46 protein-coding genes and 4 pseudogenes (2 of these 50 only partly in view) are annotated in these 57,671 nt (G+C 63.7%); 32 read left to right on the top strand and 18 right to left on the bottom strand.

The genetic code is table 11. From position 1 onward, the window contains the following. On the bottom strand, positions 1-238 hold the beginning of the coding sequence (locus EAG14_RS11205; RefSeq protein WP_121728898.1) for an outer membrane protein assembly factor BamD. It extends 563 nt beyond the left edge of the window; the window shows 238 of its 801 coding nt (coding positions 1-238); its start codon is at positions 236-238; the stop codon falls past the left edge of the window. Between the two features lie 182 nt (positions 239-420). On the opposite strand from EAG14_RS11205, the gene dnaE reads away from it, so the two are divergent. The 6 genes and pseudogenes from dnaE (at position 421) to EAG14_RS11175 (ending at position 12,182) form a co-directional block, all read left to right on the top strand. After that, positions 421-3,957: a DNA polymerase III subunit alpha gene (dnaE, locus tag EAG14_RS11200; RefSeq protein WP_121730427.1), complete on the top strand. Its 3,537-nt coding sequence runs from the start codon at positions 421-423 to the stop codon at positions 3,955-3,957. A 154-nt stretch (positions 3,958-4,111) separates the two neighbouring features. Next, a complete protein-coding gene (gene clpS, locus EAG14_RS11195; RefSeq protein ID WP_099655341.1) occupies positions 4,112-4,480 on the top strand; it encodes an ATP-dependent Clp protease adapter ClpS in 369 nt (122 codons plus the stop codon). Between the two features lie 59 nt (positions 4,481-4,539). Further along, a complete protein-coding gene (gene clpA, locus EAG14_RS11190; RefSeq protein ID WP_121728897.1) occupies positions 4,540-6,885 on the top strand; it encodes an ATP-dependent Clp protease ATP-binding subunit ClpA in 2,346 nt (781 codons plus the stop codon). Between the two features lie 564 nt (positions 6,886-7,449). Then, positions 7,450-8,757, top strand: coding sequence for a dicarboxylate/amino acid:cation symporter (locus tag EAG14_RS11185; protein ID WP_121728896.1), 1,308 nt, complete (start codon positions 7,450-7,452; stop codon positions 8,755-8,757). A gap of 166 nt (positions 8,758-8,923) precedes the next feature. After that, positions 8,924-10,839, top strand: a pseudogene (locus EAG14_RS23765) (ATP-binding protein). Then, entirely contained in the window at positions 10,836-12,182 is a 1,347-nt protein-coding gene (locus tag EAG14_RS11175; protein WP_121728895.1) for a sigma-54 dependent transcriptional regulator, read from the top strand. Before EAG14_RS23765 ends, EAG14_RS11175 begins: the two are co-directional and overlap by 4 nt. An 89-nt stretch (positions 12,183-12,271) precedes the next feature. On the opposite strand, the gene EAG14_RS11170 is transcribed toward EAG14_RS11175, so the two are convergent. Then, complete coding sequence (locus EAG14_RS11170) at positions 12,272-13,663, bottom strand: lytic murein transglycosylase (RefSeq protein WP_121730426.1); 1,392 nt, start codon at positions 13,661-13,663, stop codon at positions 12,272-12,274. 284 nt (positions 13,664-13,947) lie between these two features. On the opposite strand from EAG14_RS11170, the gene sbcB reads away from it, so the two are divergent. From sbcB to EAG14_RS11140, 7 genes and pseudogenes are all read left to right on the top strand, one after another. Further along, a complete protein-coding gene (gene sbcB, locus EAG14_RS11165) occupies positions 13,948-15,393 on the top strand; it encodes an exodeoxyribonuclease I (RefSeq protein WP_121728894.1) in 1,446 nt (481 codons plus the stop codon). Between the two features lie 150 nt (positions 15,394-15,543). Then, positions 15,544-16,787, top strand: a pseudogene (locus EAG14_RS11160) (cystathionine gamma-synthase family protein). Between the two features lie 39 nt (positions 16,788-16,826). Beyond that, the gene (locus EAG14_RS11155) at positions 16,827-17,891 is read left to right on the top strand and encodes a serine/threonine-protein kinase (protein WP_240457005.1); all 1,065 of its coding nucleotides are present in this window, start codon (positions 16,827-16,829) and stop codon (positions 17,889-17,891) included. After that, positions 17,843-18,139, top strand: a complete 297-nt coding sequence (locus EAG14_RS23335) for a cyclic nucleotide-binding domain-containing protein (RefSeq protein WP_371414413.1) — start codon at positions 17,843-17,845, stop codon at positions 18,137-18,139. Before EAG14_RS11155 ends, EAG14_RS23335 begins: the two co-directional genes overlap by 49 nt. A 129-nt stretch (positions 18,140-18,268) precedes the next feature. Beyond that, positions 18,269-18,757: a hypothetical protein gene (locus tag EAG14_RS11150; protein WP_162995970.1), complete on the top strand. Its 489-nt coding sequence runs from the start codon at positions 18,269-18,271 to the stop codon at positions 18,755-18,757. A 91-nt stretch (positions 18,758-18,848) separates the two neighbouring features. Continuing rightward, a complete protein-coding gene (locus EAG14_RS11145; RefSeq protein WP_121728892.1) occupies positions 18,849-19,472 on the top strand; it encodes a superoxide dismutase in 624 nt (207 codons plus the stop codon). 67 nt (positions 19,473-19,539) lie between these two features. Next, complete coding sequence (locus EAG14_RS11140; protein ID WP_205603515.1) at positions 19,540-20,535, top strand: ZIP family metal transporter; 996 nt, start codon at positions 19,540-19,542, stop codon at positions 20,533-20,535. Between the two features lie 101 nt (positions 20,536-20,636). On the opposite strand, the gene EAG14_RS11135 is transcribed toward EAG14_RS11140, so the two are convergent. Together EAG14_RS11135 and EAG14_RS22785 are read right to left on the bottom strand one after the other, a co-directional pair. After that, complete coding sequence (locus EAG14_RS11135; RefSeq protein ID WP_121728891.1) at positions 20,637-21,866, bottom strand: nucleoside recognition domain-containing protein; 1,230 nt, start codon at positions 21,864-21,866, stop codon at positions 20,637-20,639. Positions 21,867-22,019: 153 nt separating this feature from the next. Further along, positions 22,020-22,274: a hypothetical protein gene (locus EAG14_RS22785; RefSeq protein WP_162995969.1), complete on the bottom strand. Its 255-nt coding sequence runs from the start codon at positions 22,272-22,274 to the stop codon at positions 22,020-22,022. Here EAG14_RS22785 and EAG14_RS11130 point away from each other — a divergent pair. The 8 genes from EAG14_RS11130 to EAG14_RS11095 all read left to right on the top strand — a co-directional run bounded on the left by EAG14_RS11130 (position 22,273) and on the right by EAG14_RS11095 (position 30,631). Next, entirely contained in the window at positions 22,273-24,072 is a 1,800-nt protein-coding gene (locus tag EAG14_RS11130; protein WP_121728890.1) for a methyl-accepting chemotaxis protein, read from the top strand. The genes EAG14_RS22785 and EAG14_RS11130 overlap by 2 nt on opposite strands. Before the next feature lie 369 nt (positions 24,073-24,441). Further along, on the top strand, positions 24,442-25,083 hold the full coding sequence (locus EAG14_RS11125; RefSeq protein WP_099655353.1) for a peroxiredoxin: 642 nt from the start codon (positions 24,442-24,444) through the stop codon (positions 25,081-25,083). Positions 25,084-25,152: 69 nt separating this feature from the next. Then, positions 25,153-25,749 carry an alpha/beta hydrolase gene (locus tag EAG14_RS11120; protein ID WP_121728889.1) on the top strand — a complete coding sequence of 199 codons (597 nt, stop codon included), beginning with the start codon at positions 25,153-25,155 and terminating at the stop codon, positions 25,747-25,749. 231 nt (positions 25,750-25,980) lie between these two features. Continuing rightward, entirely contained in the window at positions 25,981-26,985 is a 1,005-nt protein-coding gene (locus EAG14_RS11115) for a sulfate ABC transporter substrate-binding protein (RefSeq protein ID WP_099655355.1), read from the top strand. A gap of 27 nt (positions 26,986-27,012) precedes the next feature. After that, positions 27,013-27,882 carry a sulfate ABC transporter permease subunit CysT gene (gene cysT, locus EAG14_RS11110; RefSeq protein WP_099655356.1) on the top strand — a complete coding sequence of 290 codons (870 nt, stop codon included), beginning with the start codon at positions 27,013-27,015 and terminating at the stop codon, positions 27,880-27,882. Next, the gene (gene cysW / locus EAG14_RS11105) at positions 27,879-28,784 is read left to right on the top strand and encodes a sulfate ABC transporter permease subunit CysW (protein WP_099741055.1); all 906 of its coding nucleotides are present in this window, start codon (positions 27,879-27,881) and stop codon (positions 28,782-28,784) included. Before cysT ends, cysW begins: the two co-directional genes overlap by 4 nt. 25 nt (positions 28,785-28,809) lie before the next feature. After that, on the top strand, positions 28,810-29,934 hold the full coding sequence (locus tag EAG14_RS11100; RefSeq protein ID WP_099741056.1) for a sulfate/molybdate ABC transporter ATP-binding protein: 1,125 nt from the start codon (positions 28,810-28,812) through the stop codon (positions 29,932-29,934). A gap of 160 nt (positions 29,935-30,094) precedes the next feature. Then, positions 30,095-30,631, top strand: coding sequence for a disulfide bond formation protein B (locus EAG14_RS11095; RefSeq protein ID WP_099743358.1), 537 nt, complete (start codon positions 30,095-30,097; stop codon positions 30,629-30,631). A gap of 301 nt (positions 30,632-30,932) precedes the next feature. On the opposite strand, the gene EAG14_RS11090 is transcribed toward EAG14_RS11095, so the two are convergent. From EAG14_RS11090 to EAG14_RS11080, 3 genes are read right to left on the bottom strand one after another with little or no spacing between them, the layout of a single operon-like run. Beyond that, a complete protein-coding gene (locus EAG14_RS11090) occupies positions 30,933-32,165 on the bottom strand; it encodes a GGDEF domain-containing protein (protein WP_121728888.1) in 1,233 nt (410 codons plus the stop codon). Between the two features lie 14 nt (positions 32,166-32,179). Continuing rightward, positions 32,180-32,875, bottom strand: coding sequence for a glutathione S-transferase (locus tag EAG14_RS11085; RefSeq protein WP_121728887.1), 696 nt, complete (start codon positions 32,873-32,875; stop codon positions 32,180-32,182). Continuing rightward, the gene (locus tag EAG14_RS11080) at positions 32,872-33,888 is read right to left on the bottom strand and encodes a rhodanese-related sulfurtransferase (protein ID WP_121728886.1); all 1,017 of its coding nucleotides are present in this window, start codon (positions 33,886-33,888) and stop codon (positions 32,872-32,874) included. Before EAG14_RS11080 ends, EAG14_RS11085 begins: the two co-directional genes overlap by 4 nt. Before the next feature lie 112 nt (positions 33,889-34,000). Between EAG14_RS11080 and EAG14_RS11075 the strand changes: the two are divergent. Next, a pseudogene (locus EAG14_RS11075) lies at positions 34,001-35,604 on the top strand (HD domain-containing phosphohydrolase). Positions 35,605-35,663: 59 nt separating this feature from the next. Here EAG14_RS11075 and EAG14_RS11070 read toward each other — a convergent pair. After that, positions 35,664-36,317: a TetR/AcrR family transcriptional regulator gene (locus EAG14_RS11070; RefSeq protein WP_162995968.1), complete on the bottom strand. Its 654-nt coding sequence runs from the start codon at positions 36,315-36,317 to the stop codon at positions 35,664-35,666. 171 nt (positions 36,318-36,488) lie between these two features. Between EAG14_RS11070 and EAG14_RS11065 the strand changes: the two genes are divergently transcribed. The 4 genes from EAG14_RS11065 to EAG14_RS11050 are packed head-to-tail and all read left to right on the top strand — an operon-like array spanning position 36,489 to position 42,953. Then, the gene (locus EAG14_RS11065; RefSeq protein ID WP_121728884.1) at positions 36,489-37,709 is read left to right on the top strand and encodes an efflux RND transporter periplasmic adaptor subunit; all 1,221 of its coding nucleotides are present in this window, start codon (positions 36,489-36,491) and stop codon (positions 37,707-37,709) included. A gap of 21 nt (positions 37,710-37,730) precedes the next feature. Then, on the top strand, positions 37,731-40,892 hold the full coding sequence (locus EAG14_RS11060; RefSeq protein ID WP_121728883.1) for an efflux RND transporter permease subunit: 3,162 nt from the start codon (positions 37,731-37,733) through the stop codon (positions 40,890-40,892). A gap of 1 nt (position 40,893) precedes the next feature. Further along, entirely contained in the window at positions 40,894-42,318 is a 1,425-nt protein-coding gene (adeC, locus tag EAG14_RS11055; protein ID WP_121728882.1) for an AdeC/AdeK/OprM family multidrug efflux complex outer membrane factor, read from the top strand. A gap of 11 nt (positions 42,319-42,329) precedes the next feature. Beyond that, positions 42,330-42,953, top strand: coding sequence for a TetR family transcriptional regulator (locus EAG14_RS11050; RefSeq protein ID WP_121728881.1), 624 nt, complete (start codon positions 42,330-42,332; stop codon positions 42,951-42,953). An 82-nt stretch (positions 42,954-43,035) separates the two neighbouring features. On the opposite strand, the gene EAG14_RS11045 is transcribed toward EAG14_RS11050, so the two are convergent. Beyond that, complete coding sequence (locus EAG14_RS11045) at positions 43,036-43,965, bottom strand: LysR family transcriptional regulator (RefSeq protein ID WP_121728880.1); 930 nt, start codon at positions 43,963-43,965, stop codon at positions 43,036-43,038. A 138-nt stretch (positions 43,966-44,103) separates the two neighbouring features. Between EAG14_RS11045 and bla the strand changes: the two genes are divergently transcribed. Then, positions 44,104-45,009, top strand: a complete 906-nt coding sequence (gene bla / locus EAG14_RS11040; RefSeq protein ID WP_099658612.1) for a class A beta-lactamase — start codon at positions 44,104-44,106, stop codon at positions 45,007-45,009. A gap of 101 nt (positions 45,010-45,110) precedes the next feature. On the opposite strand, the gene EAG14_RS11035 is transcribed toward bla, so the two are convergent. The 5 genes from EAG14_RS11035 to EAG14_RS11015 all read right to left on the bottom strand — a co-directional run bounded on the left by EAG14_RS11035 (position 45,111) and on the right by EAG14_RS11015 (position 50,079). After that, positions 45,111-46,160 carry a GGDEF domain-containing protein gene (locus EAG14_RS11035; RefSeq protein ID WP_099655368.1) on the bottom strand — a complete coding sequence of 350 codons (1,050 nt, stop codon included), beginning with the start codon at positions 46,158-46,160 and terminating at the stop codon, positions 45,111-45,113. A 33-nt stretch (positions 46,161-46,193) separates the two neighbouring features. Continuing rightward, positions 46,194-46,931 carry a tRNA (guanosine(46)-N7)-methyltransferase TrmB gene (trmB, locus tag EAG14_RS11030; protein WP_233205569.1) on the bottom strand — a complete coding sequence of 246 codons (738 nt, stop codon included), beginning with the start codon at positions 46,929-46,931 and terminating at the stop codon, positions 46,194-46,196. Positions 46,932-46,945: 14 nt separating this feature from the next. Further along, a complete protein-coding gene (gluQRS, locus tag EAG14_RS11025) occupies positions 46,946-47,935 on the bottom strand; it encodes a tRNA glutamyl-Q(34) synthetase GluQRS (protein WP_121728878.1) in 990 nt (329 codons plus the stop codon). Next, positions 47,932-49,053, bottom strand: a complete 1,122-nt coding sequence (locus EAG14_RS11020; RefSeq protein WP_121728877.1) for an NAD(P)/FAD-dependent oxidoreductase — start codon at positions 49,051-49,053, stop codon at positions 47,932-47,934. The genes gluQRS and EAG14_RS11020 overlap by 4 nt, the downstream gene beginning before the upstream one ends. A gap of 87 nt (positions 49,054-49,140) precedes the next feature. Further along, a complete protein-coding gene (locus EAG14_RS11015; protein ID WP_099658614.1) occupies positions 49,141-50,079 on the bottom strand; it encodes a LysR family transcriptional regulator in 939 nt (312 codons plus the stop codon). Between the two features lie 106 nt (positions 50,080-50,185). Here EAG14_RS11015 and EAG14_RS11010 point away from each other — a divergent pair, with 106 nt between their 5' ends. From EAG14_RS11010 to EAG14_RS11000, 3 genes are all read left to right on the top strand, one after another. Further along, on the top strand, positions 50,186-50,887 hold the full coding sequence (locus EAG14_RS11010; protein ID WP_121728876.1) for a pirin family protein: 702 nt from the start codon (positions 50,186-50,188) through the stop codon (positions 50,885-50,887). 81 nt (positions 50,888-50,968) lie between these two features. After that, complete coding sequence (locus EAG14_RS11005) at positions 50,969-51,523, top strand: flavodoxin family protein (RefSeq protein WP_099655372.1); 555 nt, start codon at positions 50,969-50,971, stop codon at positions 51,521-51,523. 95 nt (positions 51,524-51,618) lie between these two features. Then, positions 51,619-52,506 (top strand): pirin family protein, encoded by an 888-nt coding sequence (locus EAG14_RS11000; RefSeq protein ID WP_121728875.1) that lies wholly within the window; start codon positions 51,619-51,621, stop codon positions 52,504-52,506. A 77-nt stretch (positions 52,507-52,583) separates the two neighbouring features. Here EAG14_RS11000 and EAG14_RS10995 read toward each other — a convergent pair whose 3' ends face one another. From EAG14_RS10995 to EAG14_RS10980, 4 genes and pseudogenes are all read right to left on the bottom strand, one after another. Next, the gene (locus EAG14_RS10995; protein ID WP_121728874.1) at positions 52,584-53,342 is read right to left on the bottom strand and encodes a sulfurtransferase; all 759 of its coding nucleotides are present in this window, start codon (positions 53,340-53,342) and stop codon (positions 52,584-52,586) included. 173 nt (positions 53,343-53,515) lie between these two features. Beyond that, the gene (locus EAG14_RS10990) at positions 53,516-54,358 is read right to left on the bottom strand and encodes a MinD/ParA family protein (RefSeq protein WP_121730424.1); all 843 of its coding nucleotides are present in this window, start codon (positions 54,356-54,358) and stop codon (positions 53,516-53,518) included. Positions 54,359-54,368: 10 nt separating this feature from the next. Next, positions 54,369-55,145, bottom strand: coding sequence for a GGDEF domain-containing protein (locus tag EAG14_RS10985; protein WP_121728873.1), 777 nt, complete (start codon positions 55,143-55,145; stop codon positions 54,369-54,371). Positions 55,146-55,214: 69 nt separating this feature from the next. Further along, a pseudogene (locus EAG14_RS10980) lies at positions 55,215-56,899 on the bottom strand (SulP family inorganic anion transporter). A gap of 202 nt (positions 56,900-57,101) precedes the next feature. Here EAG14_RS10980 and EAG14_RS10975 point away from each other — a divergent pair. Beyond that, positions 57,102-57,602 carry a BON domain-containing protein gene (locus tag EAG14_RS10975; protein WP_121730423.1) on the top strand — a complete coding sequence of 167 codons (501 nt, stop codon included), beginning with the start codon at positions 57,102-57,104 and terminating at the stop codon, positions 57,600-57,602. A gap of 67 nt (positions 57,603-57,669) precedes the next feature. Continuing rightward, a protein-coding gene (locus EAG14_RS10970; protein WP_121728872.1) for a PLP-dependent transferase crosses the window boundary here: on the top strand, positions 57,670-57,671 show a 2-nt sliver of it. It continues 1,252 nt past the right edge of the window; just 2 of its 1,254 coding nucleotides fall inside the window; the start codon is cut by the window's right edge — 2 of its three bases fall inside, at positions 57,670-57,671; its stop codon lies off the right edge, out of view.

Below are 57,671 nucleotides of genomic sequence, written 5' to 3'. Positions count from 1 at the left end.
CGTAGGCCTTGTCCAATTGCGCTTGCTGCGCCAGTGGGGTGCCTGCGGCACGGCCTTCGAGCTTCTCCAGCAGCGGCACGGCCTTGTCGTAGGCACCGCTGCTCATTTCATCTTTCGCTTCCGAGTGGATGCGGTTCGGACTCCAGCCGGCGGTTTTGTCTTCCGGGGTGCTGGAGCAACCGGCCAGCACCAGGGACGCTAGCAGGACAGAGCAAAGAGACAGTGGGGCAAGACGCATCGCAAGCAGCTTTCAGGCAATTAGAAGAACCTAGTCTTCCACGAGTGGGGCGGGGCGGACTGCCAATGCAATCCTCCTGCCGGGGGCCACAGATTGAAGCGGCATTGTAATGGCCTCATTTGTCCCCTCAAATTCCTCGGCGCTGGCGAATGGAAGCTTGGGCGCCTTTCTACAATGGAGGCATGTACGTTCACTTGCGCCTGCACACAGAGTTCTCCGTCGTTGACGGTACCACCCGCATCGATGAGGTCGTCAAGGCCGCTGCGGCAGACGGGCAGCCCGCCCTTGCCATCACCGATCTCAACAATCTTTTCGGCGCCATCAAGTTTTACAAAGAAGGGCGCGGCAAGGGTGTCAAGCCGGTGCTGGGCGCCGAAATCTATCTGGAGGGCGAGGCGGGCGCGGACCCCACACGGTTGCTGCTGCTGGTGCAAAACAAGCAGGGTTACCTGAATCTGTCGGAATTGCTCGCACGCGCCTGGACCAAGAACATTGTCAAGAATCTGGCGGTGTCCACCTGGGCTTGGCTGCAGGAGTTGTCCGATGGGCTGATCGCCTTGTCGGGTGCGCAGGCTGGGCCTGTGGGCCAGGCTTTGCTCAAGGGCGACGAGGCGGGCGCAGCCGACCTGGCGTTGAGGCTGGCGGGTATTTTCACCCACCGGTTCTACGTTGAGTTGCAGCGCGCAGGCCGTGTGGACGATGAAAGCCATGTGGTGGCTGCCGTGCAATTGGCCGCTCGGCTGAACTTGCCTGTCGTGGCCACGCATCCCGTTCAGTTTTTGACCGCCGAGGACTACGAGGCCCATGAGGCCCGGGTGTGTATCGCTGGTGGGGAAATTCTGGCCAATCCGAAACGGGTACGGCGTTTTACGCGCGAGCAGTATTTCAAGTCTGCTGAGCAGATGCAGGCGCTGTTCGCGGATGTGCCGTCGGCGCTCGCCAACACCGCAGAAATCGCCAAGCGGTGTAGCCTTACCCTGGTGCTGGGCAAACCGCAGTTGCCAGCGTTTCCCACGCCCAACGGCATGCCTGCCGAAGAGTACTTCCGCTTCGCATCGTTTGAGGGTCTGGAAGAGCGCCTCAAACACTTGTTCCCTGACGAGGCCAAGCGCGACAAGGAGCGCCCGCGCTACGTGGAGCGACTGGAGTTTGAGCTGGGCACCATCCTCAAGATGGGGTTCCCAGGCTACTTCCTCATCGTGGGCGACTTCATCCAGTGGGCCAAGGCCAATGGCTGCCCTGTAGGGCCGGGCCGGGGGTCGGGTGCGGGCTCGCTGGTGGCCTATGCGCTCAAGATCACCGATCTGGATCCGCTGGAATACAACCTGCTGTTTGAGCGTTTCCTGAACCCCGAGCGGGTATCGATGCCCGACTTTGACATCGACTTTTGTCAGGGCAACCGTGACCGGGTGATCGATTACGTGAAGGAAAAGTACGGCAAGAATGCCGTGAGCCAGATTGCAACGTTCGGCACCATGGCCGCCAAGGCCGCGATCCGCGACGTGGGGCGGGTGATGGACATGAGCTACACCTTCTGCGATGGCATCTCCAAGCTGGTGCCTGGCAAGCCGGGCATGTCCTACACCTTGCAGTACCCGCCCGAGGTGAAGAAAGAGGGCGACAAAAACAACTACGCGCTGGAGCTGGAGCCCATGCTCTACGAGCGTGTGCGCAAGGAAGAAGACGTCAAAACCGTCATCGAGATGGCGCAAAAACTCGAAGGCATGACGCGCAACATCGGCATGCACGCTGGGGGCGTGTTGATCGCGCCGGGCAAGCTCACTGACTTTTGTCCGCTGTACCAGCAGCCCGGCAGCGAATCGGCCGTGAGCCAGTACGACAAGGACGACGTGGAGGCCATTGGCCTCGTGAAGTTCGACTTTTTGGGTCTGGCGACGCTCACCATCCTGGAGATTGCGCGCGAGTTCATCATGAAGCGCCACAAGGGTCAGGAGGGCTTTGCCTACGAGAACATTCCGCTCGACGATGGCCCCACCTACCGGCTTTTTTCAGAAGGCAAGACCGAGGCCGTGTTCCAGTTTGAAAGCCGGGGCATGCAGGGCATGCTCAAAGAAGCCCGCCCGAGCCGTCTGGAGGACTTGATTGCGCTCAATGCGCTGTATCGCCCGGGTCCTATGGACCTGATCCCCACCTTCGTGAACCGCAAGCACGGCAAGGAGCCGGTGGAGTACCCCCACCCGTTGGTCGAGCCTGTGCTGGCCGAAACCTACGGGATCATGGTGTACCAGGAGCAGGTGATGCAGACCGCCCAGGTGTTGGGGGGCTACAGCCTGGGCGGCGCCGACATGCTGCGCCGCGCCATGGGCAAGAAGAAGGCCGAGGAAATGGCCGAGCACCGGGAGATCTTTCGCAAGGGGGCTGCGGAAAAGAACATCAGCCAGGACAAGGCTGACGAAGTGTTCGACTTGATGGAGAAGTTTGCGGGCTACGGCTTCAACAAGTCGCACGCTGCTGCTTATTCGCTGTTGGCGTATCACACCGGCTGGCTCAAGGTGCACTACACCGCTGAGTTTTTCTGCGCCAACATGACCGTTGAAATGGACGACACCGACAAGCTCAAGGTGTTGTACGAAGATGCTTGCAAGAACTTTGGGCTGAGCTTTGAGCCGCCTGATGTCAATCGCGGCTTCTACCGGTTCGAGCCAGTGACCGACAAGGTCATTCGTTACGGGTTGGGCGCCATCAAGGGCACGGGTCAACAAGCCATCGAGGCCATGGTGGCCGCGCGCGAAGGGCGCGGAGAGGGGCCACAGGGCAGCACCAAGGGGCCTTTCAAGAGCTTGTTCGATTTTTGTGTGCGGGTAGACAAAGGTCGGCTGAACAAGCGAACGCTGGAGGCGCTGATCAAGGCCGGGGCCTTTGACTCCATGAACATGAATCGGGCCTCGCTGGTGGCGTCGATTGACCGCGCCTTTGACTTTGCTGCGGCCACGCTGGCCAACGTGAACCAAGGCGGTCTGTTCGACATGATGGGCGATGACGCCCATGGCTCCAGCACGCAAGAGCCCGATTTGGTGGACGCAATCCCCTGGGGCATCAAAGAGCGACTGACCCAGGAAAAAACAGCGGTGGGTTTCTATCTCTCAGGCCACCTGTTCGATGAGGTGGCGGGGGAGGTGCGCAAGTTTGTGCGCACCCAGATCGATGAATTGCTGGACAGCCGCGAGCCGCAGGTTTTGGCAGGCATCATCAGTGATTTCCGGGTCATCAATGGCCAGCGCGGCAAGCTGGGCCTGTTCAAACTGGACGACAAGTCGGGAATGATCGAAGCCTCGGCAGATGAGGCACTGCTCAACACCTACCGCAATCAACTCAAGGAAGACGAGTTCGTGGTGATGATGGGGCGCCTGCAAATGGACCACTTCAGCGGCGGGCTGCGCGTGAAGGTGCAGCAGGTGTGGGACCTGGCCGGTGCACGGTGCCGTTTTGGCAAATACCTGCACATTGCTATGGGCGACACCCAGCCGGATGTACGCCGTTTGGTGTCAGAGTTTCCGCCCCACAAGGAGGAAACTGAGTCGGGCGACATTTTGCATGGGCTGCGCGTTCGCATGGGCGTGCGTTGCCAGTCTGATGCCGGAGGGGCCGTTGCCGAGTTGCAACTGGGTGAGGGCAGCCGGTTTTTTCCCACCGATGCTGCGCTGGCCGCCTGGAGTGCGCAGGCTGGCAGTGGCACCACCACGGTGGTGTACGAATAGCCGTGATTGGGGCGTTGATTCACCGTGAGGTGATCCTTTTGAAAAGGACGGCGGCACGCTGGACGGGCCGCCGCAATATTTGCAGCCAGGCCTTGAAAAATAGACGCCAATCATCAGATTTCTTAGGCGACAACCGGGCTTCGGGATCGCTAGAATGAATTTCATGGCAACAAAACCACCCTCTCCCCCCACCGCGCCGCCTGTTTCTCGGCCAGCGCGGGATGACGGCGGTTCGGTCGTGCTTGAGCGGCGCACCCAAAAGACCCAGCCCCCGCAGATGTACCAGGTGGTCATGCTCAATGATGACTACACCCCCATGGAGTTTGTCATTGTGGTGCTGCAGGAATTCTTCAGCAAAGACCGTGAGCAGGCCACCCAAATCATGCTCAAGATCCACCTCGATGGCAAAGGCGTTTGCGGCGTTTATTCGCGCGACGTGGCTGCCACCAAGGTGGAGCAGGTGCTGGATGCCGCCGCAAAAGCGGGTCACCCCCTGCAATGTGTCAGTGAGCCTGTTGAATAACAGGTCTTTGACCCTGAACTAAAGTTATTCCTACCCCGCAAGCACAAAGGAGTTCTCAAATGATTGCCCAAGAACTGGAAGTCAGCTTGCACATGGCCTTTGTCGAGGCCCGCCAGCAACGCCACGAATTCATCACCGTGGAGCACCTGCTGCTTGCACTGCTTGATAACCCTAGCGCCGCCGAAGTGCTGCGTGCCTGTTCGGCCAACATCGATGACCTGCGGTCCTCGTTGTCGAACTTCATCAAAGACAACACCCCACAGGTGGCTGGCACCGACGAGGTGGACACCCAGCCCACGCTGGGCTTTCAGCGCGTGATCCAACGCGCCATCATGCACGTGCAGTCCACGGGCAATGGCAAGAAGGAAGTCACCGGTGCCAACGTGCTGGTCGCCATTTTTGGCGAGAAGGACTCGCACGCCGTGTACTACCTGCACCAGCAGGGTGTTACGCGCCTGGATGTGGTGAACTTCATCGCCCATGGCATCAAAAAGGGCGAGCCGCCAGAGCCCACCAAGGCCGAAAGCCCTGCAGAGAGCGAAGAGGGCGGTAGCGAACGGTCCGAAAAAGCCTCTCCCCTGGAGCAGTACACGCAGAACCTGAACCAGGCTGCGAAGGACGGCAAGATCGATCCCTTGATCGGCCGCCATTACGAGGTGGAGCGCACCATTCAGATCCTGTGCCGCCGCCGCAAGAACAACCCGCTGCTGGTGGGTGAAGCGGGCGTGGGCAAGACGGCGATTGCCGAGGGCTTGGCATGGCGCATCACGCAAAACGATGTGCCCGAAATTCTGGCCGAGGCCGTCGTGTACTCGCTGGACATGGGCGCCTTGTTGGCAGGTACCAAGTACCGTGGCGATTTTGAGCAGCGCCTCAAGAGCGTGCTCAAGGCGCTCAAGGACAAGCCCAACGCGGTGCTGTTCATTGACGAAATCCACACCCTGATTGGCGCGGGCGCAGCCTCGGGCGGCACGCTGGATGCATCCAACTTGCTCAAGCCGGCGCTGTCCAGCGGCCAGCTCAAGTGCATCGGCGCGACCACCTTCACGGAGTACCGGGGCATCTTCGAAAAAGACGCCGCGCTGTCGCGCCGCTTCCAGAAGGTGGACGTGGTCGAGCCGACGGTGCAGGAAACCATCGACATTCTGAAGGGCCTGAAGTCGCGCTTCGAAGAGCACCACAGCGTGAAGTACGCTGCAGCGGCCCTGCAGGCCGCGGCCGAGCTGAGTGCCAAGTACATCAACGACCGTCATCTGCCCGACAAGGCCATTGACGTGATCGACGAGGCGGGTGCTGCGCAGCGCATCATGGTGCCGAGCAAGCGCAAGAAGACCATCGGCAAGGCCGAGATCGAAGAGATCGTGGCCAAGATCGCGCGCATTCCGCCTGCCAACGTCTCCAACGACGATCGCGGCAAGCTGCAGACACTGGAGCGCGACCTCAAGAGCGTGGTGTTTGGCCAAGACAAGGCACTCGAAGTGCTGGCGTCGTCGGTCAAGATGGCGCGCTCGGGCCTGGGCAAGGGCGACAAGCCGATTGGCTCGTTCCTGTTCAGCGGCCCCACGGGCGTCGGCAAGACCGAAGCGGCCAAGCAACTGGCCTACATCATGGGGATCGAGCTGATCCGCTTCGACATGTCGGAGTACATGGAGCGCCATGCTGTGAGCCGCCTCATTGGCGCGCCTCCGGGCTATGTAGGGTTCGACCAGGGTGGCCTGCTCACCGAAGCCATCACGAAGAAGCCGCACGCGGTGTTGCTGCTCGACGAGATCGAGAAGGCGCACCCGGACATCTTCAACGTGCTGCTGCAGGTCATGGACCATGGCACGCTGACGGACAACAACGGCCGCAAGGCCGACTTCCGCAACGTGCTGATCATCATGACCACGAACGCGGGCGCCGAGACGATGAACAAGGCGACCATTGGCTTTACCAACCCGCGGCAGGCGGGCGACGAAATGGGCGACATCAAGCGCCTGTTCACGCCCGAGTTCCGCAACCGGTTGGATGCGATCGTCAACTTCAAGGCGCTGGACGAGCAGATCATCCTGCGCGTGGTGGACAAGTTCCTGCTGCAGCTCGAAACCCAGTTGGCCGAGAAAAAGGTGGAGGTCACCTTCACCGACCAGCTGCGCAAGCACCTGGCCAAGAAGGGCTTCGATCCTTTGATGGGTGCTCGCCCCATGCAGCGCCTGATCCAGGACACCATTCGCCGTGCGCTGGCCGACGAGTTGCTGTTTGGTCGCCTGACGGAAGGTGGTCGCTTGACGGTGGATATCGAAACCAAGACCGACGAAAAAGGTGTGGAGACACCCGAAGTCTTGTTGGACATCCAGCCCTTGCCGAAAAAGGAGCGCTCAGCCAAGGCGGAGCCTGCAGAGCCTGAGGAAGCGACCGCCGATTGACCCGGTAGACGCAGGTGCCGCACGGGCATCTGTGTCCTGCTTCTCCACAAGCCGACCCGATGGGTCGGCTTTTTTTTGCCTCGCCCCCGCCCGCATGGTGCAACCCGTTGTGCGGGGTGATGGATGCACTCCGATCTGCGCGGCTGTTCGATGGTTCGGACGGTGGTGCGTTTTGTTGTTCGGTTTTTCGAATGCCTTTGGGCGGCCGCCATGTGCTTTGTCTTTGCAAATCAATGACTTGGATCGGTAGCAGGCATTGGCACATTGCATGCAAAGGCTAGGGCAGGCTGCGCGAGACGTGGCCAGTTACCCATCGGAGACAAGCCATGCAACATGCCACCCACGGTGGTCCCATCCGTCTGATCGGGAAGGTCCGTCCATCCCCTGGGGCGCGCGATTGCCCAAATCGCCTGACGGGGTCTCGCCACAGCTTGCGTTGTGGTGCGTGTGTGCCGTTCGCGCTATTTGCAATGCAGTCTTAGCCCATTCCTTGAGTGCGGCGATTTCTGAACCAGGAAACGCCGCATCGCGGGGTATTTCCTTTTTCAATCCATAGAAGATCGCATGAAACTCAATCGTTTGACCACGATGGTCATCCTGGCCATGGTTTTGGGGGTATTGGTCGGGTACGCCTGCCACACCTGGGCGCCCACGCCTGAGGCTGCCAAGGAAATCGCAGGCTACTTTGGTCTGCTGACCGACATCTTCCTGCGCATGATCAAAATGATCATCGCGCCCCTGGTGTTTGCGACCCTGGCGGCGGGCATGTCCACCATGGGCGATTCGCGCACCGTGGGGCGCATTGGTACGCGCGCTCTGGCATGGTTCATGGGGGCATCCCTGATCTCTTTGGCGCTGGGCTTGGTCATTGCCAACCTGACCCAGCCGGGCAGTTCGTTGTCGATCCCTTTGCCCGAGGTGGGCACCGCCACACAGCTCAAGACCGGTGCCTTGAATCTGCGTGACTTCATCACCCAGGTGTTCCCCAAGAGCATTGTGGAGTCGATGGCCAACAACGCCATCCTGCAGATCCTGGTGTTCTCGCTGTTCTTTGGCATGGCGCTGGGGCACTTGCACAACCAGGCTGCACGCACCCTGGTGGCCACGTTGGACGAGGTGGTCCATGTGATGCTCAAGGTGACCGACTACGTGATGCGCTTTGCCCCGGTGGGCGTGTTCGGTGCGGTAGCTGGCGCCATCACCACCCAGGGCCTGGGCATGTTGGGGGTGTTTGGCAAGTTCATGCTCAGCTTCTACCTGGCCTTGGCGGCCTTGTGGGTGGTGCTGGTGTTTGCTGGCTACCTGGTTTTGGGGCGCGACGTGTTCCGCCTGCTCAAGCTGATCCGCACGCCCATGCTCATTGGTTTCTCTACCGCCAGCAGCGAGTCCGTGTATCCGAAGCTGATGGAGCAACTGGAAAAATTTGGCGTCAAACCCAAGGTCACGGGCTTTGTGCTGCCCCTGGGCTATTCCTTCAATCTGGATGGCTCCATGATCTACACCACGTTTGCAGCCATCTTCATTGCCCAGGCCTATGGCATTGACATGCCTCTGTCCACGCAAATCACCATGCTGCTGGTGCTCATGGTGTCCAGCAAAGGCATTGCCGGCGTGCCACGCGCTTCGCTCGTGGTGGTGGCGGCGGTGCTGCCCATGTTCCATCTCCCTGAAGCCGGTGTGCTGCTGATTCTGGGCATCGACCACTTCCTGGACATGGGGCGCACGCTCACCAACGTCATGGGCAACGCCATTGCCACGGCGGTGGTGGCCAAGTGGGAGAAAGCCATTGACCCCGTGCCCGAGACCTTGGCCGAGCGCGAGGAGATGATTCCTGCCGTTGGTGACGACGAGGCCGCCCAGCCTGCAGCGTAACGACAGAGGCGGCTGCAGCAACGCGGCAGCCACCTGTTGGCTCAGGTTCTCATCGCATCTAAAGGGCTGGCCCGTGCCAGTCCTTTTTTGTTGGGCGTGTCCATGGCTTTGCCACCACCGCCATGCCCTGCGTGCAGCACCTGCACTGCTACCATTTCACCCCTTCATGCCATCGCCACGATCCTTGCGCCGTCTCACCGTTTTGCTGCTTTTGGGCGGTGTGCTGCTTTGCGGGGGCATGGCCTACCTGCTGGCCCAGCGCATGGGGCAGGCGCAGATCCAGGCCACGGGTTTGCACCGGCTGGAGCTGTACACCGCCAGCCTGCAGCGCGAGATCAGCAAATACGCCTTTCTGCCCGGCACGCTGGAGCTGCAAAAAGACGTGTTGTCGCTTCTGTCCACCCCATCAGACACATCGCTGCCTCGTCGTGCAGACAGCGTCAATGCCTACCTGGAGCAGCTCAATGAGCGCGCTGGCACGCTTTCCATCTATGTGATCAGTCTGCAAGGCCAGGTGGTGGCCACCAGCAACTGGCGCAGGCCTGACAGCTTCATGGGTGAGGACCTGCGGTTCAGGCCTTACTTTCAAGACGCGCTGAGCACCGGCATTGGGCGCCTGTTTGGGATTGGCACGACCCGGGGCGAGCCGGGGTACTACCTGGCGTCCGCCTTGCTGGATGGCAGCCGCACCGTGGGGGTGGCAGTTACCAAGGTCAGCCTGGACCAGCTGGAGCAGTCCTGGTCCACCGTCGAGGCGCCGGTCATCGTGACCGATGAAAACGGCGTGGTGATCCTGGGCTCGGTGCCCGACTGGAAGTTCACCGCGCTGCGCCCGCTGGACGAAGCCACACGCAAGGCTTTTGACCAGACCTTGCAATACAACCGCAAGGCACTCACCCCTTGGGCATGAAGGTGCTGAGCGACCTGGACCAGGGCGCGCGGCTGGTGCGCGTGGCGCGCGAGGGCACCGAAATGGCCTCGGTGTACCCGGTGACGGGCCGCTTCCTGACCCAGTCGCGCGCGCTGCCCGGCACACCCTGGACGCTCACGGTGTTCTCGCACCTGGCTCGGGCCGATGAGGCGGCGCAAAGCGACGCACTGATCGCCACCATCGGTGCCGCCTTTGTTGCGCTGCTGGGGTTCATGTTCAACCAGCGCCGCCGGCACGAGCGCGACCGTTTGCGCGACCGCCTGGCTGCCCGCGAGGCGCTGCAGGCCGCACACGATGAGCTGGAGCGCAAGGTGCAGCAGCGCACGGCCGATTTGTCGCGCACCAACGAGCGCCTGCAGTCTGAAGTGCAAGAACGCATTCGCGCCGAAGGCACGCTGCGCGCCGCGCAGAACGAACTGGTGCAAGCGGGCAAGCTGGCGGTGATTGGCCAGCTGTCTGCCGGTGTGGCGCACGAGCTGAACCAGCCGCTGACGGCGCTGCGCACCCTGTCGGGCAACAGCGTGCGGTTTCTGGAGCGGGGCGATTTGCCCACGGTGCGCGTCAACCTGGAGCGCATTGCCCAACTGGCCGACCGCATGGGCCGCATCACGGGCGAGCTGCGGGCCTTTGCCCGCAAATCGACCGGCGAGCCACGGCCCGTGCCACTGCGCGCTGCGCTGACCAACGCGCTGGCGGTGCTGGAGTCCCGCATCCAGCAGACCAGCGCCCAGGTGCAGTTGAACATGGCCGAGCCTGAGCCTGTGGCCTGGTGCGATGGCAACCGCCTGGAGCAGGTGCTGGTCAATCTCATCAACAACGCTTTGGATGCAATGGCCGGGTGTGCCACTTTGCGTGTCGAAATTCGCTGCGAGCAATTGGCCTCAACGGGGGGCGAGCAGGTGCATGTGCAGGTGCGTGACCTGGGCCCGGGCCTCACCGAAGAGGCCCTGGCCCATCTGTTCGAGCCATTTTTCACCACCAAGGGGTCGGGGGACGGGCTGGGCCTGGGGTTGGCCTTGTCGGCGGGCATCGTGCGCGAATCGGGCGGCACGCTCAGTGGGGCCAACCACCCTGACGGCGGCGCTGTGTTCCACTTGGCCTTGCCCGCAGCCCCTCGCCCAGACGCTGATACCGCTCCAGACCGCCCATGACCCCCGACCTCAAGGTCCTCATCGTTGAGGACGACCCCGACATCGTGCTGGGCTGCGAACAAGCCTTGCAACTTGAAGGCATTGCCACCGAAAGCGCCCCCAGTGCCGAGCTGGCCCGGTTGCGCCTGGGGCGTGACTACCCAGGTGTGGTGGTCAGCGACATCCGCTTGCCGAAGATGGACGGCATGGCCTTTTTGCAAGAGCTGATGGGCATGGACCCGGAGCTGCCCGTGGTGCTCATCACCGGCCATGGCGATGTCTCCATGGCTGTGCAGGCCATGAAGGACGGAGCGCACGACTTCATCCAAAAGCCCTTTGCCCCCGAGCAGCTGGTAGGCGCTGTGCGCCGCGCCCTCGACAAGCGCCGCCTGGTGCTGGAGGTGCGCCAGCTGCGCAGCCAGCTCGCGCAGCGCGATGCGATCGAGCGCCTGGTGATGGGCCGCGCGCCCAACATGCAGCGCCTGCGCGAGGTGCTGGCGGGCCTGGCGGCCAGCACGGTGGATGTGCTCATCCACGGCGAAACCGGCACCGGCAAAGAGCTGGCCGCCCGTTGCCTGCACGACGCCAGCCCGCGCAGCAAAGGGCACTTTGTGGCCATCAACTGCGGCGGCTTGCCCGATACGCTGTTTGACAGCGAAATGTTTGGCAACGAGGCTGGGGCCTTCACCGGCGCGGGCAAGCGCCGCATCGGCAAGATTGAGCACGCCAGCGGCGGCACGCTGTTTCTCGATGAAATCGAAAGCATGCCCCTGGCCATGCAGATCAAGCTGCTGCGCGTGCTGCAAGAGCGCGTGCTGGAGCGCCTGGGCTCCAACACGCTCATCCCCATCGACTGCCGAGTGGTGGCTGCGACCAAAGTGGATTTGCTGGAGCTGTGCCGCCAGGGCAAATTCCGCGAAGACCTGTACTACCGCCTGAGCGTTGCCACCGTGGACTTGCCCCCGCTGCGCGAGCGGCGCGAAGACGTGCCGCTGCTGCTGGAGCACTTTGTGATGGGTGCTGCCGCCCGCCACCAGCGCCCGGTGCCCGATCTGCCCGCAGGCCAGTTGCACCAGCTGCTGGGCTACCACTGGCCCGGCAATGTACGCGAGCTGCGCAACGTGGCCGAGCGCATTGTGCTGGGCATTGCTGCAGGCGCCGCGCCTTTTGCCGGGGCGGCGTGCGATGCCGGTGACGCAGCACAGCCCCAGGCGCTGGCGGCTACGGTGGAGGCCTTTGAGCGCACCCTGATCGCCGAAGCCCTGCGCCAGCAGGGTGGCAGCCTGGCCCGCACGGCCGAAGCGCTGCGGGTGCCCAAGACCACCTTGCACGACAAGATTCGCAAATACGGCCTGGGCACTTGATCGCCCTGTAGCCTTGGTGCCCTGGTGTCCTGTCACCAGCCCTGCAGATCGGACCAATGAGGGGCAGGGCCGTGCTGCTCCTTCGCTCCTTACTTGGCAGGCGTGCTGTTCACCAGGCCCTGCAACACTTCCAGCGTGGGATAGCCATCGGCCACCAGGCCCTGGCTTTGTTGGTACTTGCGCAGCCCGGCGCGGGTGGCGGGGCCTTGCACCCCGTCGGGCGTGCCGGTGTCAAAGCCGCGTGCGTTCAGTGCCGTCTGCAATTGGCGCGTTTGCTCGCGCGACAGGGGTTGCAGGTCGCGCGGCCAGTCGGCCACCACGCCGGGGCCACCATCGAGTCGCTGGGCCAGCAGGGCCACGGCCAGTGCGTAGCTGGTGGAGTTGTTGTAGCGCAGGATGGTGCGAAAGTTTTGCCCCACCAAGAACGCCGGGCCGCGTGCGCCCGCAGGCTCCAGCACGGCGGCCGATGCCATGTCTGGCAGTGGGCTGCCAGACAGGGTTTGCAAACCCTCTGCCGCCCACTGGGCAGTGCTTTGGCGCACTGTCAGTTCGGCCCGGGCATGGTCAAAGCCTGCTGGCAAGCGCACCTCGGTGCCCCAGGTTTCACGCGGCTGCCAGCCTTCGGCCGCCACAAATTTGGCCGTGGACGCAAGCACGTCCGGGATGCTGCCCCAGATGTCGCGGCGCCCGTCGCCATCGGCATCCACAGCGTGGGCCAGAAACACCGAGGGGATGAACTGCGTGTGCCCCATGGCACCTGCCCAAGAGCCCACCATGGCCTCGGGCGCAATGTCGCCCAGGTCGATGATGCGTAGGGCGGCCAGCAACTCAGACTGCGCCCATGCCTGGCGCCGGCCTTCGTAGGCCAGGGTGGCCAGTGCATCCACGGCGCGGAAGTTGCCGAAATTGCCGCCGTAGTTGCTCTCTATGCCCCAAAAGGCGGTGAGGATGCTGGCGGGCACGCCGTAGCGTTGGGCCGCAGCCTCCAGCGGTGCGCGGTGCGCCGCCATTTGTGCTTGCCCTTGCGTCACGCGCTGGCGCGACACGGCGCTGTCCAGGTACGCCCAAGGGGGGCGGTTGAACTCGGGCTGTGAGCGGTCCAGCTCGATCACGCGGGGCTGCCACTGGGCCTGGCCCAGCACGTCGCGCACGGTCTCGGGGCGTATGCCTGCGGCCAGCGCCTGGGGCGCAAATGCCTCGCGCCAGCGGGCAAAGCCCTGCGCGTGTTCTGCGTCGGCAGCATTCAGGGGCGTGGCCGACTGGGCCGATGGCTGGGCTGCTGCTTGCGTTGGGGTTGGCACGGGGGGCGTCACGGTGGTTGTCGCCGTGGCAAGGTTGGGGGCGCTGCCTGGCCCGCTGGCGCAGCCCGTCAGTGCTTGTGTGAAGGCCAGTGCGCAGGCCAGTGCCGTCCAGCACAGGCGCGCTGGGTGGGTGCGTCCAGCGGCCTGGGCCGCCAAGGAAGTAAGGTGTGTGCGGTGCATGCAGCATTGTCCCGCGTTGCCTTGGGCTGCGGCCCCGTGCATGCCTTCGGGATGTATCGCTGTGTGTGCATGGCGGGCGTGCAATACGGGTTATCTGCTATATGTTTTATAGCTGCTAGCGCTTATCCAATAAGCGCTAGGTGCCAAAATGGTTTGAAATCGGGTTACAGTTGGCGCTTTCGCCAAGCCCCTGCACTGGCTGGGGCCTGGTGCGCGGATTGCACCGCGCCTGCCCTCTGCGACCGCTTCAGCAACTGTATTGCGACCGTTTCACTGCGACCACCATGGCTTCACACACCTTTCTCTGGCACGACTACGAAACCTTTGGTGCCAACACCCGGCGCGATCGCCCGGCGCAGTTCGCCGCTATCCGCACCGATGCCGACCTCAACGAGATCGGCGAGCCGCTGATGATCTACTGCCAGCCGGCCAACGACTACCTGCCCGACCCACAGTCCTGCCTCATCACCGGCATCACCCCCCAGCTCTGCCTGGAAAAAGGCCTGCCCGAGCGCGAGTTTGCCCACCGCATTGAGGCCGAGTTTGCCCAGCCCGGCACCATCGGTGTGGGCTACAACACCATCCGGTTTGACGACGAGATCACGCGCTTCATGTTCTGGCGCAACCTCATCGACCCCTATGCACGCGAGTGGCAAAACCAGTGCGGCCGCTGGGACTTGCTGGACGTGGTGCGCATGACCTACGCGCTGCGGCCCGACGGCATCCACTGGCCCAAAAAGGAAGACGGCGCACCCAGCTTCAAGCTCGAACACCTTTCCAAAGCCAACGGCCTGTTGCACGAGGCCGCGCACGATGCGCTGTCGGACGTGCGCGCCACCATTGCGCTGGCGCGCCTGATTCGCCAGCACAACGCCAAGCTGTTTGACTTTGCCCTGGCGCTGCACAAAAAAGACCGCGTGGCCACCGAGCTGCGCCTGCCCGCCACGGCCATCACGGCGCGGCCTTTCTTACATGTGTCGGGCATGTTCCCGACCGAGCGCGGCTGCCTGGGCGTGATGTGGCCACTGGCCAGCCACCCCACCAACAAGAACGAGCTGATCGCCTGGGACCTGGCCCACGACCCGCGCGAGCTGGCTGCGTTGAATGTGGACGACCTGCGCCTGCGCATGTTCACCCGCGCCGCCGATTTGCCCGAGGGCGTCACACGCCTGCCCATCAAAACCATCCACCTCAACAAGTCGCCCATGGTGGTGGGCAATGTGAACACCCTCACGCCCGCGCTGGCGCAGCGCTGGGGTATTGACTTGGCGAAGGCGGCAGAGCATGCCGAGGTGGCGCGCAGCCTGCCCGACATGAGTGGCATCTGGCCCGCCGTGTTCGCCCGGCCTGCCGAGCCCACGCCCGATGTGGACCAGGACCTGTACGGCGGCTTTGTGGGCAACAACGACCGGCGTTACCTGAACGAGCTGCGCGAGATGTCGGGCGCCAAGCTGGCCACGGCCCGTACGGGCTTCGATGACCCACGCCTGGCCGAGCTGGTCTGGCGCTACCGGGCGCGCAATTTTCCGCAAACCCTCACGCCTGAGGAACAAGAGCGCTGGGAAGCCCACCGCGCCGCCAGCCTGTTTGATGGGCAGGGCGGGGCGCGCACGGTAGAGCAGTTGTTCACCGAAATCGACCAACTCTCCGAGACCGCCGACGACGATCGCACGCAGGACATCCTGGGTGCGCTGTACGATTACGCCGAACACATCGCGCCTGAACGGTAGAGCCTCCCTGAGGCGCTGCGCGCCTTCCCCTCAGGGGGACGCACCCAGTGGCCTGGCAGAGCCAGTTCCACGGGTGCGCTGGCCTTGGCGCACGCCAGTGTCCATCGCCCAGCCTTGCATGTAGACCCGTAGACATAGCCTTTGAGATTTATGACGACACCCCACAAACCCAACTTCACCACGCAAATCGTTCACGCCGACCGCTGGGGCGGCGCAGAAAAGGGGGCCGTGCACCAGCCCATCCATTCGTCGGTGCAATACGGCTACGACACGGTCGAAGATCTGATTGCGGTCTTCCAGGGCACGGCCAAGGGGGCTTCAACTACGCCCGCCAGGGCACGCCCACCACGGCGGCGCTGGAGACCAAGATCACCCAAATGGAAGGCGGCGTGGGCACCATCGTCTTCTCTACCGGCATGGCCGCCTTGTGCGCGGTGTTCCTCACACTGCTCAAGGCAGGCGACCACCTGGTGGCCAGCAAGTTTGTGTTTGGCAACACCAACAGCGTGTTTGGCACGCTGGCCGACTTGGGCGTGGAAGTGACCACGGTGGACGCCACCGACACCGCCCAGGTGCAAGCCGCAGTGCGCCCCAACACCCGCATGGTGTTTGTCGAGACCATTGCCAACCCCGGCACGCAAATCCCTGACCTCGAAGGCATCGGCGCACTGTGCCGCAGCAAAGGCCTGCTGTACGTGGTGGACAACACCGTGGCTTCGCCCTACCTCTTTCAGCCCGCCACCGTGGGGGCTGGGCTGGTGATGAATTCGCTCACCAAGAGCATCGGCGGCCACGGCGATGCGTTGGGCGGTGCCATCACCGACACGGGCTTGTTTGACTGGGCCACGTACCCCAACATCTTCGCGGCCTACCGCAAGGGCGATGCCAAGGGCTGGGGCCTGCAGCAGGTGCGCAAAAAGGGTCTGCGCGACATGGGTGGCACGCTGTCGTCGCACAGCGCCCACCAGATCGCGCTGGGCGCAGAAACCCTGGCCCTGCGCATGGACCGCACCAGCGCCACGGCCTTGGCCCTGGCCCAGTGGCTGGAGCAGCACCCGGCCGTGGCCAAGGTGCATTACCCGCTGCTGCCCTCGCACCCGCAGTACGAGCAGGCGCGCAAGCACTTCAAGTCCGGCTCCTGGCTGCTGTCGTTTGAGCTGAAGGACGCCGCCCAGTGCCTGCCGCTGTGCAACCGCCTTCGCCTGCCCATCAAGGCCACGGGGCTGGCCGACACGCGCACGCTCATCATCCCGGTGGCCCACACCATCTTCTGGGAGGCGGGCCCCGAGGTGCGCGCCAACATGGGCATTGGCGACGGCATGATCCGCCTGTCGGTGGGCCTGGAAGATGCGCAAGACCTGCTGGCCGATTTTGAGCAGGCCCTGGCGGGCTGATCGCCCCTTGATTCACACCACTTGCCGCAGGCTGACCCCATGAGCCATCCCACTGATTTGCCCTTTCACATCGGCAAGTACCAGGTGCAGGCCGAACTGGGGCGGGGCGCCACCGGGGTGGTGTACCTGGCGGTGGACGGTTTCAAGGGCCGCCAGGTGGCCATCAAAGAGGTGCACGCCCACCTGCTGCGCAAGCCTGACGATGCCGAGCGCTACCGCAAGCTGCTGCGCAACGAGGTGATGCTCACGGCCCGGCTGCGGCACCCCAACATCGTGCGACTGCTCGATGCGGACGAGCAGGCGACCCAGCCTTACCTGGTGCTGGAGTATGTGGATGGCCAGCCCCTGTCGGCCTTCACCACGCCCGACACCTTGCTGCCCGTGGCCCAGGTGCTCGACATTGCCTACAAGTGCTGCAACGCGCTTGAGCATGCCCAGCGCGAAGGCCTGGTGCACCGCGACATCAAGCCCGCCAACGTGCTGCTGTCCCAAGAGGGCGAGGTCAAGCTCACCGATTTTGGCGCCGCCCTGGCGGTGCGCAGCGATGCCACACAACTGGCCGGGTTGGTGGGCTCGCCCTCGTACATGTCGCCCGAACAGGTGCAAGAGCAGGACCTGACGCACCACAGCGACATGTTCTCGCTGGCCGTGGTGGTGTACGAACTGCTGACCGGGCGCCGCCCGTTCGATGCCGAAACCGACTTCGCCACGCTCTACCGCATCACCCACGAAGCGCCCACCGCACCGCGCCTGCTGCGCACCGATTTGCCCGAACACCTGGACGCCGTGCTGCTGCGCGCCCTGGCCAAGCAGCCCCAAGACCGCTTTGCCACCTGGGCCGACTTTGCCAACGCCTTGCTGGCCGTGCAGCACGCGCTGCCCGCCCAGCGCTCGCAAGACTCTGAAGCGCAGCGCTTTGCCTTGCTGCGGGCACTGCCGTTTTTTGCAGACTTCCACGACGTGGCGCTGTGGGAGTTGATGCGCCTGGGCCGCTGGCGCTGGGCCCCAAGGGCAAAGTCATCCTGTTTGAAGGCCAGCCCGGCGACTCGTTCTACGTGCTGGTGGAAGGGCGCGTCAGCATCACCCGGGAGGGCTGGCAGCTGAGCACGCTGGGCCCGGGTGTGACGCTGGGCGAAATGACGTACTTGCAGCCCGAGCACAAGATCCGCAGCGCCACCGCTGTGGCCGAGACGGATGTGCTGGTGCTCAAGGTGCGTAATCCCTCGCTGATGGAAGCCTCTGCCGATCTGCAGTCGCGCTTTGACAAGGCGTTCATCAAGGTGCTGGTGTCGCGCCTGGTGGCCACCAGCAAGCAGCTGGGCGCGTGGGAGTTGAGTGCGCCGCAGGATTGAAGGGGTTGTCGAAATGGTGCGGGTGGCTAACGCCCTCCCGTAGACATTGTTTTTGAGAATTGTTATCATTTAATGGCCTGAGTACGCCACACCCCGTCCAACGCAAAAGGCTCCACCAGGAGCTGCGTGATGGACCTCCAAGCCTCGATTTCTTCAGCCCTCCCATGGGCCCCAGTGCCCACCAGCGCTACGCTGGCCGATTGGGAGCGCCTCATGCGCCGCGCAGGCGCTGCCTTGCAGATGCAGCAATGGCGCATGGCGCTCGGCTACCAACGCCAGGCCCTGGCTGTGGCGCTGGGCATTGCACACCAACCACCCGCAGGCCGTGAGGACGATTGCGTGGCCGCGTTGGTGGTGTCGCACCTGAACCTGGCCGATCTTTCGCAGGAGGCGGCAGCACCCGGTGAGTCCGCACGCCTGCTGTGCCACGCCCACGCCACGCTGCTGGCCTGGATGGCAGACCCCACCGCCACGCCCGCGCTGCAGCAAGCCGCCTGGCGCCACAGCCGCGAGACACACGCTGCACTGCTGCGCCATGTGGCCCAGCACGGCCCGCAGGCCGATGTGACTCGCTTGCTGCAGGCCAGCCACCCCCAGCCTGGCACGCGCACGCATTGAGCTTCCGTGGGCACTGCGGCCCACCAACTCGCCTTCTTTGCGTTGCCACGCATCGCCCCTCTCACTTTTCATCGCTTTTGAGGAGACCCCTTTGCCCTACGAACTGCCCCTGTTGCTCTATGCCTATGACGCGCTGGAGCCGCATGTGGATGCCCGCACCATGGAGATCCACCACACCCGTCACCACCAGACCTACATCAACAACCTGAATGCCGCGTTGCAAGGCACACCGCATGCCGACTTGCCGATTGACGAGCTGGTGTCGCGCCTGGTGCTGCTGCCCGAGGCGCTGCAGCCCGCCGTGCGCAACAACGGCGGCGGGCATGCCAACCACAGCCTGTTCTGGCGCGTGATGTCGCCCACCGGCGGTGGCTTGCCGCAGGGCGATTTGGCCCGCGCCATCGACGCAGAGCTGGGCGGATTTGATGCGTTCAAAGACGCCTTCACCAAGGCCGCCATCAGCCGCTTTGGCAGCGGCTGGGCCTGGCTCAGTGTGTCGCCGCAGGGCACGCTGGTGGTGGAGAGCACAGGCAACCAGGACAGCCCGCTCATGTCTGGCCTGATGTCGGGCAACACCCCCATCCTGGGGCTGGACGTGTGGGAGCACGCCTACTACCTGCACTACCAGAACCGGCGTGCCGACTACATCGCCGCCTTTTACAACGTTATCGACTGGCCCGAGGTGGCCCGCCGCTACGCGCAGGCGCGGGGCTGAGAGGGCACTGCCCTTGCATGGCCCTTGCCATCGCGCCCGTCTTCTGACCTTTTTCGAGACCACCGCCATGTCTACACCGCATGCTTCCCACGCGCCATCCCAAGCACCGGTGGCTGCAAGCCCCGCCCCAGCCTATGTGGGGGCGGGGGAGGACGGGGAGGGCGGTGATGGCACCGTGCAACCCCCCTATCTGCGCTGGCAGGGCCACTGGCGCCAGCGCCTGGGCTTGGGCATCGTGTTGTTGGGGGCGGTGGTGCTGGCCTTGCATGGCTGGCGCATGGTGGCCACGCAGCCACTGGTGCGCGATGCCTTGCTGGGCGGGCTGTTGGCGGCCTTGGCCACCGCGCTGGGGGCCGTGCCGGTGTGGTTCTCGCAGCAGTTGTCTGCCCGCGTGCAAGACACCTTGTTTGGCTTTGGTGCGGGCGTCATGCTGGCGGCCTGCTCGTTCTCGCTGATCTTGCCGGGCCTGCAAGCCGCCCGCGCGGCGGGTGCCGGTGGCTGGGCCGCTGGGGGCACCATAGGCACGGCCATTTTGCTGGGGGCTGCGGCACTGCTGTGCCTGGAGCGGTGGCTGCCGCACGAGCATTTCATCAAAGGGGTCGAGGGCCAGGCCTCGCGCACGCTGCGGCGCACTTGGCTGTTTGTGTTTGCGATTGCGCTGCACAACCTGCCCGAAGGGTTGGCCATTGGCGTGGCCTACGCTGGCGGCGATGCCTTGCGTGCCGGTGCATTGACCACAGGCATTGCCATCCAGGATGTGCCCGAGGGGCTGGTGGTGGCCGTGGCGCTGCTGGCTGCGGGCTACCGGCGCACGCTGGCCGTGGGGCTGGGCATGGCCTCGGGGTTGGTCGAGCCCTTGGGGGCCGTGCTGGGGGCGGTGGTCATCAGCCACTCGGCCAGCCTGCTGCCCTGGGGCCTCGGCTTTGCTGCGGGGGCCATGCTGTTTGTCATCAGCCACGAGATCATTCCCGAATCCCACCGCAAGGGGCACGAGGCCTGGGCCACGGGCGGGCTGATGTGGGGCTTTGTGCTGATGATGCTGCTGGACACCGCGCTGGGCTGATGTCTCACATCAGTGTGGCGATGAACGCTATTTATTTGATAGCTGCTTGCGCTTGATTGGTAAGCGCTACAGGCCAATCTGGCTTGAATCGCGGTGGGCCTTCAACCAAAAAACTGGTAGCACACCGCAATGGCCGCCACCACCCCGGCCAGCTCGGCCACCAGCGCACAGGCCACGGCGTGCCGGGCGCGCTGAATGCCCACGGCCCCAAAGTACACCGCCAGCACGTAAAACGTGGTTTCGGTGCTGCCCTGGATGGTGGCCGCAGCCAGCGCGGCAAAGCTGTCTACGCCCTGTGTCTGCATGGTTTCGATCAGCATGGCCCGCGCCGCGCTGCCTGAAAACGGCTTGACCAGCGCGGTCGGAAGCGCATCCACAAACCTGGCATCCACCCCCAGGGTGTTCACGCACCAGCGAATCCCCTCCAGGGCATACCCCAGTGCCCCCGATGCCCGCAGCACGCCTACTGCGCACAGCATGGCCACCAGGTAGGGCAGCAGCCCTTTGGCCACATCAAAGCCCTCGCGCGCGCCCTCCACAAAGGCTTCGTACACCGGCACCTTGCGCCAGGCACCAATCGCCACAAACGCCACCACCAGCCCAAACAGCGTGAGGTTGCCCAGCAGCGAGGACAACTGCGCCAGCGCCGCCGCACTCAGGCTGCTGAGCAGCGCCATGAAGCCGCCCAGCACCAGCGCCACCGGCAGCAAATACGCCAGCACCACCGGGTGCCACAGCGGCAGCCGCTGCACCACGGCCACGGCCAGCAGCCCGGCCAGGGTGGATGCCGAGGTCGCCAGCAAGATGGGCAAAAACACCAGCGTAGGGTCGTGCGCCCCTTGCTGCATGCGGTACATGAAGATGGTGACGGGCAGCAGCGTGAGCGATGAGGCGTTGAGCACCAGGAACAGAATCTGCGCGTTGGTGGCAGTGGCGGGCTCTCGGTTCAACTCTTGCAGCGCGCGCATCGCTTTGAGCCCCATGGGGGTGGCGGCGTTGTCCAGCCCCAGGGCGTTGGCGGCAAAGTTCAAAGTCATCAAGCCCAGGGCAGGGTGGCCACGTGGCACCTCGGGCATCAGGCGGGCAAACAGGGGCGCCAGCCAGCGCGCCAGCACATCCACAATACCGGCCTTCTCTGCAATGCGCAAAAAGCCCAACCACAGCGTGAGCGTGCCAAACAGCAGCACCATCACCTCCACCGAGAGCTTGGCCATGGCAAACAGCGACTCGACCATGGCCGCAAACACCTGGGCTTGGCCGCCCAGAAGCCACTGGGCCAGCGCGGCAATGGCTGCTGTCAGGAAAAAGCCCAGCCAAAGGGTGTTGAGCATGTGAAGTGATCGGGAGAATTGGATTGGGAGGCTGCTGGTAAGGGCCGGGCGCAGCGATATGCGGGGCAGTTTAAGGGAGGTTTCAAGCCCGGGCTGGCTGCGGCTGGGCGTGGGTGGCAAGCAACATGGGCCAACTCTCGGATTTGCCTGAAATCAAAATTTGCTTGTTTTTATCACTTTTGCTGATTTTGTGATAAATTCGCGTTGTTGCTTCTGGCAACAAATTCGGGCGTAATCGCAAAAATGAGATTGCCCGACGGCGTTGCAAGCTGCAAGCTTGAGCGCCGTGTAGCCAAGGAGCGTCGCGGTCTTCGCCAACAGCGCGGTTTTGTGGCATGTGATGCATGCGCCGAAGCTGGCACAGGATGATGAGCGCAAGGTTTCAAGTCGTCTAAAAGAGGGTTCCATGAAAAACTTGAAGATTTCCACCCGCCTGTCTGGCGCGTTTGCGTTGCTGGTGTTCATGCTGGTGGCTTTGGCAGTCGCCGCCATGGCTCAACTGTCGGCTATTCGCGCGGCGACTGTCGAGATCAGTGACAACTGGTTGCCTAGCATTGAGGTGGTCAACAGCATTGATTCGCAAGCCTCTGAACTGCGCCTGATTGTGCTGACCCACATCATGAACACCGACGAGGCTGCCATGGCCAAGATCGACCAGCAACTGCTGGCGGGCCGCGCAAAAATGGCCCAGCTGCGAAAGACGTATGAAGCTCTCATCAGCAGTCCTGAAGAGAAGAAACTCTACGAAGAATTTTCCAGCAATTGGACCAAGTACATCGGCGTCAATGACACGGCACTGGCCCACTCGCGCAAGAACGAAAACGACCAGGCCAAGGCAATCGTGGAAGGCGAGTCCGCCAAGCTTTTTGCAGTGAGCGGGGATATCCTGGACAAGCTGGTCAAGCTCAACAGCGATGGTGCCGCAGACGCCAAAAAAGACGCCGAAAGCACCTACGCGACCGCGCGCAACACCCTGTTGATCGTGGCCGCGCTGGCCATCGCCCTGGCCATTGCCGCCGCCCTGTGGCTCATCCGCTCCATCACCGCCCCCCTGTCCCGCGCCGTAGAAGTGGCCGACCAAGTGGCCGCAGGCGACCTCAGCGCCCACATCGAAGTCACCTCCACCGACGAAACCGGCCAGTTGCTCGGAGCCCTGCAACGCATGCAGCAAAGCCTGGTGCGCACCGTCTCCGTCGTACGCCAGAACTCAGAAAGCGTGGCCTCTGCCAGCGCCGAGATTGCCTCCGGCAACAACGACCTGAGCGCCCGCACCGAACAGCAAGCCAGCGCCCTGGAAGAAACCGCAGCCTCCATGGAAGAACTCGGCTCCACCGTGCGCCAAAACGCAGACAACGCCCGCACCGCCAACCAACTGGCCATGAGCGCATCGACCGTCGCCACCCAAGGCGGAGAAGTGGTTGCCGAAGTGGTGGAGACCATGAAAGGCATCAACGCCAGCAGCAACAAGATTGCAGACATCATCAGCGTGATCGACGGCATCGCCTTCCAGACCAACATCCTGGCGCTGAACGCCGCCGTGGAAGCCGCCCGGGCAGGCGAGCAAGGCCGAGGCTTTGCCGTGGTGGCCACCGAAGTACGCAACCTGGCAGGACGCAGCGCAGAAGCGGCCAAAGAAATCAAGAGCCTGATCATGGCCAGCGTAGAGCGGGTAGAGCAAGGCACCCTGCTGGTAGACAAAGCAGGCAGCACCATGACCGAAGTCGTCACGGCCATCCGGCGCGTGACCGACATCATGGGAGAGATCAGCGCAGCCAGCAGCGAACAAAGCGCAGGGGTAGGCCAAGTGGGCGAAGCGGTGACGCAAATGGACCAGGCGACCCAGCAAAACGCGGCCTTGGTGGAAGAAATGGCGGCAGCGGCCAGCAGCCTCAACAGCCAGGCGGGCGAGCTGGTCAACGCGGTGGCAGTGTTCAAACTGGCCCACGATGCCAGCAGCAGCTACAACGCCCCTAGAAGCAGCTACAGCGCCCGAACCAGCAGCCCCGGTGCCAGCAGCCTGGGCAAAACCCCCAGCGCCCGGCCTGCACTGAGCAAGCCCAAGGCGACAACGGCAAAAGCGCCAGCCCAAAGCAAGCCAGCGGCGAGCCTGGCGGCCCCTCAAGCAGCAGCGCCTGCACCCAAGGCAACGCCAGCCCCCAAAGCAGCGAAGGCCGGGGGCAATGACGATGAGTGGGAGAGCTTCTAAGCTGAGCTGAGCGGAATTCCTGCTGCCATCATGCCCGCCGCTACCAAAGCACGCCTGAGGGCGTGCTTTTTTGTTTTCGCCTCGAACATGGGCTATGGGCACGGGCAGAGGGGCGTGTCAGCGCGCAGAGGGGCAAGCTGCCATGGTGAATTCCCCACACGAGCAGACTTGATGAATATCAAGAAAATCAGCTTCTCTAATCATTTTGAAATGGTGAAATTGATATTCAAAGGCTCCACTTCTTTGCCCAGTCATCTCCTTGCGCACACAAATCAAAAGATCATTTGGTGATTAAGTAAAAGCTATATATTCGTTTGGGTTTTATAGGCGCAGTTCCAAAATCAGGCTCCATTCACGAAGGAGCTTTGCATGACCACGCTGCGCCTGGGCGACACCGCCCCTGACTTCACACAGGAATCCACCGCTGGCCCGATCCGCTTCCATGAATGGGCGGGTGGTTCCTGGGTGGTGCTTTTCTCGCACCCTGCCGATTTCACGCCGGTGTGCACTACCGAATTGGGCAAAACAGCGGCATTGGCCAGCGAGTTCGCCAAGCGTGGCGTCAAGCCCATTGCGGTGAGCGTGGACCCCGTGGATTCGCACCAGAAGTGGGTGCACGACATCAACGACACGCAGAACACCACGGTGAACTTTCCCATCCTGGCCGATGCGGACCGCAAGGTGGCGGACCTGTACGACATGATCCACCCGAACGCTTCGACCACGGTGACGGTGCGCAGTGTGTTCATCATCGACCCGAAGAAGGTGATTCGCACCACCTTCACCTACCCGGCCAGTACGGGGCGCAATTTTGACGAAATCCTGCGTGTGATTGACTCGTTGCAGCTCACCGACAGCCACAAGGTGGCCACTCCCGCCAATTGGAAAGATGGCGACGACGTGATCATCGTGCCCAGCCTGCAAGACCCGGCCGAGATCGCGCAGCGCTTTCCCAAGGGTTTCAAAGCCGTGCGCCCCTACCTGCGCATCACCCCTCAGCCCAACAAGTAAATAAAGGGCTCCGTCGCCTCTGTGGCCCGCCTTTCAAGGCGGCTGCAAGTGGCCGGGGTAGTTCACGCTGTGACCTCCACACCCATCATCATCGTGCCCGGTTGGCGCGATTCCGGCCCCGGGCACTGGCAAACCCTGTGGGCAGATCGCCTGCCTGAGGCGCGCCGTGTAGTGCAAGACGACTGGATCACGCCCACCCGCGCCGCCTGGGTCGCGCAGCTGGAGAAAACCGTGCTGGCGCAGGAGCAGCCGGTGGTGATCGTGGCGCACAGCCTGGGCTGCATTGCCACCACCCACATGGGGCCCGAGGCTGCGGCGCGGGTGCGCGGTGCGCTGCTGGTGGCCCCGGCAGACCCCGAACGCCGTGCCATCCTCAGTGACTTTGCCCCTGTGCCTTACGCAGCGTTGCCGTACCGCAGCATTCTGGTGGCCAGCAGCAATGACCCGTACTGCCCGATTCGCTTGGCCGGTGCCTACGCCCGTGCATGGGGCAGCGAGTTTGTGCGCATGCAGAACGCAGGCCATATCAACGTGGAATCCGGGCACGGCGAATGGCCTTTGGGCCGGGCGCTGCTGCAATCGCTGACGGACGAGGGCGGTGGGGGCTCTGAGTGGTCTGCATCGCCTGCCCAAGTACCCCAGGCTGTGGCTGCCAATTTGCTATGAAATGAATAGCTGCTAGCGCTTTATCTGATTGCGCTAGGGGCATATTTTGCCTCAACCCTGGGAGGCGACAGTGGCGCCGTGTGCTCCACAGGCCCCGGGCGCGTCACGGTGCACCGGCTGTACGCTTTTCTATATTCCACAGTTTGATTAATTTAAAAGAATATATTCTTTTGAGTTTTAAGAGGCTGTTGTACACAATGTGACACCTTCAGCTTTTTTGAGCGACGCGACATGACTTCTTTGAAACTCAAGACCCTTTTGGCTGCTTTGGCCCTGACTGTCAGTGGCGTGGCTGGCGCCCAGAACGCGCTGCTCAATGTGTCTTATGACGTAGCCCGTGAGTTCTACAAGGACTACAACGCCGCCTTCATCGCCCACTACAAGAAGACCACCGGGCAAGACGTGAAGGTGGACCAGTCGCATGCAGGCTCCAGCGCCCAGGCGCGTGCCGTGAACGACGGCCTGGCGGCTGATGTGGTCACCATGAACACCACCACCGACGTGCAGTTTCTGGCCGACAGCGGTGTGGTCGCGAAAGACTGGACCAAGAAATTCCCGCACGACGCATCGCCCACCACCTCGACCATGCTGTTCTTGGTGCGCAACGGCAACCCCAAGAACATCAAGGACTGGGAAGACCTCATCAAGCCCGGCGTGCAGGTGATCGTGGTGAACCCCAAGACGGGCGGCAACGGCCGCTACGCCTACCTGGCCGCGTGGGGCGCCGTGCGTGAAAAGGGCGGCACCGAGGCGCAGGCCGCCGAATTTGTGGGCAAGCTCTACAAGAACGTGCCCGTGCTGGCCAAGGGCGGGCGCGATGCCACGGCCACCTTCCTGCAGCGCAACCAGGGCGATGTGTTGATCACGTTCGAGTCCGAAGTCGTGTCGATCGACCGTGAGTTTGGCGCGGGCAAGGTCGATGCGGTGTACCCCTCGGTGAGCGTGGTGGCCGAGAACCCCGTGGCAGTGGTCGAGCGCACCGTGGCCAAGAAGGGCACCGGCGCATTGGCCAAGGCTTACCTGGACTACCTGTACTCTGAAGAGGCCCAGGAAATCGCCGCCAAGCACGCCATCCGCCCCCGCTCGGAAGCCGTGCTCAAGAAATACGCCGACACCTTCAAGCCCCTCAAGCAGTTCACCGTGGCCAAGTACTTTGGCTCGCTGACCGAAGCGCAAAAAGTGCACTTCAACGACGGCGGTCAGTTCGACAAGCTCTATACCCCGGGCGCCAAGTAAGGCCCGCGCACCTCACTACCTCTTCATATGACCACTGCGAATGCTGTGGCCGCAGCCCCGGCCGGTCGGCGTGCGCCCAAACGCGTGCTGCCCGGCTTCGGGCTGTCGCTGGGCTACACCCTGTTTTATTTGAGCATCATCGTGCTGATCCCTCTGTCGGCACTGATCTTCAAAACCTTCACGCTCACCTGGGAGCAGTTCTGGGCCGCCATCAGTGCGCCGCGTGTGATGGCGTCGTACCGGCTGACTTTCGGCGCCTCGTTCCTGGCGGCGCTGGTCAACCTGGTGTTCGGCCTGCTGATCGCCTGGGTGCTGGTGCGCTACAAGTTTCCGGGCAAGAAAATCGTGGACGCGCTGGTGGACCTGCCTTTTGCGCTGCCCACCGCCGTGGCGGGTATCTCGCTCACGGCTTTGCTGGCGGGCAATGGCTGGGTGGGCAGCATTCTGGAGCCCATGGGCATCCAGTTGGCGTTCAAGCCTGCGGGCATCGTGATTGCGCTCATCTTCATCGGCCTGCCGTTTGTGGTGCGCACCGTGCAGCCCGTGCTGGAAGACGCCGAGAAAGAGCTGGAAGAAGCCGCCACCTGCCTGGGCGCCACGCGCCTGCAGACCTTCACCAAGGTCATCCTGCCCTCCATCACCCCTGCGCTGCTCACCGGCTTTGCCATGGCGTTTGCGCGGGCGGTGGGCGAGTACGGCTCGGTCATCTTCATCGCAGGCAACATGCCCATGGTTTCTGAAATCACGCCTTTGATCATCATCGGCAAGCTGGAGCAGTACGACTACGCAGGCGCGACCGCCGTGGCCGTCGTCATGCTGGTGATCTCATTCATCTTGCTTTTGGTCATTAACGCATTGCAGGCTTGGCAACGCCGGCACACGGGGGCACCAGCATGAGCGGCAGCAACTCCCGAACCATTCGCCGCGCGCAAGCGGGCACGACCGAAGCGCCCTGGGTACGCTACACGCTCATCGCCGTCGCACTGGCCTTCATGCTGCTGTTCCTGGTGCTGCCGCTGGCTGCGGTGTTTGCCGAGGCGCTGCGCAAAGGCTTTGGCGCCTACCTGGAGGGCCTGCGCGAGCCCGATGCCTGGTCGGCCATCAAGCTCACGCTGATCACCGCGCTGATTGCGGTACCGCTGAACCTGGTGTTTGGCGTGGCCGCCGCCTGGTGCATTGCCAAGTACGAGTTCAAAGGCAAGGCGTTTTTGACCACGCTGGTGGACTTGCCGTTCTCGGTGTCGCCCGTGGTGGCGGGCCTGATCTATGTGCTGATGTTTGGCGCGCAGGGCTGGTTTGGCCCCTGGCTGCAGGCGCACGACATCAAGATCATCTTCGCCGTGCCCGGCATCGTGCTGGCCACCGTGTTTGTGACTTTTCCGTTCATCGCCCGCGAGCTGATCCCGCTGATGCAGGCGCAGGGCAACGACGAGGAGCAGGCCGCCATCGTGCTGGGCGCCACCGGCTGGCAGACCTTTTGGTACGTGACGCTGCCCAACATCAAGTGGGGTCTGCTGTACGGCGTGATCTTGTGCAACGCGCGCGCCATGGGCGAGTTTGGCGCGGTGTCGGTGGTGTCCGGCCACATCCGGGGGCAGACCAACACCATCCCGCTGCACGTTGAAATTCTCTACAACGAATACCAGTCCGTGGCTGCGTTTGCCGCAGCCTCGCTGCTGGCCTTGCTGGCCCTGGTCACCCTGGTCATCAAGACCGTCGCCGAACACCGCAACGAGCAGGCATTGAAGGCAGCGACCGACCTGCCGCCCGAGCGTCCTGCCGACGCCGCTGCCCGTTGAACTGCCCGCTGAAGGAAGAAACACCATGAGCATCGAAATCCGTAACGTCAGCAAGCAGTTTGGCGACTTCCATGCCCTGCGCGATGTGAGCCTGGACATTGCCTCCGGCGAACTCATCGCACTGCTCGGCCCCTCGGGCTGTGGCAAGACCACGCTGCTGCGCATCATCGCGGGGCTGGAGACAGCTGACGTCGGCACCATCCATTTCAGCGGCGAAGACACCACCGACGTGCATGTGCGCGAGCGCAACGTGGGCTTCGTGTTCCAGCACTACGCACTGTTTCGCCACATGACCGTGTTTGAGAACGTGGCCTTTGGCCTGCGCGTGAAGCCCCGTGGCGAGCGCCCGAGCGAAGCGCAGATCAAGCAGAAGGTGATGGACCTGCTCAAGCTCGTGCAACTCGACTGGCTGGCCGACCGCTACCCCTCGCAGCTGTCCGGCGGCCAGCGCCAGCGCATTGCGCTGGCCCGCGCCCTGGCGGTGGAGCCCAAGGTGCTGCTGCTCGATGAGCCCTTCGGCGCCCTGGATGCCAAGGTGCGCAAAGAACTGCGCCGCTGGCTGCGCCGCCTGCACGACGAACTGCACGTGACCAGCATCTTCGTGACCCACGACCAGGAAGAAGCCCTGGAAGTGGCCGACCGCGTGGTGGTCATCAACCAGGGCCGCATCGAGCAAAGCGGCTCGCCCCAGCAGGTGTGGGACCAGCCCGCCAGCCCGTTTGTCTATGGCTTCCTGGGCGATGTGAACCTGTTCCACGGCCGTGCCCACGAAGGGCTGGTGCACCTCGACGGCATGCAGATCGACTCGCCCGAGCACAGCCAGGCGCAAAACGCCAAAGCCTTTGCCTACGTGCGCCCGCACGACCTGGATGTGGAGCGCTACTCACCGGGCGCCGGGCTGGACGCCGAAGGCCGCCCACGCGGCATCGTGGCCCAGCTGAGCCGCGCCATTGTGGTGGGCCCCATCGCGCGGTTGGAACTTATTCCCTCCCAAGACCACAAACCAGCGGACAATGCGTCCCCAGACTCCTTGATCGAAGCGCAGATCCCTGCGCAGCAGTTCAAGGAGCAGGGCTTTAAAGAGGGCGAAACGCTGGTGGTGACACCGCGCCGCGCCCGTGTATTTTTAGATCACGCTGCGGGGATCTGAGCCGGTTTTCTTAGGAAAGCTGCTCGCGATGCAGTGGCTTTCAGCGGATGGTGATTCGACCGCATAACTAGGCGGGGCGCCGCAGACAGTGCTTTGGCACGGCAAGGCGCCCCAACGACGTTAGGCGGTTGAAGGACCATACGCCACAAGGATAAGAATGATGGTGTTGAACTGGATCGATCAGGCCCCGCGCCGCGTGCTGGCACTGATCAGCGTGGCTTGCGTGGCAATGCTGGCCTTTGGCATGTACTTGCAGCACGTGGTGGGCCTGGAGCCTTGCCCCATGTGCATCGTGCAGCGGTATGCTCTTATTTTGGTAGCTGTCTTCGCCGCATTGGCGAGCGCCAGGGGCGCAAAAGGCTGGTGGATGGGCTGGACTGTCCTGGCCGTGGTGGCCTCGGGTTTCGGCGCCTTCGTTGCCGCCCGCCAAAGCTGGCTGCAGTGGTACCCGCCCGAAGTCGCCACCTGCGGCCGCGACTTCTACGGAATGATCGAAAACTACCCCATCGGCCGCGCCATCCCCATGATTTTCCGTGGCTCGGGCGACTGCACCGCCATTGACTGGACCTTCCTGGGTGGCTCCATCGCCAACTGGTCGTTTATCTGCTTTGTCGGCTTTGGGCTGGTGCTGCTGGCTTTGCTGGTGCGCGGCTTCAAGGGTGGCCGCCGCAGTGCTGCAGGGTACTCGGCGGCTTGAAAAGTCTGGCGGGTACCGACTTGGCAAAAGGCGCTCTGTAGAGCGCCTTTTGTTTTTGTCCGCACGCTCAACGGCATCCTTCCGCGTGCTGATGGGTGAGCCTGGGCTGGCATTGCAGCGGTGGACAGCAGGCGGGTCGAGAAGGGAGGCTGGTTTGTCAGCGGCGCCAATGCCTGGCTGGTCGAGCTGCTTCGCAGGCCTGGTGCCAACGACCAGCTTTGCAATGCCGCGGGCACGCTGCCTGTAGTTGCGGGCTGTCAAGGGCACACGGTGCCACCAATGTGCACGGGGGCAGTCTGGGCTATTCCGCTGCTTTTGCCGCTTCCATCTGGCCCGCAGTGAATGGGCTTGCGCCCGGAGTCAGAAAGGGGGCGGAAGTGCCAGCCGACTCAACCCGATTGCGTCCTGCGGCCTTGCCCCGGTAAAGCGCTGCATCGGCGGACCGCATGGCGCCCTCCAGTTCCGGGAGGCTGGAGAAATCGCCTGAAACCCCGATCGTGACCGTGCAGCGCAGCGGTTGGTCAGAGCCGCTGATTTCGATGGTTTGATTTTCAACCGCCTTGCGCACACGCTCTGCCAGCTGCAGGACACCCGCACCGTCACTGCCTGTGCAGATGGCGACAAATTCTTCGCCGCCGATACGGCCTGTCAGATCGCCACGGCGCACTGCGGTGCACAGCACTTCTGCTACGCGGCACAGTACGGCGTCTCCGATCTGGTGGCCGTGGGTATCGTTGATGCGTTTGAAATGGTCGACATCCAACAGCATCAAGAAGGCCGGAGTCGCCTGGCGGAGATTGAAATACCGGTCCAGCGCTTCGGAAAGACCTCTGCGGTTGAGCAGTTGCGTCATCGGATCACGCGCTGCCATGTGGCTCAAATCATCGGTCAGGCGCCGCAGCACCAGCCAAACGATGGAGGGCGGCACCACGGTGGCCAGGGACGACATGTAGATGTAGAACACCATCTGGAAATGGCTGTCCATTTGCAATGCGTCCAGGCCACCCTCCAGAACCTTCACGCATTTGATGGCGTTGAGTACACAAATGCCTCCGATCAGGAGTGCAAAGAACACCATCTCCCAATGCAAATGCTTGGCAAACGTGCGAACACCGTGGAGGGCCATCAGCGCCATCACCAGGAACAGCAGCGCCGACATTCCTGACAGCAAGGCGTAGCGCGCCACAGGCCCCAAGCTCCACTGCACCAGCACCTGCAAGGTGGCGTATGCGATGGCAAATGCAATCAACGGCCGCAACAGGGGGGCGGGGTAGCCAAAAAACCGCATGACCCCGAGCCCGTAGGCAATCGGAGAGGCCAGTGTGAGGGTGTGGTTGACCACGCTCATCACGCTCCAGGCGGGGCCGCCTTCCAGCAGCTGGAGCACATAGGCCAATCCCAGCAGGAGGTTGCCCAGGGCAAAAAAGTCCATGCCCATCTTCTTGCCGTGCAGGCGTTTGCTGATGAGCAAAAACATGACGGAGAAGCACAGCAGGTGTGCACACAGCATGCCAACGAGAACGTATGCAACCATCTGGGCGTGACTGGTCAGTGATGGAGCCCGGCGCTGTTGCTGGGGGCGAAAGTTGCCACAGGATGGGGAAACAGCACCCCCTCCGTCCCATCTACCCACGCAGGCAGCTTGTGCATCACGCTCTCCAGCAGCTCGCTGGCCTGCCAATGCGCAAGCCATGCCTGCAAATGGGGCCAGGGCTGCGCTTGCCACCACGTTGCATCAATGCCCGCAAACTGGCGCACAAACGGTGCGATGGCCATGTCTGCCAAGGCCGCGCGATGGCCGAACAGGTGGGGGCGGGTGGCCAGGCGGGTGTCCAGCACGCTCAACCAAGCCAAGGCGGTGGCACGCGCGGCACTCACGTCGGCGCCGGGGTAGCGGTTGGGGTATTTGCAGCGGTCCAGCGCCTGTTTGAAGGGGCCATCGCATTCGGCGATCAGTGCCTGCATGTCGGCCAGCGTGCCTTCGATGGGGGACAGCCAACCGTCGGGGTCGTGCCGGGACAGAGCCCAGAGCATGATGTCCAGGCTTTGCTCCAGCACTTGGCCATCTGGCAGCACGAGCACGGGCACGGTGCCTTTGGGTGAGGCTTGCAGCAGGGCTTGGGGCTTGTTCTTGAGGACCACTTCGCGCAGTTCGCACGCCTGGCCGCTCACCGCCAGGGCCAGCCGGGCACGCATGGCGTAGGGGCAGCGGCGAAAGGAGTAGAGAACGGGCAGGGTGGTCATGCGTGGCTCTCCTCACGGCCTCCGTCATCGTCTCTGTCTTCGGCGTCTTGGGTGTGCCGTCGCGCCGGGTTGCCGGGCTGGCGTGCTCCGATGTGTTCCTGGCCGCGTTGGGCTGCCAGCTGCATTTGCCGCTCGCGCTCGGCCAGGGCGCGTTCTTGCTCGGGCGTGCGGGTGCCGTGGCAATAGGGGCAGCTCACGCCTTGCACGTAGTGCGGGTGTGCCAGCTCGGCTTCGCCCAGCGGCATGCGGCATGAGCGGCACAGCTGGTACGGGCCGCGCACCAGGCCGTGGCCTACGGAGACCCGCTCGTCAAACACAAAGCAGTCGCCCTGCCAGCGGGTGGCTTCCTCGGGCACGGTCTCCAGGTATTTGAGGATGCCGCCTTCGAGGTGATAGACCTCATCAAAGCCTTGCGACTTGAGGAAGGCGGTGGATTTTTCGCAGCGGATGCCACCAGTGCAAAACATGGCCACTTTGGGGTTGCCTGCCAGCACGCCGCCGGGCTGCGATTGTTGCGCCACCCAGTCCGGAAACTCGGAAAAGCTCTTGGTGTGCGGGTTGATGGCGCGCTCGAAGGTGCCTATGCCCACTTCGTAGTCGTTGCGCGTGTCAATGACCACCACGGCCGGGTCGTCGATGAGGGTGTTCCAGTCGCTGGGCTTGACGTAGGTGCCCGCGTTGCGCGCGGGGTTCAGGCCAGGCACGCCCAGGGTGACGATCTCTTTTTTAAGCCGCACACGCATGCGGTAGAACGGCAGGGTGCTGGCGGGCGCCTCTTTGTGCTGCAGGGCTGCGAAGCGGCTGTCGCTGCGCAGCCAGGCCAGCACGGCGTGCACACCTGCCGGGGTGCCTGCGATGGTGCCGTTGATGCCTTCGTGCGCCAGCAGCAGCATGCCGCGCACGCCGTGGGCCTCGCACAGGCTTTGCAGGGGCCCTTGCAGTGCGGCAAAGTCGGGCAAGTCGACGAACTGGTAGAGGGCGGCGGTGATGAAGCGGGGAGTGACCGGGTCCACGAGATGGGCGGGTAGAACGCGAGTAGGTGGCGAAGATGGATAAACCGGAGGATGATAGCCGTCACCTTTCGTTACGATGTCGGGTTACCAACGCTGCCGCCAGGTGAATCGCATGAGCAAGGAATCCACTATCCATCTTTTTCGCCGGCTGGAGCAGCTCAATGGCATCGGGGCGGCATTGTCGCGCGAGCGGCACATTGAGCGGCTGCTCGAGAACATCCTGGAAGCCGCCAAGACCATTACCGGGGCGGATGGCGGCACGCTGTACAGCGTGACGGAAGACCAGTCGGCCCTGAAGTTCGAGATCTTGCGCACCGACTCGCTGGGCATACGCCTGGGGGGCACCACGGGCAAGCCCATTGACCTGCCGTTGCTGCCCCTGCGCACCACCGATGGGGCCCCCAATGACTCGCTGGTGGCGGCGCACTCGGCCATCCACGACCGCACAGTGAACATTGCCGATGCCTACAGCGAGCAGGGCTTCGACTTTTCCGGCACACGCGCTTTTGATGCGCGCACAGGGTATCGCTCGCAGTCGTTCCTGACGGTGCCCATGAAGAACCACGACCGTGAGCTGATTGGCGTGCTGCAGCTCATCAACGCGCGCGACCCGGAGACGGGCGAGGTGATGGCGTTCTCGCAGGCCGACCAGAGTCTGGCCGAGTCGCTGGCCTCGCAGGCCGCCATTGCGCTCACCAACCGGCTGCTGGTGTCGCAGCTTGAGCGCCTGTTCGAGTCGTTTGTGAACCTCATCAACCTGGCCATCGATGAAAAGTCGCCCTACACCGGGGGCCACTGCCAGCGCGTGCCCGCGCTGACCATGATGCTGGCCGAGGCCGCCCACGCGGTGCAAGACGGGCCGCTGGCCCACTTTGCCATGACCGACCGCGACCGTTACGAGCTGAAGATGGCCGGGCTGCTGCACGACTGCGGCAAGATCACCACGCCTGTGCATGTGGTGGACAAGGCCACCAAGCTGCAGACGCTGTACGACCGCATTGGCACGGTGGACACGCGCTTTGAAGTGCTCAAGCGCGATGCCGAGCTGGCCGCCCTGCGGCGCCAGTTGGCCCTGCGCCCAGTAGCCGATGCGGCGGCCGAAGCCCAGGCGCAGCAGGCTTTGCAGCAAGAGCTGGCCGCGCTGGACGCCGACCGTGACTTTTTGCGCAAGGCCAATATCGGGGGGGAGGCCATGTCGGCGGCAGACCAGCAGCGCGTGCGCGACGTAGGTGCACAGCGCCAGTGGCGCAACCCGCAGGGCCTGCAGACCAGCTTCCTGACGGCCGAAGAGGTCGAGAACCTCACCATCCGCTCGGGCACGTTGACACAGGCCGAGCGCGACATCATCAACCACCACATCGTGGCCACCAACAAGATGCTGGAGACGCTGCCCTGGCCGCGCCACCTCAAGAACGTGCCCGAATACGCGGGCGGCCACCACGAGCGCATGGACGGGCGTGGCTACCCAAGGGCCTGACGCGCGACCAGATGTCAGTGCAGGCGCGCATGATGGGCATCGCCGATGTGTTTGAAGCCCTGACAGCCGCTGACCGGCCCTACAAGAGCGGCATGAGCCTGTCGCAGGTGCTGGGCATCATGGCCAAGATGCGCGATGGCGGGCACATCGACCCGGACCTGTTCGACGTGTTCGTGTCCGAGGGCGTGCACCTGCGCTACGCGCAGGAGTTTTTGGAGCCTGCGCAGCGCGACATGTGACGGGTTTTGCATGCCGCTTGCTATTAAATATATAGCTGCTAGCGCTTTTAGGTAAAGCGCTAGGCCGTCTTTTTACTCTTGGCTTTGGGCTTGCTGGCTGCCGCCGGCGGCGCATAGGCGCGCAAGAAGGTTGCCACAGCGCGGTCGGCCAGGGCCTGGATCTCCTCAGGCGGCAGGGGGGGCAGGTCTTTGTAGTACCAGCGCAGCTGGATTTCGCACTGCACCAAGGCCCCGAACTGTAGCGCTGCGACAAAAGGCGCATCCTGGCGCAGGTGTCCATGCTCCATGGCGCGGGTGAAAAAGGCTGAGATTTCACCCATGCCGCGTTTGGGGCCTGCTTCGTAAAACAGCTCGCCCATGTTCGAATGCCCAGCCTCGGCCAGCACCATGCGGTGGGTGGCAATCATCTCCTGCCGGCACATGAAGGTCGCCAGCTTTTCTCCAAATCGGGCCAGCACTTCGGCAATTCCGTGCTGCATGTCGTGCGCAGCAAGCTCTGCAAAAGATGCCTGGATGTGCTGTTCGCCCGCAGCCTGCGTCACGGCCTGGAACAACGCCTCCTTGGACGGGTAGTAGCCGTAGATGGTGGACTTGGAGCCGCCAATGCGGCGAACGATCTCGGCCATGGATGCGCGCTCAAACCCGAACTCCAGAAAGACCTGCGAGGCGATTTCCAGAATCGCCTCGCGGCGTGCTTCCGTGCGAACTTTCATGCCGTACTCCTGTGAATAACGCTTAACCGTACCGATGAGTCCATTTTTGCTTGACAGACTGAATGTGTCAACTTGATAATCGACAATACCGTACCGTTCGGTACAGTTAAATCGTGTTTTCAATTTGTCAGGTCGGGCGTGCCAAAGCGCCTGGGCCGAGGAGCCTTGTTCATGCGCTTGCATCCTGCTATTCAACGACCCGTGGCCGTATTGGCCGCCGTTTCCGCCCTGGCACTGGCCGCCTGCGGCGAAGCGCCCCAGCCCCCGGCCACTGGCGGGGGGGGCGTGCCCCAGGTCCGGGTCATCACCGTGCAAGCCCAGCGCCTGCCGCTGACCACCGAGCTGCCCGGCCGCGTGGCCCCGGCGCTGATCGCCGAGGTGCGCCCCCAGATCACCGGGCTGGTGCTGCAGCGCCGCTTCAAGGAAGGCAGCGATGTGAAGGCGGGCGATCTGCTCTACCAGATCGACCCCGCCACCTACCGTGCCAATGTCGATAGCGCCGATGCCACCCTGGCCAAGGCCGAAGCCAATCTGGTCACCGTGCGGCTGAAGGCCGGGCGCTTCAAGGAGCTGTCGGCCATCAAGGCCGTGAGCCAGCAGGATGCCGACGACGCCGCCGCATCGCTGCTGCAGGCCGAGGCCGAGGTCAGCGCCGCCCGCGCCACGCTGCAAACCCAGCGCATCAACCTGGACTACACCCGCATCACCTCGCCCATCAGCGGGCGCATCGGGCGCTCCAGCGTCACGCCCGGCGCACTGGTCACGGCCAACCAGGCCGGTGCCATGGCCACGGTGCAGCAGCTGGATCCGATCTACGTGGACGTGACGCAGTCCACCAGCACGCTGCTGGCGCTCAAGCGCTCGATGGATGCCGGCACGCTCAAGAGTGGCACCGCCAAAGTGCGCCTGGTGCTGGAGGACGGCAGCGTGTACGCGCAGCCCGGCAAGCTGCAGTTCTCGGACGTGACGGTGGACCAAAGCACGGGCGCTGTCACGCTGCGCGCCGAGTTCCCCAACCCCCGTGCCGACTTGCTGCCGGGCATGTATGCCCGCGCTGTTTTGGAAGAGGGCGTGCTGGAGCAAGCCCTGCTGGTGCCCCAGCCCGCTGTGGGCCGCGACACCACTGGCAAGCCCTACGTCTTTGTGGTGGATGGAGAAGGCAAGTTGCAGCAGCGCAGCCTGACTGCCGACCGCGCCGTGGGTGACCAGTGGCTGGTGACGGATGGCCTGAAAGCAGGCGACACCGTGGTGGTGGAAGGCCAGCAAAAAGCGCGTGCTGGCCAGCCGGTGCAAACCCAGCCCTACACCCCCGCCGCCTTCAAAAAGACGGAAGCCGTGCAGAAGATGGCCGCCGCGAGTAGCGCCGAAGCTGCCCCCACCAGCGCCCGTTGAACACCCCGCAAAGAGAATCCCATGGCCCGTTTTTTCATCGACCGCCCCATCTTCGCGTGGGTGCTTGCCATCATCACGATGCTGGCAGGGGTGATGGCAGTGCTGACACTGCCCATCGCCCAATACCCCACCATTGCGCCGCCCGCCATCGCCATCTCGGCCACGTATCCAGGCGCTTCGTCCAAAACGCTGGAAGACACCGTCACCCAGGTCATCGAGCAGAAGATGAAGGGGCTGGACAAGCTCTCTTACATCGCTTCGACCAGTGAGTCCTCGGGTAGCGTGACCATCACGCTGACGTTTGAGAACGGCACCGACCCCGACACTGCCCAGGTGCAGGTGCAAAACAAGTTGGCCCTGGCCACGCCGCTGCTGCCGCAAGAGGTGCAGCAGCAGGGCGTGCGCGTGACCAAGTCGGCCAACAACTTCCTGAACGTGCTGGCCTTTGTGTCGGAAGACGGCAAGCTCAACGGCTCGGACTTGTCCGACTACGTAGCGGCCAACGTGCAAGACCCGATCAGCCGCGTAGAAGGCGTGGGCGACACGACGCTGTTTGGCTCGCAATACGCGATGCGCGTCTGGCTGGACCCGAGCAAGCTCAACAGCTTCAACCTGACGCCGCTGGACGTGAAGAACGCCATCCAGGCGCAGAACGCGCAGGTGTCTGCCGGGCAGCTCGGCGGCCTGCCATCCACGGCCAACCAGCAGCTCAATGCCACCATCACGGCGCAAACGCGCATGAAGACGGCCGATGAGTTTGCAGGCATCTTGCTGCGCACCCAGGCCAACGGCGCCGCCGTGCGCCTGAGCGATGTGGCGCGCATTGAGCTGGGCGGCGAAAGCTACGCCACGGTGGCCCGTTTCAACGGCATGCCCGCTGCGGGCCTGGCCATCAAGCTGGCCACCGGTGCCAATGCGCTCAACACCGTCAAGGCGGTGGACGCCAAGCTGGCTGAGCTGGGCAAGTTCTTCCCGCAGGGCATGAAGGTCATCAAGCCTTACGACACCACGCCGTTTGTGCGCATCTCCATCCAGGAAGTGGTCAAAACCCTGGTCGAGGCCGTGGTGCTGGTGTTTGTGGTGATGTACCTGTTCTTGCAGAACTTCCGCGCCACGCTCATCCCCACCATTGCGGTGCCGGTGGTGCTGCTGGGCACCTTTGGCGTGCTGGCGGCGTTTGGGTATTCGCTCAACACACTGACCATGCTGGCCATGGTGCTGGCCATTGGCCTGCTGGTGGACGATGCCATTGTGGTGGTCGAAAACGTAGAGCGGGTGATGAGCGAAGAGGGCTTGTCGCCCCTGGAAGCCACGCGCAAATCCATGGGCCAGATCACCGGCGCGCTGGTGGGGGTGGCCCTGGTGCTGGCCGCCGTGTTTGTGCCCATGGCCTTCTTTGGTGGCTCCACGGGCGTCATCTACCGCCAGTTCACCGTCACCATCGTGTCGGCGATGACGCTGTCGGTGCTGGTGGCCATGATCCTCACGCCCGCCTTGTGCGCCACGTTGCTCAAGCCCATTCCCAAGGGGCACGGGTTGGCCACAAAAGGGTTTTTTGGCGCCTTCAACCGTGCTTTTGACCGCAGCAACCGTGGCTACCAAAGCCTGGTGCAGCGCATGCTTAAGCGCGGTGGCCGCTGGATGGTGGGCTACGCCATTTTGGTGGTGGCCGTAGGCTTTGTGTTCACCAAAATCCCCGCAGGCTTCTTGCCTGAGGAAGACCAGGGCACGCTGTTTGCCATCGTGCAACTGCCCCCAGGCACCACGCAAAGCAACACCGAAAAGGTGCTGGACCAGGTGCAGCACCACTTTCTGGAAGAGCAAAAAGACGCGGTGGACTCGATCTTCACCGTGGCGGGCTTCAGCTTTGCGGGCAGTGGGCAGAACACGGGCTTTGCCTTCGTCAAGCTCAAGCCCTGGGGCGAACGCACGGCGCCGGGCCTCAAGGCCCAGGCCGTGGCCAACAAGGCGATGGGTGCACTCTCGCAAATCCGCAATGCCTCGGTGTTCGCGTTTGCGCCGCCTGCGGTGTCTGAGCTGGGCAACGCCAGCGGGTTTGACCTGATGCTGCAAGACCGCGCCAACCTGGGCCACGACGCATTGATGGCCGCGCGCAACCAGTTGCTGGGCGCGCTGATGCAAGAGAAGGGCCTGGTGGCCGTGCGCCCCAATGGCATGGAAGACGCGCCCGAGTTTCGCCTCGACATTGACGAGCACAAGGCGGGTGCGCTGGGCCTGTCCATGGCCGACATCAACAACACGTTCTCGGTGGCGTGGGGCAGCAGCTATGTCAACGACTTTCTGGACAAGGGCCGGGTGAAGAAGGTCTTCTTGCAGGCCGATGCGCCGCACCGCATGGCGCCCGAGGACATTGGCAAATGGTTTGTGCGCAACAGCAGCGGCACCATGGTTCCGTTCAGCGCGTTCTCCACCTCGGGGTGGATCACCGGCTCGCCGCGCCTGGAGCGCTACAACGGCGTGCCCTCGGTGGAAATCCTGGGCATGGCCCTGCCGGGCGCCATGTCCAGCGGCCAGGCGTTGGATTTGGTGGAGCGCCATGCGGCCGAGTTGCCCGCGGGCATTGGCTTTGAGTGGACGGGCGTGTCGCGCCAGGAGCGCGAAGCGGGCGGCCAGGCCATGCTGCTGTATGCCGTGTCCATCCTGGTGGTGTTCCTGTGTCTGGCGGCGCTGTACGAGAGCTGGTCGATTCCGTTCTCAGTGCTGCTAGTGGTGCCGCTGGGCGTTCTGGGCACCCTGGCGGGTGCGGTGCTGACGTGGAAGATGAACGATGTGTACTTCCAGGTCGGGTTGCTGACCACGGTGGGGCTGGCGTCCAAAAACGCCATCTTGATCGTGGAATTTGCCAAGGAGTTGTATGCGCAGGGCCACTCGCTGGTCGAGTCGGCCATCACGGCGGCACGCATGCGGCTGCGGCCAATCTTGATGACGTCGCTGGCGTTCATTCTGGGTGTGCTGCCGCTGATGCTGAGCAAGGGCGCGGGCGCAGGTGCGCAAAACGCGCTGGGCACGGCCGTGGTGGGTGGCATGGTCACCGGCACGGTGCTGGCCATCTTCTTCGTGCCGCTGTTCTTCGTCATCGTGCAAAAGCTGTTTGGGCGCCAAAAGCCTGCCTCTGGTGCAGATGTGCACGCTGCCACCCCTGTTTTGTCGGAAGGCCACTGAAATGCCCCGTTCCCTGACTTTGTCCCTGCTGGCCGCCGCCCTGGTGCTGACCGGCTGTGCTAACCTGGCCCCCACCTATGAGCAGCCCGCTGCGCCCGTGCCGGCGGCCTACCCGGATGCGGCCGACGGCGGCACTCCACAAAGCGGCGCTACCGGCGACATCGACTGGCGCACGTTCTTTGCCGATGCCAAGTTGCGCAGCCTGATTGAGCTGGCCTTGGCGAACAACCGCGACCTGCGTGTGGCCGTGCTCAACATCGAACAGGCCCGCGCCCAATACCGCGTGCAAGATGCGCAAACCCTGCCCTCGGTGAACGCCACGGGCAGTGGCACGGCAGCGCGCACCCCGGCCAGCTTGTCGGGTGCGGGCACGGCCATCACCAGCCACCAGTACAGCGCCAACCTGGGCGTGAGTGCGTATGAGCTGGACCTGTTTGGCCGCGTGCGCAACCTCAGCAACCAGGCGCTGGAGCAGTTTCTGGCCACCGAGCAGGCCCGCCGCACCACGCACATCAGCCTGGTGGCCGAGGTGACCACCGCCTACCTCACCTGGGCTGCCGACCTGGAGCGCCTGGCTTTGGCGCAAGAGACCCTGCGCAGCCAAAGCGAGTCGTACCGCCTGACCCAGACGCGGTTTGAGCTGGGCGCGGCCTCGGCCCTGACGCTGCGCCAGCTGCAAACCAGTGTGGAGAGCGCCCGCGTGGACGTGGCCCGCTACACCGGCCAGGTGGCGCAAGACCGCAACGCCCTGGCGCTGCTGCTGGGCACGCCGGTGCCTGATACCTTGGCGCCCGAGGTGCTGGGCGACACGCTGAACGCCTTGCCTGCGCTGCCAGCCGGGGTGCCGTCCGATCTGCTGCTGCGCCGGCCCGATTTGTTGCAGTCCGAGCACCAGCTCAAGGCCGCCACCGCCAACATTGGCGTGGCGCGGGCGGCGTTCTACCCGCGCATCAGCCTCACCGCCACGGCGGGCAGCAGCAGTGCGGACTTGTCGGGCCTGTTCAAGGCAGGCTCGGGCAGCTGGAGCTTCATCCCCCAAATCAGCCTGCCCATTTTTGATGGCGGTGCCAACCAGGCCAACCTGGACAGCGCCAAAGCCGCGCAGGGCATTGCGCTCGCGCAGTACGAAAAAGCCATCCAGACCGCCTTCCGCGAAGTGGCCGATGCGCTGGCCCAGCGCAGTGCCGTGGGCGACCAGTTGCAGGCGCAAAACGCCCTGGTGCAGGCCAGTGGCGAGGTGCTGCACATGTCGCAAGCCCGGTTTGACCGGGGCGTGGACAGCTACCTGGATGTGCTGGACGCCCAGCGCTCGTGGTACGGCGCGCGCCAGACCCTGATCGGCACCCGCCTGGCCCAGCTGACCAATGGCGTCACGCTGTACAAGGCGCTGGGGGGCGGTTGGTCGGGCAGTGCGTCCACCCTGTAGCGCACGCCCCCATGGCCCGCAGAACGCAGGAACAGGCGCAGGCCACCCGCCAGCGCATTCTGGAGTCTGCCGCGCAGCTTTTTGCGGAGCGCGGCTGGGCGCACAGCGCCATGCAAGAGGTGGCCCACCGCGCTGGTGTGACGCGTGGCGCGGTGTATTGGCACTTCAGGGACCAGAGCGACTTGCTGGAGGCGTTGCTGGACGAAACGCAGCTGCCCTGGCAGGTGGTGCGGCCCTTGCCCAATGCCGTGCAGGCGGGCAGCCCTTTGGCGTTGCGGCAGGCGCTGGTGCGCCTGGGCACAGCGCCTTTGGCCTGGCTGGAGACCTCCGTGCCAGCCCAGCGCTTGCTGTGCATCCTGGGGCCGTGGAGCGTGGGGCAGGGCCACGAGCGGCTGGTGGAGGTGCAGCAGGCCCACCGCCAGGCGGGCCTGCTGTGCTTTCAAAACGCATTGGCCCAGGCCGCCGCCCAAGGCGCGCTGCGCCCCGGCATTGAGCCTGCGGTGGCGGCGTTGGGCGTGTTCGCTTTGGTGGAGGGACTCATGCAGCAGTGGCTGCGCCAGCCAGGGGCGTTTGGCCTGGCGACCGTGGGTGCCAGCGCACTGCAGACGCACTTGGCAGGGGTGTTTGTGGGCTGACGGGCCACAGCCTCTCAAAGATATATGCTATCAAAAGCGTAGCTTCTTGCGCTTATTCATCAGGCGCTAGAGGCCTATTTGGTTAATGGTCTTCAAAGGGCGCCTGCTTTGCTTCAGGCACCGCCGCATCGTGCGCGGGCAGGCCTGCGCTGGTCGAATGGGCTTGCGCCAGCAGCCACTGTGCAAACGCCTGCATGGCGGCTGTGGCGCTGCGCGACTGCAGGTGGGTGAGCCAGTAGGCGCCGCGCTGCAGCTCCAGCGCAAAGGGTTGCACCAGCCGGCCTTGCTGCAGCTCACGGGCGAAGAGGGCCACCGGCAGCAGGGCTACCCCGGCACCTTGGGCGGCGGCTTCGGCCAGCGTCAGGGACGAATCAAACACCGCGCCCCGCAGCACCGGGCAGGGCAGGCCCGCAGCTGCAAACCAGGCGGTCCACTCGTCGGCGCGGTAGCTGCGCAGCAGGGGCAGCCGGGCCAGGTCAGCGGGCTGCTGCAGGCCCTGCGCCAGGGCGGGTGTGCACATGGCCGACAACGGGGCTTGCAAAATGCGCTCGGCGTGCGTGCCGTGCCAGGCCCCGTCGCCAAAGCGAATGGCGTAGTCCAGCCCTTCGCCCGCCATATCGACCCGGTTGTTGTGGGTGAGCAGGCGCAAGTCCACAAACGGGCAGCTTTGCTGAAAATGCCGCAGCCGGGGCAGCAGCCAGCCCACGGCAAAGGTGCCCACCACGCCCACCGTCAGCACCTCGCGCGGGCGGGGGTCGCGGATCTGCTCCAGCGCGGCTTCCATGCGGGCAAAGGCGTCGCTCAGCGTGGGCAGCAGCGCCTGCCCCTCGTCGGTCAAGGCCAGACCACGCGGCAGGCGCCGAAACAAGGGCTTGCCCAGGCGCTCTTCCAGGTTGCGGATGTGCTGGCTCACCGCTGTTTGCGTTACATGCAGCTCTTGCGCCGCACGGGTCAGGTTCAGGTGCCGGGCAGATGCCTCAAAGGCACGCAGGGCGTTCAGAGGCAAGTGCATGGCGTGGTGGCAACTGCTGGCGCAGGTGCAGGGTGATGCATAAGTTTTTCTGGGGGCTGGGTGCAATTATTGCCGCTGGTGGGGGCCTTGCATCCCCCGTATCGTTCGCATCTTTCTCAAACGAGGTGAATGATGGCGATGCAAAGACGAGAGTTTTCCTGGGGGCTGGCAACGGCTGCACTGATGCCCCTGTGGGGTTGTGCTGCAGCGCGCACACCCGGTGCGGCCGTGGCGCAGCAGTGGCAGCAGGCCCTGACCCAGATCGAGCGCAACGCACAGGGGCGGCTGGGCGCTGCCCTGCTGGACACGGGCAGCGGCCTGGCGCTGGGCTGGCGCCAGGACGAGCGCTTTGCCATGTGCAGCACCTTCAAGCTGCCCCTGGCGGGCTGGATGCTGGCGCTGGTCGACCAGGGCAAAGAGCGGCTGGATGCCCGGGTGCAGTACCCGGCCAGCGAGGTGGTGGACTATTCGCCGGTGAGTGGCCCCAAGGCCGGGGCCGGTGGCGGCCTGACGGTGGGCGAGCTGTGCTCTGCCACCGTGAGCCTGAGCGACAACACCGCCGCCAATCTGCTGCTGGCACGCCATGGTGGCCCCAGCGCGCTCACGGCCTACCTGCGCACCCTGGGCGACACGGTCACGCGGCTGGACCGCAACGAGCCCACGCTGAACGAAGCCGCTGTAGGTGATCCACGCGACACCACCACGCCCCTGGCCATGCTGCAGACCATGCAAAAGCTGGTGCTGGGCGATGCCCTCACGCCCGCGTCTCGCGCCACGCTGCAGCGCTGGCTGGTAGAAACAAGCACGGGCGACAAGCGCCTGCGGGCAGGCGCGCCGGGCTGGAGGGTGGGGGACAAAACGGGCACGGCGGGCAGCAGTGGCACCACCAACGATATCGGCGTGCTGTGGCCCCAGGGTGGTGGCGCGCCCGTGCTGCTGACCTGCTACCTCACGCAGTCCAAGGCCAAGCCCGAACAACGCGAGGCCGCCATTGCCGAGGTGGCGCGCAGCGCCTTGGCCGCATTGGCTGCGTCAGCCGTGTAAGGCTCCAAAGCACTGGCAAGCGCAGCGGGCGTTGTCCTGCCGGGCGGGGGCAGAGCGTGGAAAGTGAAAAGGACCAAGGCGAGCCGAGACAGGCCCGCCGATCAGAACAGTTCTACGTCGTCGTTGGCCACCTTGGTGGCCAGCTCGCCTGAGGCAATCAGGTCTTCATAGAACCGAACCTGGTTGCGGCCGTGTTCTTTGGCGTAGTACAGGGCTTGGTCGGCCTGGCCCAGGATTTCCACCGGGGAGCCGCGCGAAGTGCCCACAAAGCCCAGGCTCACCGTGACGTTCCCTACTTGCGGGAAGTGGTGCTCTTGCACCGTCTCGCGGAAGCGGTTGAACACCTTGTGGGCTTTGCTCAGGGTGGTGTTGCGCAGCAGCACCACAAACTCTTCACCGCCAAAGCGGAAGATGCGGTCGTGCGAGCGGAAAGACGTGCGCAGGATGTTGGCAATCAGGATCAGCACTTCGTCGCCGTACAAATGACCAAACCGGTCATTCACCAGCTTGAAGTGGTCAATGTCCACCACCGCCAGCCAGTTCTGCACCGGCTCGCTTTGGGTGAGCACTTCTTCCCCAATCATGGACTCCGCGTTCTTGGGCCGGTTGCTGCTCAGGCCTGGCGAGGCGGTGCGCGCAAATTGCTCGTCAAACGTCTTGCGGTTGAACAGGCCTGTGAGCGCATCGCGCTCGGAGTAGTCGAGCAGGCTCTGGTAGTTCTGGTAGACCAGGAACACGCCTTTGAGCACATCGAGCTTGTGGGCAGAGAAGGGGCGCGACTGCGTGATTTCCAGGCAGGTGCTGACCTTTTCGTGCATCCACACCGGCAGCCACAGGGTGTGGCGACCAGGGCGTGGGTTGGCCAGTGCACTGTCGCCTTGCTTGGTTACGCATTCAAACAGCTCGGGGTAGCGTTCCAGCGGCTCCTTGCGGGGGTCTGCTGCGGCTTCAGAGTCGGTGGATACCAGCTGCCCCTCTTGTACCCAGGTGCGTGGCCGGATGTGCGGCTCGCCCTGGTCCGTAAAGAGTTCCAGCGCCCGCACTTCCTTGATGCTGCTGAGCTTTTGCAGGGTGGAGAGCACCGACACTTCAAGCCGCAAGTGATCGCGGTGGCCGGTCATTTCAACCAGGTGTTGCAGTATGGGCTTCATAGTCAAGGAAGTACGTACAGCCGTGTCAGGGCATTAATTGCGGCGTGTGAACACGATATCCCACACCCCATGCCCCAGACGCAAGCCGCGGTTTTCGAACTTGGTGAGTGGACGGTACGCAGGTTGCGGGGCGTAGCCTTCGGCCGTGTTGACGAGCAAGGGCTCCTGGCCCAGCACTTCAAGCATTTGCTCTGCGTAGGGCTGCCAGTCGGTGGCGCAGTGCAGGTAGCCACCGGGCTTGAGGCGGGCGGCCAGCTTGGCCACCAAGGGCGACTGGATCAGTCGGCGCTTGTTGTGCTTGGTCTTGTGCCAGGGGTCTGGAAAAAAGACATGGACACCATCGAGCGTACCCAGGGGCAGCATGTGGTCAATGACTTCCACGGCGTCGTGCTGGAGGATGCGGATGTTGGTGATGTCGTGCTCACCAATGCGCTTGAGCAGCGCACCCACGCCGGGTTCGTGCACTTCGCAGCACAGAAAGTTGTCATCGGGGCGCACGCGGGCAATGTGGGCGGTGGCCTCGCCCATGCCGAAACCGATTTCCAGGATCAAAGGTGCGGCGCGGCCAAAGGCGGCGGGGGCATCCAGCGGCGCGGCTTGGTAGTTCAGCAAAAAGCGGGGGCCCAGGTCTTCAAAGGCCTTGGCCTGGCCTGTGGTCGTGCGGCCAGCGCGGCGCACGAAGCTCTTGATGGTTTTGGGATAGGCCACACCAGCGGGGGCAGCGCCCGCTGTGGACGTGGGCAAAGCGGTGGGCTCTGCGTCAAGGGAAATATTGTTCTGTTCGATCACGATGCGCCATTGTAGATTCGCGGCCACGCCTTGGCCCACAGCGCCAAGGCATCTGCTACAGAAATGTTGTGTGGATGTGCCAGCGCAGGCAAACCCAGGGCCTGCGCGGCTTGGCGCAGTGCGGCCAGTGGGTCGCTCAGGTCCAGTGCCGCTGCACCGTTTTGTTTGGAGAGCTTTTCGCCATTGGCACCCAGCACCAGCGGGGTGTGCAGGTAGGTGGGGGTGGGCAGGCCCAGGGCTTGTTGCAGCAGGATTTGGCGGGGCGTGTTGTCGGCCAGGTCCTCGCCCCGCACGATGTGGGTGATGCCTTGCTCGGCATCGTCGACCACCACGGCCAACTGGTAGGCCCACAGGCCATCGGCCCGTTTGAGCACAAAGTCGCCCACGGCTTGGCAAACATTCTGGGCTTGCTGGCCCAGCCTGCGGTCGTGCCAGATCAGCAAGTTGGGTGCTATTGAATTGATAGCTTCTTGCGCTTTTTCTGCGCGCCCTGGAGGGCATTTTTCGATAAAACTCTCCGTGTGGAAGCGCCATGCCCTGGCCGGGCGCCCGTGCAGCCCGGTGCGGCAGGTGCCGGGGTAGGGCAGCGCCGCATGCCGCTCTTTGGCATGGCCGCGTGCGGTGTGGGCTTCTTCAATTTCTTTGCGCGAGCAGGCGCAGGGGTAGGCCAACCCCTGGGCGCACAGGGCGTCCAGTGCAGTTTGGTACAGCGCGCCCCGTTGTGATTGCCAAACCGGCGGGGCATCGGGGTGCAGGCCGCAGCGCTCCAATTGGTGGAGGATGGTCTGGTCGGCCCCGGGGATGCAGCGCGGGGTATCGACATCCTCCAGCCGCACCAGCCATTGGCCTTGGGCGGCGCGCGCATCCAGCCAACTGGCCAATGCGGCCACCAAAGAGCCCGCATGCAATGGCCCGGTGGGCGAGGGCGCAAAGCGCCCCACATAGCCACGGGCATTTGCAGCGTTCGTGCCTCCAGCCAGGGTCATTTCACGGCGAGCGCCAGCTCCAGTCCGGAGATGAAAGCGTCTTCCAGGCGATGTCCCAGGCACCAGTCACCACAGGCACCCAGCCCCAGGCTGGCATCCCAGACATGGCTTTTGCCCAGTGCGTGGGTGGTTTGGGCATAGGTCCAGCGCTGCAGGGCGGCGTGGGCAGGCTCGGCGCGCAGGCCAGTCACTTCGGCAAAGGCTTTGAGCAGCTTGGCCTGCACGCGGGCCTCGCTGTCTTGCAGGTGCTCTGCCGACCAGGCGGGGTTGGCCTGCACCGTCCAGCGCTCAACAGAGCCTCGGCCGGGTTTGGACGATTCACGCGCCAGCCAGGCAATGCGGTGGTGGGTGCTGCGGGCCACGTTCCATTGGGGGCCCAGCGTAGCCAGATCAGGGCGCACTGCCTGGGGGTAGGCCAGCATCAGTGTCCAGCAGGGTGCAATGGCGACCTTGGCCAGCGATGGGGTCAAGGTGCTGTCAATGGCCGATTTGGCCAGCAAGGCTTGCGATGCGGTGGCGGGCTGGCTCAGCAGCACGGCATCAAAGCCTGCGTACACATGCTGCGATCCGCCGAGTCCCTCGGTGCGGACCTGCCAGCCGGTGGGGTTCAACGAATCCCTTTCAATGCGATGGACTTGCGCGTTCAGCTGGATGCGCCCGGCTTGCTCCAGCGGCTGGGCCCAGGTGGCCACCAGCGACTGCATGCCGGGGCTGGCCACCCAGTGCGCTTCGCGCGACAGCAGCCCGGGCGAGGTGACGCGGCCCGAAGCGTCCAGCACGCGCACGTTGTTGGCACTCCAGGGCTTGCACAGGCCGGGCACGGTGTCGATGGCGCGCGCAAAGCGCGGGTCGCGCACCGTGAAGTACTGGGCGCCAGCATCAAACGAGCCAAAGGCGCTATCGACGGTGGCCGTGCGCCCGCCGGGGGCGGCAGCCTGCTCGAACACTGTGACCTGGTGGCCAGCCTGGACCAAGGTGCGGGCGCAGGCAATGCCTGCCATGCCTGCGCCAATGATGGCGAAGTGGCGAGCGCCTCGGCCAGGGGCGGCGGCTGTGGCCGGGGAGGATGTGTCGGTGCGTCGGGGCCGCTTGGCGGGGCGAGGGATGGTTTTGCTCATGGGTTGCCTTTCGGTGACAGCGTAAGAAGACGGTCGACAATGAAATCCAACAAGGCCCACTCTACACGCGTGCCAGGGTGTTTCGGCTCAGAAATGGTGGTGGTTTTCCAGCAGAGCCTTGCGCGTGGCGGGGCTTTGCAGTTGCTGCAGCCACCATTGCAAGGCCCGCCCCGGCGCGGTGAAGCCAGGGCCGCCCCATGCGTAGTGCAGCCGCACATAGCGCTCAGGGCGCGCCACGCGCTTGGCCACCAGGCGGCCTGCTTCCACATAGGGGCGCACCATGGGTTCGGGCAAAAAGCCGCCACCCAGGCCCCGCAATTGCACCTGCACCTTGGCCTGCATGGTGTCCACCGTCAGCACATCTTGCCCGCCCAGCAAGCCCATGGTCATGCCGCCCCGCAAGGCCGAGTCGGCCACGGCCACGGCGCGGTGGCGCAGCATGACGGCATCGGTGATGGGCTCGGGCATGTTGGCCAGGGGGTGGTGTGGGGCCACGACATAGATGAACAGCAAGTCGCCCAACAGCTCTTGCTGCAAACCCGCGACATCTGAGGCCATGCCAGACACGCCGATGGCGAGATCGGCCCGCCCGGAGGTCAGTGCCTCGCGGGTGCCGGTCATGATGCCGTCGCGCAACTTGAGCCGGGTGGGGGGCGACATGGCGTAGAACGCATCGACCAGCTCCAGCATGGTGTGGGGGGAGATCACGCCGTCGATAGAGAGTGTGAGCTGTGGCTCCCACCCCGTGGCCACGCGGCGCACGCGGTTGGCCACCGCATCGATGTCTTGCAACAGGCGATTGCCCTCGCGCAGCAACTCGGCCCCGGCCTCGGTTGGCTTGGCTTGCCGGGCGCTGCGGTCAAACAGCAGCACGTCCAGCGCATCCTCAATCTGCCGCACCCGGTAGGTGAGTGCGCTGGGCACCAGCCCCAGTTGGCGCGCTGCGGCGGCAAAACTGCCCGCCTCGGCAATCACTTGCAGCATGGTCAGGCTGTCCGGTGTCAGGACATCGCGTGCGTTTTGCATGGTGGGCTTATTTTTGTTCAAGCATTTTGAATGATGCCATCAATCGATCAGAGCCAGAAGGCCGCAGGCGAGGCCTACAGTGGAGGCATTGAAAGGAGCAATCACCATGCTGACTGTTCGTAAATCCCAAGACCGAGGCTACGCCGACCATGGCTGGCTGCAGTCGTTCCACAGCTTTTCATTCGCAGGCTACTACGACCCGCAGCACATGGGTTTTGGCAACCTGCGCGTCATCAACGAAGACCGTATTGCCCCTGGCACCGGCTTTGGCACCCATGGTCACCGCGACATGGAAATCATCAGCTATGTGCTCTCTGGTGAGCTGGCCCACAAGGACAGCATGGGCAATGTCAAAGGCATTCCGCCGGGCGATGTGCAGCGCATGAGTGCGGGCACGGGCGTGATGCACAGCGAGTTCAACCATGCCGAGGGGCAAACCACGCACTTCCTGCAGATCTGGATTGAGCCCAATGTGCGCGGCATTGCGCCAGGCTATGAGCAAACCGGGTTTTCTGCGGCTGAAAAGCGCGGGGCCTTGCGCTTGGTGGCGTCGCCTGACGGAGCCTTGGGCTCTGTCACGATCCACGCCGATGCATCGCTGTATGCTGGCCTTTTTGACGGCGCAGAAACGGCCACCTTGCCATTGAAGACCGGGCGCAAGGGTTATGTGCACGTGGTGCGCGGGCAAGTGCAGGCCAATGGAGAATGCCTGCGCACCGGCGATGCCGCCATGCTGGTGGACGAGCCGTTTGTCACCCTGTCCTCAGGGCAGGACGCTGAGGTGCTGGTGTTCGACCTGGAAGGTTGACGCCTGCATGGGCCCTTCATTGCGCAGGGCCCGCTTTGAAGTTTGTTTCGTTGTCAGTCGTTTTTCATCACAGGAGCTTTCATGTCTCAAATCGTTGTGGTTTATCACTCCGGCTATGGTCACACCCAGCGCGTGGCGCAACTGGTGGCCGAAGGGGCTGGCGCCCAGTTGTTGGCCATCGATGCCGACGGCAACCTGCCCGAAGGGGGCTGGGACACGCTCAATGCTGCCGATGCCATCATCTTTGGCACCCCCACCTACATGGGTGGCCCCAGCTGGCAGTTCAAAAAGTTTGCCGATGCGTCGTCTAAAGCCTGGTTCTCACGCGCCTGGCAAGACAAGGTGTTTGCCGGCTTCACCAACAGCGCCAGCTTCAATGGCGACAAGCAAGTGACGCTGGTGTACCTGCAGACCCTGGCGTCGCAGCACGGCGGCCTGTGGGTGAGCCTGGGCCTGATGCCTGCCAATGCCAAAGCCGCTACGCGCAATGATGTGAACAACCTGGGCGGCTCGGTGGGCTTGCTGGTGCAGTCTCCCTCCGATGCCTCCGTCGCTGAAATCCCCCAGGGTGACCTGGACACCGCCAAGCTGTTCGGCAAGCGCGTGGCCGACATCGCGGCGCGTTTCAAGGCTTGATTCGTCTTTGACGTGAGTGCGTGGCTGGGTGGCCGTGGTGCCGCCCAGCCACCGCACTTAGCCTCAACGCCTCACCTCTGAACTAAAGGGCCGCCATGACTTCCATTGAACGCATCCACCCCCATGACAAAGACCTGGGCGGCGGCTTCAAAGTGCGCAGGCTGCTGCCTGCCATGGCGCGCCAGTCGGTGGGGCCCTTCTTGTTCTTTGACCACTTTGGCCCGGCCACGGTGGTGCCGGAGTCCGAGCACGATGTGCGCCCCCATCCGCACATTGGCTTGGCCACGGTGACTTATCTGTTTTCGGGCGCCATCCTGCACCGCGACAGTTTGGGCTGCGTGCAGCAGATCGAGCCAGGCGCCATCAACTGGATGACCGCAGGGCGCGGCATCGTGCATTCCGAGCGCCGCCCGGACTCCCTGGCCAACGCCACCTATGTGAACCACGGCATTCAACTGTGGGTGGCGCTTCCACCGGAGCAAGAGGAAGCCGCCCCCAGTTTTGTGCACACGCCTGCCGATGCCATTGCGCAGTTGCAAGTGGACGACGCTACGGTGCGGGTGCTGGTGGGGCAGGCCTGGGGGGCGCAGTCGCCTGTGGTCAGCTTGGCCCCGGCGTTGTACCTTGACATCCAGTTGCCCGCCAACGGCCAACTGAGGCTGCCTGCAGGCATGGCGCAGGAGTTGGGCCTGTATGCGGTGGACGCTGCCGTGTCTGTGGCCGATGAGACGCTGGAGCCGCACACCATGGCGGTGTTGCCCACCGACCGCCCTCTGGCCTTGCGTGCGGGCTCTGCGCCTGTGCGCTGCATGTTGGTGGGCGGCGATGCCTTGGCGGAACGCCGCCATATCTGGTGGAATTTTGTCTCGTCCCGTAAGGAGCGGATCGTGCAGGCCGCCAGCGACTGGGAAGCGCAACGCATGGGGCAGGTGCCTGGTGAAACAGAATTCATCCCCTTGCCGGCACACCGCTTCAAGCCCTGACGGGCTTGTGTCTCACACAGTCAATTGTTTTTTTACCAAAAAATGCCTCTAGCGCTTTCTGATAAAGCGCTAGCAGCTCATTTTTTGATAGCGATATCGGCCGATTCTGGTGCCGAGAGGTCGGTGGCCAATACAGCCCGCTCATCAAACACGAAGCAGCCGCCGTGGTAGTGCGCGCCATCGGTGTGCTCAAAGTACTTGAGGATGCCGCCCTCGAGCTGGTACACATGCTCCAGGCCTTCCTCTTGCATCAGGATGGCGGCTTTTTCGCAGCGGATGCCACCCGTGCAAAAACTCACCACGGTCTTGTCTTGCAGGGCGGCCTTGTGGGCTTGGAGTGCTGCGGGAAACTCGGTGAACTTGCCAATGCGCCAGTCAATCGCGTTGTCGAAAGTGCCTGCGTCCACCTCAAAGGCATTGCGGGTGTCCAGGGTCACGACTTCGCGGCCATCGTCGTCGTGGCCTTGCTCCAGCCAGCGGCGCAGCGTCGCGGGGGCAACGGCCGGGGCGCGGCCTTGCGCGGGGCGGATGGTGGGGTGGTCCATGCGAATGATCTCGCGCTTGACCTTGACCAGCATCTTGCGAAACGGCACCGTGTCTGACCAGCTCTCCTTGGGGTCCAGATCCGCAAACCGCTCGTCGCCACGCAGGGTGTCGACAAAGCCCCGCACAGAGTCGGCATCGCCCGCCAAAAAGAAATTGATGCCTTCTTCGGCCAACAAAATCGTGCCCTTCAAGCCCAAAGCCACCGCGCGGGCGTGCAACTGCTCGCGCAGCACCTCTGCGTCAGGAAGGGGCACAAACTTGTAGCAGGAGATGTTGAGAACAGCAGTCACGGCAAGGCGGGTGTTGGGTACGGAAGGGAATCTTGAAAGAGGTTTGCGGCGCTCCATCACACTTCGCCATGGGCATTGGCCACAGAGCCAGAACGAGCCCGTGGGAGAGGGCTGTATGCCAACAAGCGCAGCCGCAGTAACACCACCCGGCTAGCGGGTGGGCTGGCGCCGGACTATGCAGTCTGCGTCAGCAGCGCGGTTTCGATCTTGTTGGCCAGCTGCGAGATCGCCAGGGCCGCAGGGCAGCCTGGGGTGTTCAGCAGCAGCAGTTGCCTGCGCATCACGGCGTCGCGCACCGAGGGGTCAGCAGGGATGTCGCCCATGTGAATCAGCCGCACCGGGCGGCCCGATTGGGTGCTGACAAAACGGTCCAGCACCTGCTGCAACTGGCTGGTGATGGCCCGGCCGTCGCCAGGGCGTGCCGCCTGGTTGATCACGATGCGCACATGCTGGCGCTTTTGCTGCATCGCCAGCACCTTGATGGCGGCGTAGGCGTCCGTCAGTGAGGTGGGCTCGGGCGTGGCCACGATCAGCACTTCAGAGGCGAGGGAGACGGAGAACAGCACCACATCGGAAATACCGGCGCCGGTGTCTAGCAGCACCACATCGTATTGGGGCGTCAGCGCCTGGATAACACTCAGAAACTGGCTGCGCACTTCGGGCGTGAGGCGCGAGTATTCGACCATGCCCGAGCCTGCCAGCAGCACAGAAAAACCGCCGGGCGCCTTGATCACGGCTTCGTCCAATGTGGCTTTGCCGGTGAACACATCGTGCAGTGTGATCTTGGGGTGCAGATTCAGCACCACATCCAGGTTGGCCAGGCCCAGATCAGCGTCTAGCACCAGCACGCGCTGGCCTCTGCGGGTCAGCGCTGCGGCCAGGTTGGCGGACACAAATGTTTTGCCCACACCGCCTTTGCCGCTGGTAACGGCGATGATGCGTGCACCCGCCGCAGGAGCAGCCTGCTGCGGCGTGGCGTTGGGTGTAGTGGGTTGGGGGGACAGCGCGTCGCTCATCATCTAACTTTCAGTAGGCGCTGCCTGTTGCATCCAGGGGAGGCGGAAGATCGCCCCAGCCAGAAGGTGAATACAGCGGGCCAAACAACAAGCTCTTCTCTTCGGCACTGACCGTGCTGTCGGGCTGCTCCTCGATGCTCACGCAGTTGCGTCCGGCCGATTTTGCCTGATAGAGCTGGTGATCGGCGCGGTCAATCCACAGCAGCGTGGTGGAGCGAATCCATTGAAGGGCGAACGCCCCGCCAATGCTGACGGTGACGTTGAGTTCAATCGATGGGGAAATGCGAACCGGTGTGTTGGCCACGGCGCGGCGAATGCGCTCGGCCACTACGGAGCCAAAGGCAGATTGGCAAGCGGGCAGCACCACGGCGAATTCCTCGCCACCGTATCGGGCCAGGGTGTCCATGGGGCGCACGCAAGCGGCCAAGGTGCGCGCTACAGACTGCAGCACCATGTCACCAGCCAGGTGGCCGTGGGTGTCGTTGACCTTTTTGAAGTGGTCGATGTCCAGCATCAAAAGCAAGGCGGCTTCACCCGAACGGGTCACGCGGTCGATTTCGCGCTCCAGCACGGCCCGAAAATGACGCCGATTGGCCAAGCCCGTCAGCGGGTCTTTCAGCGAAAGTTCGCACAGGCCGTCTATGACGCCTTGCAGGTATTGACGGGGGTGAGAGCGGTCCAGGCTAGGCGCTGCGCTGCTGCCGGTTACTTGGGCAACCAGGGCATGGGCAGTATCCAGGCGCAGATCGCGCAGGTCTACGAGGTGAGGGGCCGCCGAGTCAGACACAAATGGTTGCTTCTAAAGTTGATTGAGTGTATCAGCGGGGTTGGTCGTCCGATTGCAATTTCTGCACGATCACAGAGGTGTTACCCGGGGTGGGAGTTGCTGCAGGGCGACAAGGGCATCGGCATCGGTGCGGTAGGTGACCAACCCGGCGGCCGCTGGCAGCAGGCCCGCTTTGCGCAGGGCCGCCTCGACCGGCAACTTGAGTCCACTCACGTGCAGGCAACCACCCCGCGCCAGCATCTGTGCATGCAGTTGGGCAAAGGTTTCCAGGCCGGTCACGTCGATGCGGTTGACGGGTTGGGCCATCAGGCACAGGTGCTTAATCTCGGGGTGGGCGCTCAAGTGCTCCATCACCCAGCGCTCCAAGGCGCTGGCAGAGGCAAAGTCCAGCTCTGCATCCATGCGCAGCGCCAGCAGTTCGGGCGCCAGGGGGGCAGGTTCCACAGGTGGCGGTCGCGCAGGCTACCGTCCGGGTGCAGGCCTACCTCGATGATGCGGGGGTGCAGGCGCTGGTACAGAAAGTGGCACAGGTTCATCACCAAACCGGCCAAAACACCCCAATACATGCGTGGTGCGGTGGCCAGGGTCAAGGCAAAGGTGACCAATGCGATGACCGACTCCACCCGCGACGTCCGCCACAGGCGGGTGAAGGTGGCTGGTTTGATGAGGCTGAACACCGCCGTCACCACAATGGCCGCCAGGGCCGATTGCGGCACGTAGTACAGCGCCGGAGTAAGCCACAACAGCACCACCAGCACCACGAGGATGGAAAACACGGTGGCCCAACCACTTTGCGCGCCTGCATACAGGTTGATGGCCGAGCGAGAAAACGATGCGCTGGTGGCAAAGCTGCCGCACAGCCCGCTGCTGATTTTGGACAGGCCCTGGCCAATCAGGTCCTGGTTTTCGTTCCAACGTTCACTGGAACGCTGGCTCTCGACCTTGGCGCTGGAGGCAGTCTCCAAAAAGCTCACCAGGGTGATGACCAGCACAGGCATGAGCAGCGAAGAAAAGTCTGCCCAAGGCAAAAGCCCGGGCCACTGCAAGCTTGGCAACCCTTGCGGCAGGTGCCCCACCACCGCGCCACCCGCATCAGCGTAGCCGCTGATCCAGCTGATGCCGCCCGCCAGGCCCACCACCACGATGGCGGCCGGAAAGGTGGGTTTGAGCCGCTTGGCCAGCCACAGCGCGACCACAGCGCCCAAGCCGAATGCCGCCGCCGTCAGGTCAAAAAGCCCCAGAGAAGGCGTGTGCAGCAGCGCACTGAAGTCGGCCCGCAAGCCGCTGAGTGCCCCTAGCTGCGAAGACAAAATCAGCAAGGCAGCGGCCTGTGTAAAGCCGCTGAGCACGGGCGAGGTGACCACATTGACCACCCAGCCAAAGCGCGCTAAGCCCATCACGCACTGCAAGGCGCCACAAAGCAGTGCAATCCACACGGCCATTTGCACCCACTGGGCGCTGCCGGGCTCGGCCAGCCCGGTCAGCGATGCGCCAATGAGCAGGCTCGTCAAGGCCGTGGGGCCCACGCCCAGCCGGGTGGAGGCGCTGAACAGCACCGCCACCAAAGCAGGCAACAGCGATGCATAAATGCCCGTGACCAGCGGCATGCCCGCCAGCGCTGCATAGGCAACCCCCTGGGGTACGAGCATGAGGCCCACCGTCATGCCCGCCCAGAATTCGCCGCGCAGCAACGCAGCGCTGGGCCGGGGCCACGCCAAAAAAGGCAACCAGGAGCTGAAAGAAATGCGAGGCATGCAGTGATTGTCGCGCTGTGGGGCCTTTGAAGATGGCTGGGCGTGACAAAACGCGCAGGGATTGCAGTGTTTTGTCCTACACGCCTTTCCGCGCCGTCTGACCCGATGGGGCGGGCCCGCTGCCTACAGTTCAGCCATGTCTTTATCCGCAAGGAGATTTCTGATGCAAACCACCGAGATGAACCAATCCACCGTCCAGACCATGGGTGTGACTTCCAAAGCCACCCGCGTGGCGTCGATGTTGGCTGTCAGCGCTCTGGCCTTGGGCCTGATGGCCTGCAGCAAAACCGAAGAGCCCACCGTGGGCCAACGCCTGGATTCCGCCGTAGAAAAGACAGAGCAAGCCGCCGCCGATGCCCGAGCCAAGACCGAAGCCGCCATGCAAAAGGCCGAAGTGCAAGTGGAAAAGGGCGCTGAACGGGCCGAAGTGGCAGCGAAGGACCTGGGTGATTCGGCCAAGCAAGCCGCCAACTCCGCGATGGAGAAGGTGGACGATGCTTCCATCACGGCCCAAGTGTCTGCGGGGCTGGCCAAAGACCCTGATCTGAGCGCCATCAAGATCAATGTGGACACACAGGGGGGCGCCGTCACACTGAATGGTCCCGCCCCCAGCTTGGCCGCCAAGGACCGCGCCCAAACCATTGCCAAGAGCGTCAAGGGCGTGACTTCAGTGACCAACCTGCTGGTGGTTTCCGCAGGGTGATGCTTACATACCCGACGCCCAGGGCCTCCGTTGACGAGGCACTGGGCCAGGGTGCTGAAGCGCTACCAT

This window comes from Acidovorax sp. 1608163 (genome assembly GCF_003669015.1).
GTDB lineage: Bacteria > Pseudomonadota > Gammaproteobacteria > Burkholderiales > Burkholderiaceae_C > Acidovorax.
The sequence above is the reverse complement of the archived record's forward strand: the minus strand, read 5'-3'. Positions and strand labels throughout refer to the sequence as shown.

Bases quoted from the DNA above. Each gene is read 5' to 3' on its own strand.
- dnaE (WP_121730427.1), top strand. From the start codon at position 421: ATGTACGTTCACTTGCGCCTGCACACAGAGTTCTCCGTCGTTGACGGT.
- clpS (WP_099655341.1), top strand. From the start codon at position 4,112: ATGAATTTCATGGCAACAAAACCACCCTCTCCCCCCACCGCGCCGCCT.
- clpA (WP_121728897.1), top strand. From the start codon at position 4,540: ATGATTGCCCAAGAACTGGAAGTCAGCTTGCACATGGCCTTTGTCGAG.
- EAG14_RS11185 (WP_121728896.1), top strand. From the start codon at position 7,450: ATGAAACTCAATCGTTTGACCACGATGGTCATCCTGGCCATGGTTTTG.
- EAG14_RS11175 (WP_121728895.1), top strand. From the start codon at position 10,836: ATGACCCCCGACCTCAAGGTCCTCATCGTTGAGGACGACCCCGACATC.
- EAG14_RS11170 (WP_121730426.1), bottom strand. From the start codon at position 13,663: ATGCACCGCACACACCTTACTTCCTTGGCGGCCCAGGCCGCTGGACGC.
- sbcB (WP_121728894.1), top strand. From the start codon at position 13,948: ATGGCTTCACACACCTTTCTCTGGCACGACTACGAAACCTTTGGTGCC.
- EAG14_RS11155 (WP_240457005.1), top strand. From the start codon at position 16,827: ATGAGCCATCCCACTGATTTGCCCTTTCACATCGGCAAGTACCAGGTG.
- EAG14_RS11150 (WP_162995970.1), top strand. From the start codon at position 18,269: ATGGACCTCCAAGCCTCGATTTCTTCAGCCCTCCCATGGGCCCCAGTG.
- EAG14_RS11140 (WP_205603515.1), top strand. From the start codon at position 19,540: ATGTCTACACCGCATGCTTCCCACGCGCCATCCCAAGCACCGGTGGCT.
- EAG14_RS11135 (WP_121728891.1), bottom strand. From the start codon at position 21,866: ATGCTCAACACCCTTTGGCTGGGCTTTTTCCTGACAGCAGCCATTGCC.
- EAG14_RS11130 (WP_121728890.1), top strand. From the start codon at position 22,273: ATGAAAAACTTGAAGATTTCCACCCGCCTGTCTGGCGCGTTTGCGTTG.
- EAG14_RS22785 (WP_162995969.1), bottom strand. From the start codon at position 22,274: ATGGAACCCTCTTTTAGACGACTTGAAACCTTGCGCTCATCATCCTGT.
- EAG14_RS11125 (WP_099655353.1), top strand. From the start codon at position 24,442: ATGACCACGCTGCGCCTGGGCGACACCGCCCCTGACTTCACACAGGAA.
- EAG14_RS11115 (WP_099655355.1), top strand. From the start codon at position 25,981: ATGACTTCTTTGAAACTCAAGACCCTTTTGGCTGCTTTGGCCCTGACT.
- cysT (WP_099655356.1), top strand. From the start codon at position 27,013: ATGACCACTGCGAATGCTGTGGCCGCAGCCCCGGCCGGTCGGCGTGCG.
- cysW (WP_099741055.1), top strand. From the start codon at position 27,879: ATGAGCGGCAGCAACTCCCGAACCATTCGCCGCGCGCAAGCGGGCACG.
- EAG14_RS11100 (WP_099741056.1), top strand. From the start codon at position 28,810: ATGAGCATCGAAATCCGTAACGTCAGCAAGCAGTTTGGCGACTTCCAT.
- EAG14_RS11095 (WP_099743358.1), top strand. From the start codon at position 30,095: ATGGTGTTGAACTGGATCGATCAGGCCCCGCGCCGCGTGCTGGCACTG.
- EAG14_RS11090 (WP_121728888.1), bottom strand. From the start codon at position 32,165: ATGGTTGCATACGTTCTCGTTGGCATGCTGTGTGCACACCTGCTGTGC.
- EAG14_RS11085 (WP_121728887.1), bottom strand. From the start codon at position 32,875: ATGACCACCCTGCCCGTTCTCTACTCCTTTCGCCGCTGCCCCTACGCC.
- EAG14_RS11070 (WP_162995968.1), bottom strand. From the start codon at position 36,317: ATGAAAGTTCGCACGGAAGCACGCCGCGAGGCGATTCTGGAAATCGCC.
- EAG14_RS11065 (WP_121728884.1), top strand. From the start codon at position 36,489: ATGCGCTTGCATCCTGCTATTCAACGACCCGTGGCCGTATTGGCCGCC.
- EAG14_RS11060 (WP_121728883.1), top strand. From the start codon at position 37,731: ATGGCCCGTTTTTTCATCGACCGCCCCATCTTCGCGTGGGTGCTTGCC.
- adeC (WP_121728882.1), top strand. From the start codon at position 40,894: ATGCCCCGTTCCCTGACTTTGTCCCTGCTGGCCGCCGCCCTGGTGCTG.
- EAG14_RS11050 (WP_121728881.1), top strand. From the start codon at position 42,330: ATGGCCCGCAGAACGCAGGAACAGGCGCAGGCCACCCGCCAGCGCATT.
- EAG14_RS11045 (WP_121728880.1), bottom strand. From the start codon at position 43,965: ATGCACTTGCCTCTGAACGCCCTGCGTGCCTTTGAGGCATCTGCCCGG.
- bla (WP_099658612.1), top strand. From the start codon at position 44,104: ATGCAAAGACGAGAGTTTTCCTGGGGGCTGGCAACGGCTGCACTGATG.
- EAG14_RS11035 (WP_099655368.1), bottom strand. From the start codon at position 46,160: ATGAAGCCCATACTGCAACACCTGGTTGAAATGACCGGCCACCGCGAT.
- gluQRS (WP_121728878.1), bottom strand. From the start codon at position 47,935: ATGACCCTGGCTGGAGGCACGAACGCTGCAAATGCCCGTGGCTATGTG.
- EAG14_RS11020 (WP_121728877.1), bottom strand. From the start codon at position 49,053: ATGAGCAAAACCATCCCTCGCCCCGCCAAGCGGCCCCGACGCACCGAC.
- EAG14_RS11015 (WP_099658614.1), bottom strand. From the start codon at position 50,079: ATGCAAAACGCACGCGATGTCCTGACACCGGACAGCCTGACCATGCTG.
- EAG14_RS11010 (WP_121728876.1), top strand. From the start codon at position 50,186: ATGCTGACTGTTCGTAAATCCCAAGACCGAGGCTACGCCGACCATGGC.
- EAG14_RS11005 (WP_099655372.1), top strand. From the start codon at position 50,969: ATGTCTCAAATCGTTGTGGTTTATCACTCCGGCTATGGTCACACCCAG.
- EAG14_RS11000 (WP_121728875.1), top strand. From the start codon at position 51,619: ATGACTTCCATTGAACGCATCCACCCCCATGACAAAGACCTGGGCGGC.
- EAG14_RS10990 (WP_121730424.1), bottom strand. From the start codon at position 54,358: ATGAGCGACGCGCTGTCCCCCCAACCCACTACACCCAACGCCACGCCG.
- EAG14_RS10975 (WP_121730423.1), top strand. From the start codon at position 57,102: ATGGGTGTGACTTCCAAAGCCACCCGCGTGGCGTCGATGTTGGCTGTC.